This is a genomic window from Streptomyces sp. 7-21 (assembly GCF_016741785.1).
Classification (GTDB): Bacteria; Actinomycetota; Actinomycetes; order Streptomycetales; family Streptomycetaceae; genus Streptomyces.
This window is the reverse complement of the sequence record NZ_JAERRL010000012.1, coordinates 115,344-165,101: the sequence shown is the minus strand read 5'-3', so window position 1 is coordinate 165,101 and position 49,758 is coordinate 115,344. Positions and strand designations below refer to the sequence as shown.

Here is a 49,758-nt window from a genome sequence, read left to right as displayed (position 1 = left end):
GCACGCCACCAGCTCGCCTACTGGCGGGGCGAGGCAGGGGACGCAGCCGGCGCCGCAACCGCATACGAACAACTGCTGACAGACCAGCTGCGCGTGCTGGGCCCCGACCACCCCCACACCCTGGCCACCCGCCACAACCTCGCCGCGTTAAGAGATGATCCAGAACCCGGCTGACCTGAGAGCGTGCATTACCACTTTACGATGCAGATTTTTACCATTTCGGGTTTGTCAAACTGTAGCCCGCATCGACGAACTCTTCTTCTCGGAAACTAGGCGCATGTTGCACACAAATGAAGCATCGCGTCCCTATGATATTCTTCAGCATTGCTGCCAACAACGATGCCACCACAACAGTCGCTGCAAGATCGAATCCGAGGCAATATCACCCACCCGCAATAATGTCGAACCCGGGCAGCAGACGGTGGGCAGCTATTCCCGGCCCGGATTTATCGGTAGGTAAGTTCCGAGAACGGGTTTTGCCCTGGCGTGCAGTACGAGTGGTCGACGACCTCACGCATCAAGGGCTGGATCAGCTCAGAGAGCACCTGGACCGACTCCTTATCATCGGCAGGAAATGCGGCACGGACACCAACGTTGAAAGCGTGGTTGATGCCCCCAGGCTGGCAGGGCGTACCCGCTAGAACGAAGCCGGGCCGTGCCATCGCCTCGAACTCGCCGGGAACGGGCGTGCCGTCCTCGATCGCGTAGTCGTAGTGGCGGTCCACGCCGTCGATGTAACGTTCGAAGTTCCCACTGGCATCGAGGTCAACGAGGATGACCTCTCGCCGTCCACGCTGATGTGACAACGGTCTACGGCGAGCCCGGACATGTCGGGGAAGCCATCGATCTCCAGATCCGAGCCGGGCGGGAAGAGCGGATCGAAGAGATTCCTCGGCACCATCCTCCCTGGCGCGCCCACGAGCTGCTGCGTGGCCTCACCGTCTTGCCGTCCCCTCTCAGCCCGCGTCCCTTGGCTGCCGGAACTCCGAGCGCGGATTCTCGCCGGGCGTGCAGACGGACTGCTCCAGCGCCGCCGCCATCAACGGCTGGATCAGCTCCGTCAGCACCCGCACCGACTCCTCGTCGTCCTCGGGGTACGCGGCCTCGACCGCGATCGTGAACGAGCCGATCGCCACCGCGTCCCCCGGCTCGCACGGCGTGCCCGCCAGCGCCAGCCCCGGCCAGACCATGGCGTCGTACGGGCCGTCCACCGGCTCCCCGTCGGCCAGGTCGTACTCGCCCGCCAGGTCTTCGGGACCGGGCCGCTGAAGGAAGTCAGCGAAGCTCTCCGCCGCCCAGGTCTGGACGAGGATGACGTCCTCGCCCTCCACGCTGACCGAACAGCTCTCGTTGGTATCCAGATAGGGGAAATACCGCGACAGATCGCTGCTGTCCGGGCTGCCCGATCCCGGCGGAAACAGCGGATCGTACAGCCGCTGCGGAAGCTGAAGCCCGCACAGGGTGTCCGGCACGGCGTACTCCCGCTCGGCGGAGCCATCACCACCGCAGCCCGCCGCCAAGACGCCCGCGAGCAGCACTAGGACACCATGCGAGCGCAACCTGATGTGCTTGGGCCCCATGGCTGGGCCCCATGGCCTATTCACCATCCCAGTGCAGCTCCTGGTCGTACTTGTCGTCGATCTCACCGACCGCTCCGTTGTAAAGACTGGTAGCCGACACATCCTCACGGTCACCCACCGCCCTTTCGAGCGCGTCGAGCACGAAATCGCTATAGGCATCTCTCCCGCTCTGCCACATCCGGTCCCCTTCCTCATACGCCTGCTGGGAGTTATCGCGTTCCAGCGTGTTGAACAGGCTCTCGCTGAGCTCACCGGCCCCCCAGCCGACGATCCCGCCGACTACCGGAATCTTGCCGGTGGCCTCATCGAGAACGAGTCCGGCGATGTCCTCCGCGACGCCCAGCCTGCTGTTGAACTCCTCATCGGACTCGACCACACCGTCCCGGATCGAGGCGGCACGTGCGCTGCTCATGATGCCCGCGATCGTTGCGCCGGGGCCGACGGCATCATTCACGCGGTTCGCCATCGGCGGCTCTTCCGCGGTGACCCCGTTCACGGCCATGTCGATGGCAAGAGCCGTATAGGCCTGGTTGGCGCCGGTGATGGCGGCGTAGGCATCCGGGTCGCGTCCCACCTGCGCGAGGAAGTAGTCGACGGGCAGGTCCCGGAGCAGAGCGGGAGCGTCGTCTCCCTGGAACATGAGGCCGCGGCGGCTCACCGCGTACTGCATTTCCGCGATGTAGGCCGCGGACATGCGCCCCAGTTGCGGCCGGATGTCGGTGAACGGGCCGTCGTCGGCGATGAGAGCGCCGTTGTCGGCGGAGAAGCGCTCGACGACCTCGCGCATGAGGGCTTCGCCCTCGGGGGTCCGGGCGTACTCGTCGTTGCTGCCCGCCCGGCGTCCCGTCGTCGCGGCCTCCAGGGCGTCGCCGAAACCGCTGTAGTCCCACTGCGGGTCGTGGTGGGTGGAGCCGAAGGCGGGCAGCCAGTCGCGTTCGATGAGGTAGTCGAGATTGGCCGGGTCACTCAGGTAGGCGGTGGCCGCGTCCGGGTGCTGGCCCATGATGCCCAGGACGCTGTTCATCGGGTCGCGGGCGAAGCGCTGGTCTGCGGTCCCGTACTCGATCTCGGTGGCGTCCACCGGGCCCAGCGGCCAGAAGTAGGTGCCGTCGCCCTCGGCTTCCCGGATGTTCTCCGCGACATCGGTGAGGAAGCCGGCGGAGTATCCGCTGCCCTCCTCCATCAGGTTGAGGAGCATCTGGTAGCCGCGCACGTTCTCGATGCCGCGCGGGTCGGTTTCGGCGCTGAAGCTGACCACGAACTCCGACCGGCCGACCTCGTCGAACTCGGCCATGAACTCCTCGTACCACTGCGCCTGCGACGTGACGGCCCAGTGGTGGTACCAGGGATCGCTCGGATGGGGGACGGTGGTGGCGCTGGCCAGGGCGTTGGCGATGTTGGTTTGCAGGTCGGCGTAGCCCTCGCTCAGCGCGGGATCCCCGCCGCCGTACGCGAGTTCGGGGAGGCGTTCGGCGAGGGTGACCAGCCCTTCCACCCCGATGGCGTCCATCAGGGCGCGGTTGAAGTCCCCGCCCGAGGCCTGGCTGTTGCTGGACAGGAACTCGTTGAGCATGAAGAGTTCCTGCTGCGACAGGTCACTGGCGTTGCCGATCAGCCCCTCGACGAGTTCCGCCGCCTCCGCCAGGTCCTCCTCGCTGGCCAGCTGGAAGGCCGCCAGGCGCTCCGCGAACGCCTGCCCCTGCGGGGTGTTCTCGGTCCACTGCTCGTACTCCTCCGTGCCGGGCCTGATGTCGCCCGGCAGCCAGAAGGAGGCGGTCAGCACCCGGGCCAGCTCCTCGCGCAGCTCCCGCGCCTCCTCGCTGTCCCCGCTGGCCTCGACCCGCCGGGACAGGGCCAGGAACTCCGCCATCCCCAGGTCGTCGACGAGCGCGGCGGCGAACTGGGGATCGGAGGAGAAGGCCCCCAGGAGGCTGCGCATCTCCTCCATCTCTGCTTCGCTCAGCTCCTCCTGCTGGGCGAGTTTCAGGATCCGGTCGAGGTTCGCCTGGCCGACGGTCTCGAACGGGCTGCTGGGGTCGGCGTTGGCCTGGTTCTGGAACCGCTCGAGGTCTTCCGCGGTGGGCGGGCCCGATCCCCAGTCCGGCGTCGGCGTGTCGCCGCGCAGCAGGGCCGCCTTGTCGCGCAGCTGGTCGGCGGTGTCCGCCAGCCAGCTCAGTAACGGGACGAGGCCCGCGAGTTCGGATGAGGCGCTCAGTTCGCGGGCGCGGTTGAGGATGTCGGTGAGCTCGCCGTAGGCCCCGCCGTCGCCGGGGGTGCGGAGTAGGTCGGCGAGCGCGTCCAACTCGTCCGGGTTGGCGCTGCGGATGTCGGTCATGGCTGCGGTGGCCCCCCTCCTCCGCCGGGTTTTCCCCCGTGTGGACGCTTCACGCTGCGATGTGCGGCAACGGACCGTCCCCGGTGCGGCGGCCCGCCGGAACGGGTAGCGGCGGCGGGCACGGTCCGTGCTGGTCTGGGCGGACCTTACCGTCCGCCGCCCGCCGCCGGAAGCCATCAGGGGCGGAACAGCGGCTCGTACGCGGCACGCACGTCAGCCGGGGAGGGGTCGACGTACTCGTCCGGCGGCGGGCCGGTGTCCACGCCGTAGTACTCGTAGCGGAGGACGTTGGGGCAGCTGGCACCGCCGATCTGGATGCTGCCGTCCCGCACCAGCTCCCCGGTCCGCACCTCGTAGACCCGGATGGGGAACTCGCGGTTGTGGAAGGTCACCTCCTGGCCGAACGGCAAGATCGGCGACTCGTAGGTGCACGTCTCGACGGCGTACCCGTACTCCAGCTCGCCGACGCAGATGACCAGGTCCACCTCGGCGGGGTCGGTCGTCAGCCACGCGTCCGGCAGGTGCCGCTTGTGCTCCATGTGACCGAAGTGCGCCGCCTGGAGCGACCCGCCGCTCCGGTACGGGTCGGCGCCGCGGTAGGGCTCCGGGGCGTCGCAGTACGGCGGCTGCTCGCCCCGGGACGGGGGAAGCAACAGGTCACGCAGCCGGTCGAGTTCGATGGCCGACTGGGCGCGCTCGATGCCCGCGCGGGCCTCGCTGGCGAGATCGTGCTCGGGGTACTCGTCGAGCAGCTCCTGGTACCGGTCCTGCGCCGTCTCCCACGCCTCGCGCGCCATGGCCTGGTCGCCGCAGCCGACGATCGCCGCCGGGGCGACGCGCGGCACCACATCGGCGGCGCGGTCCAGCACGTCGCCGCTGGCGGGGCGTTCGGCGAGCCAGTCGGTCAGCGTCTTGGTGTCGCAGGGGTCGTCGGTGGGCAGGGCGTCGAGGAACGCGTCCAGGACCGCCTCGACGTCGCTCTCCCGGCGGGGGAACTCCGCCAGTACCGCGGCGAGATGATCGAAGGCGGTGGCCAGGTCGTCCTCGTCTCCCCACAGCGCCTTGTCGAGGTCCTCGGCGGCCTCGGCGAGGACCAGGTCGGCCCGCTGGCCGGGCGCCCCGTCCCACAGCGCCCCGGGGTGCGCCTCGTACTCCTCCAGCGTCGAGGCGGCCGTCAGCGGAGTGCGCTCGTACTGCCGCTGCGCCTCGCGCAGCAGCTCGCACGCCTCGGCGCTGGTCTCCGCGCGCCTGACCAGGCGGGGATCGGCCACCTCGTGGCCCAGCCCCAGCTCGTCCAGCAGGGACAGCGCCCGCTTACAGTCAGCCGTGCGGTGGGCCTCGGCGGCCTCCCGCTCGATCCGCGCGGCGTCGGCGCGCAGGGCGATGAGCGGCACCAGCACCAGAGCGACGGCGGCGAGGGCGACGGCCCGCTGGACCAGCCGCCCCCGCCCCCGCGCCGCTCCCGCCGCCGTCGCCCCGGGCCGGCGGCCACGGCGGGCCAGCCGCCAGCCGTGGACCGTGACCGCCACCCACCAGATCAGCACCACGATCCGCAGCCAGGCGGCCTGGGGGGCCGCCACCACCAGCAACACCAGCACGACCGTCAGGCAGAGGCTGCCGACGGCCACGCGCCAGCGTCCCAGCAGCGCGTACCCCACGCTCAGCAGCGAGGCGTTGCCGAGCGCGGCGGCCAGCGGGTCGCACGGCCGTGGCTCCATTAACTCCGGTGGATCCGGACGGTCGTGCGTCGGAGGTATCGGCTCCACGGAACTCCCCTTCCCGTGCGAGACACCGCTGGGGGGCTCATTGTGAGAGCGGTGGCCCGGGAGGGGTCCCAGGAGAAGAAGCGGGCAGCGTCCCGCGTCCCGCCACGCCGGGGGGAGTCCGCGCGCGGGGGCGTTCTTCCGTGCGCCCGCCCCACTGCCCTCGCCGTTTCCGGTCGTTGCCGCCGCCGTGTCATGCCCGCGGCGGCACCCCGCGCAGGACACCGTTTCCGCTGGAGGCGCTGTGGACTTCTTCCGCTCCGACCGCCGTGCCCGCCTGCGTCGGGTCCTCGCGGTCTGCGCGGCGGTGGCCGCCATCGCCGGCTGCCGGCGCGCCAGGCGCACGGGGGCGGTGACAGCGCCGGGAAAGCGGCGCTGGCGACGATTGCGGCCGACGTCACGAAAGGTGACGGCTCCCGCTAGGCACCGGGACGTGCCTCGACGAAGGGGAACCCACATGCGCCGGTTCATCGCCACGCTCACCGCTTCGGCCGCGATGCTGGGGGGCCTCGGCCTCGCCAGCCTCACTACCGCCGCACCCGCCCACGCCGCCGGGTGGTGCGACGGCACGAAGTCGGTCGTCCACACGTCCTACGGCCACAGCATCAGCCTGCCGGTCAACCGGGCTTCCGGCAGCACGGACTGCATCATGTCCGAGGGCGCCTCCGGCCCCGCGGTCACCGCGCTCCAGACGGCGCTGCTGCTGTGCAACAACCAGAACCTCCGCACCGACGGCGAGTTCGGCCCGATCACCCGGGAGGCACTCGCGGCGGCCCAGGCGCGGAGCGGCGCCACGCCTGACGGCGTCTACGGTCCGGAGACCCGCCGCTCGATTCTCTGGCCTTCCTACCTGAACGGCACGTTCACCGGCTGCGCCGTCAGCAGCTGACGGGCCCGCCCTGCCTCCGGATGCCCTTGGTCCCGCCGTCCCGGGCGACGGCGGGACCAAGGTGTCCTGGGCGCCGGGCAGTTCAGGCGCGGGGGGCGATGTCCTGCGTGCCGATGACGGACAGCAGCTCCAGCTGCGCGGCCCCCTCGGTGCCGGGCGGGGCCGTGAACCACAGCAGCCGCTGGGTGCCGTCCTCGTTGGACACGCGGTGGCATTCCGTCTCGATGACCCCGAGCGAGGGATGCACGATGCGCTTGCGGTCGCTGCGGCGCAGCGCGACGTCGCGGGTGTCCCACAGCCGCGTGAACTCCTCGCTGCGCCGCCGCAGCGTCCCCACGAGCCGGATGACGTCGGCGTCGCGGCTGCGGCGGGCGGCGGCGGCCCGCAGGTCGGCGACGAAGACGCGGGAGTGGTGCTCGTGGTCCTCGGGGGGATGGAGGGAGCGGGTGGCGGGATCGGTGAACCACCGGTACACGAAGCTGGTTTCGACGCCCCGCCCGACGGGCTGGCGCCCGAGGAGCGCCGCCGCCAGCTCGTTCTGCGCCAGCGGCTCGTGCAGGTCGGTGATGATCTGCGCGGGCGTCGTCGTGAGCCGGTCCAGCAGGCCCAGCAGCGCGGGGTGGGGGTGCGGGCTGGCGCTGGGGGAGGCGGGGACGCGCCGGTCAGCGAGCAGGAACAGGTGGTCGCGTTCGTCCGTGCTGAGGCGCAGCGCGCGGGCCAGGGCGGCGAGCGTCTGCTCGGAGGGCTGGGCGCCGTTGCCGCGCTCGAGTTCCGTGTAGTAGTCGGCCGACAGCCCGGCCAGCTGCGCTACTTCCTCACGCCGCAGCCCGGGTACGCGGCGCCGGGGGCCATGGGGCAGACCGACGTCGCCGGGCCGGACGCGGTCGCGCCGGGACCTGAGGAATGCGGCGAGTTCGGGAAGGTTCACGTCTTCTATCGTGCCGGTACCGGCCCCCGCCAGCCAGGGGACGCCAACCCCAGGTTCCACGGCTCCCTGGCAGACCGCTGGGCCTGCCCTGAGGGTGGAGGTGTTCCTCACCAATCCCCCTCATCCACGGGAGTCTTCCCATGTCTGAGCACACCCCCGAGCGGTCCCGGGTCGCCATCGTCACCGGCGGTTCGCGCGGCATCGGCCGCAGCATCGTGCACCGCCTGGCCGCCCAGGGCTTCGCCGTGGTCGCCGGTTACGCGGACCGCCAGGAGCTGGCGGAGAGCGTGGTCAAGGAGGTCACCGCCGCCGGCGGGCGCGCCCTCGCCTGCCGGGCCGACGTCGCCGACGAGAGCCGGGTCGCCGCGCTCTTCGACGCGGCGGAGCGGGAGTTCGGCGGCGTCGACGCCGTCGTCCACGCGGCCGGCCGGATGCGGCTGTCTCCCATCGCCGGCCTCGACCTGCACGACCTCGACGACCTGCACCGCACCAACATCCGCGGCACGTTCGTCGTCGCTCAGCAGGCCGCGCGGCGGCTGCGCGAGGGCGGGTCGCTGGTGACCTTCTCCACCTCCCAGGTGGGGCTGGCGTTCCCGGCGTACGGCGCGTACGCCGCCAGCAAGGGCGCGGTCGAGACGCTGACGCCGGTCCTGGCGCGCGAGCTGCGCGGAAGGAACATCACGGTCAACACCGTCGCCCCGGGGCCGACGGCGACCGACCTGTTCCTGGCGGACAAGGACGCGGAGACCATCGCGCGGCTCGCCAAGGCCGCGCCGCTGGAGCGGCTGGGCACGCCGGAGGACATCGCCGAGGTCGTCGGTTTTCTGGTGTCGCCGGCCGGTCACTGGGTCAACGGCCAGGTGGTCCGCGCCAACGGCGGCCTCATCTGACTGGGTCCGGTGCGGAGCCGGCCTGACGCCCGGGCCGTGACCGTCACCCGCCGTGGCCGGCCGGCGCGGTCGCGGCGGGCGGGCGGGCACGCCCAGTGCTTCAGGTGCGAAAGGAGGTCCGCTCCGCGCGGCGGTCGGCGGCGGTCAGGTGCACGGCGCGGGTCACCGACCACAGCAGCAGCGCCACGACGAGCGGGACGCCGAGGATGGCGACGGCGGCGGCGCCGAGGTGGGCGCCGATGGTTCCGGCGGTGACCACCCGCCACCCGGCTCCGGTCAGGGCGCCCGCGATTACCAGCGGCAGCAGCACCTGCCACCAGGCGCGCGGCAGCCGCCCGGCGCGGGTCGCGGCCAGCAGCACCCCGGCGCAGGCCACGGCCAGTGCCGCCGCGCCGCCGCCGAGCAGCAGTGTCGTGCTCCGCGCCAGGTGCCACGGTTCGATCAGGTAGTCCAGCTTGGCCGGTGCCACGCCCGGGGCGTTCCGCTGGCCGATCAGCCCCCAGACGGCGATGGGCACCGAGACGACGAGTCCCGCCGCGGGAACGGCGAGTCTTCGGCGTCTTTTCCGTTTCTCTGCCATGTGCCCGAGTATGGGCGGAGACGGGCGCAGACGGCACGGGTACGGGTGCGCGCAGCGGATCACGCGGCGGGATCGCGCCACCGCGGCGCCCCCTTCCGGGCGCCTGGCGGCCCCGCTCGGCACGGCGGGGGCGGCGGCCGGCTGTCAGTGCCGGGTGGCAGGCTGGACGGCATGAGACGAGTGACGGCGCGGGTGGGGCATCGGATACCGGAGCGGGCGCCGCTGCGGGTGGAGACCGGCGATGTGGTCACGGTCGGCGAACGCGACGAGACGTGGCCGGAACTGGTCTTCGTCCTCACACCGGAGGGCAGCGGCCGGGTGCCCGCCCGGCACCTGTCGCTGCACGGCGACGGCACGGCGAGGGTCGTGGCGGCGTACGACACGACCGAGCTGCCCACCGAGGCCGGGGAGGAGCTGGAGGTCGTCGAGGAGGATCTCGCCAGCGGCTGGCTGTGGTGCCGCGCCGCCACCGGGCGCGAGGGCTGGGTTCCGGTCAGCACGCTCGTCCGCTCCCAGGCGGTCTAGCCACGCCGGTCCGTCGCCGCCTACCCTTGCGTCTGGCAGCCCGGCCGACGTTCGCTATCCCGAACACGCCGGGCCCGTGCGGCCTCCCCTCCCCCACCACCCTTCCCGGAGGCCGCCGCCAAGGTTGTCAGTTACATGCCAGAGCCGCGTGCTCCCGCCCGCCCGCGCGCCGGGCGGGGGCAGGCATGCGCCAAGGAAGTGACCTACATGTCCAGCATTACCACCGCCGCCCGGCGGTCAGCGGTGGCGCTCGTCGCCCTGCTGCTCGCCGTGGCAGCCGCCATCGCCAGCGCGCCGTCGTCCGCGTCCGCCGCGTCGCCCGCACCGGCGCAGGACGATCCCCCCCTTGTGGACAACGACTTCCCCGTCACCAGGGAGGGCGCCTACGGCGACAACCGCTTCACCGTCTTCCGCCCCTCCGACCCGGCGGCCGTGGGCGAGCCCATGCCCGTGCTGGCCTTCGGCAACGGCGCCTGCGCCCACACCGACAACAGCGAGGTGACGCAGGCGCTGACCTTCCTCGCGTCCAAGGGCATCGTCGTGGTGGACACCGGCTCCGCCGACGGCTCCGACAACGGCGTGCCCAGCGGCCAGCCCATCCCGTCCCTGCTGACCGACGCCATCACGTGGGCCGAGCAGGAGCAGAACCGCGCCGACTCGCCGCTGTACCAGCAGCTCGACCTGTCGAAGGTGGCCACCGCGGGCCACTCGTGCGGCGGCCTGGAGGCGCTGATCGCCGCGCAGGACGACCGGGTCTCCGCCACGGTCGCGCTGAACAGCGGCCTGTTCGCCGACGGCTCCTACGGCTACTCCCGTGACGAGCTCCAGCGGCTGCACGCCCCGGTCATGTTCCTCGACGGCGGCCCCTCCGACATCGCCTACGAGAACTCCCAGGCCAACTACGAGCTGGTCAGCGTGCCCGCGGTGCTGGGCACCCAGCCCGACGCCGGGCACGTGGGCTTCATCACCGGCTACCAGATGACCGAGGGCATGACGGTGGTCGTCTCGTTCCTCGACATGGTGCTCAACGGCAACCAGACGGCGCGGGACTACATCCTCGACCCGTCCGGCCTGGCCTCCCAGGCCCCCTGGTCCGTGTCCTCGAAGAACTTCTGAGCCAGCCGCCGGGCCGCGCCGCGTGTCCCTCACTGCCCACGCCGCGGCGCGGAGCGGCGCAGCGCTCCGGAAGCGCGCCGAGGTACACGGCGACGGCGCCGCCAGCCAGCTCCCGTGCGGGGGCGGCTGGCGGCGCCTCACCCTGCCTCGTGCCGCAGGCGACGGGCCGCCCGGCGCGGGCGTGGCCTGCCGTCATGAGCGAGGACGCGGAGGTACGGCTCAGCCCGGCGGACTGGGTGGCCAGACAGGCCCGCGAGTACGAGGAATCGGGCGGCACCCGGGGAACGGTGACCAACGGGGTGCCCTGCCTGCTGCTGGACTACGTCGGACGCCGCTCCGGCGCCTGGCACCGGACGGTGCTGATCTACGGGCGGGACGGCGACGACTACCTGATCGTGGCGTCCAACGGCGGCTCGCCCCGCCACCCGCTGTGGTACCTGAGCATCCGTGAGAACCCCCAGGTGCGGCTGCGGGTAGGCACCGAGCGGTTCCCGGCACGGGCCCGGACGCTGCCGCCCGAGGAGAAGGCCCGGGTATGGCCGGGGCTGGTGGAGCTGTTCCCGCAGTACGCCGGCTACCAGCAGAAGACGGCGCGCGACATCCCGGTCATCCGGCTCACCCGCGTCTGACGCCCCGGCCGACGACGCGCTCCGCCGCCGCGGGGCGTGCTCTAGCTGGCCGGAACACCGCTGCTGGCGCCGCCGGGCGGGCGTAGCCTGCCGTCATGAATGAGGACGCGGAGGTACGGCTCAGCCCGTGGGACTGGGTGGCCAGGCAGGCCCGCGAGTACGAGGAGTCGGGCGGCACCCGGGGAACGGTGACCAACGGGGTGCCCTGCCTGCTGCTGGACTACGTCGGACGCCGCTCCGGCATCTGGCGCCGGACGGTGCTGAACTACGGGCGGGACGGCGACGACTACCTGATCGTGGCCTCCTGCGCCGGCTCGCCCCGCCACCCGCAGTGGTACCTGAACGTCCGTGACAACCCGGAGGTGCGGCTGCGGGTAGGCACCGAGCGGTTCCCGGCACGGGCCCGGACGCTGCCGCCCGAGGAGAAGGCCCGGGTATGGCCGGCGCTGATCGAGCTGTGCCCGGCGTGGGACGAGTACCAGCGGAAGACCACGCGCGACATCCCGGTCGTCCGGCTCACCCGCGTCTGACCCCCGCCGGGGCGGTCACCGGCGGCGCGGACGGCGGCGGGGCCGGGGCGCGGGCACAGCACGCACCAGGGCGTTGACGACCCGGTCGGCGACGTCGCGGTGGCCGCCGTCGTCCGTGACGTTCACCAGCAGCCGCGTCAGGTAGCGCATGGCGGTGGGCGACGTGACGACGTGCTTGCTGAGGAACGACGTGAACGCGGGCTTCTGCTGGAGCGCCGCCCACACGGTGCCGAGCCGGTAGTAGCTGCCGTGGCGGCGGTGCACCTCCTGCGGGTAGCGCTGGAGGACGCGTTCGCGCCACGGCCCGGCCGGGCGGGCCAGGGCGGACGCCGCGATGTCGGCGGCCAGCTCGCCCGCCTCCATGGCGTAGGCGATGCCCTCGCCGCTCCACGGGCTGACCATGCCGCCGGAGTCCCCGGCGAGCAGCATGCCGCGGGTGTAGTGGGGCAGCCGGCTGAAGCCCATGGGGAGGGCGGCGCCGCGCACCGGCCCGTCGATGGAGCCGGGGTCCTTCAGCCCCCAGTCGGGCGGGGTGCGCGCCAGCCATTCGTCCAGCAGCCGCCGGGTGTCGGCCTGGCCGGGTCCGTCGCCGTGGACCAGGCCGAGGCCGACGTTGACCCGCCCGTCGCCCATGGGAAAGATCCAGCCGTAGCCGGGGATGAGCGGGCCGCCGGGGCGGGCGGCGAGGTCGGTCCAGATGTCGAGGTACGGCTCGTCGTGGCGCGCCTCGCAGCGGTGGTAGCGGCGGATGGCGGTGGCCATGGGGCGTTCCGGCAGCCGGTCCACGCCGAGGGCGAGCGCGAGCCGCGCGGAGACGCCGTCGGCGGCGATGACCAGCGGCGCCTCGAACGCCGTGGTCGTCCCGTTCACCGTGGCCCGCACGCCGCGGACCCGGCCGGTGCGGTCGGTGACGGGCTCGGTGACCCGGGTGGACGTGTGCAGCCGGGCCCCGGCCTTGACGGCGCGCTGGGCGAGGATCTCGTCGAAGTCGTGGCGGGAGCGGGTCAGCCCGTAGCCGGGGAAGCGGGTGTTCTCGCGCCAGTCGATCTCGACGGTGGTGCCGTGCGAGAAGAAGCGCACGCCCCGGTTGCGGTGCCAGCCGGGGCCGTCGGTGTCCACACCCATGCGCATCAGCTGGCGGACCGCCCGGGGCGTGAGGCCGTCGCCGCAGACCTTCTCGCGCGGGAACTCGGCCTTCTCCAGCAGCAGGACGTCACGGCCGTGCCGGGCGAGGTGGTAGGCGGCGGCCGATCCGGCGGGACCGGCTCCGACCACGATGACATCGGCGCTCTTGGATGCGGGCGGGCTGACGGGCATGGGCACATCCCTCCGGGGCACGGGCCGGTGGCCGGACAACACAGCTAGTTACCCAGGGCCGCCCGGGTCAACCGGAAACCACCCGACCGGCGGGCCGCGCCGCGCCCGTCGCTCGGGGTCAGCGACGCGCCGGTACCCGAAACGGTCATTTCCCGCATGGGAGTTGAGCCATTCCGGTCACGCAGTGCGATGCTAGGGCCTTCGTCGAACGTGCCAGCCGCCCCGCTTCCGGTCCGGAGCGGGGCGAAGGGGGAGTGAGGAAGATGAAGCGCACCCGGGGCGTCCTGGTGGCGGTGCTGCTCGCCGCGCCGCTGGCGGCCTGCGGCTCGGAGACCGCGCCGCCGCCGGACGAGGGTGCGGCCGAGGCGGGGCCCGGCGCCTGCCACGACTCGGGCCAGGCGGAGCGGAACGCACCGGGCCCGCCCGACTTCAACGGCGACGGCCACGCCGACCTGGCGCTGCCCGCCATGCTCAGCGCCGTCGGCTCCGCGAAACGGGCGGGGGCCGTCTCGGTCGTCTACGGCTCGCCGGACGGCCCGGACACCGGCCGCGCCCAGGTGCTCAGCCGCGATGCCGAGGACGTGCCGGAGGAGTTGTCCCACGCCACGACCTTCGGAGAGGACGTGGTGGCCCGCGATCTCGACGGGGACGGTGTCACGGACCTGGCCGTGACGATGGACCACGAGCCGTCGAACTCCCCCCGCACCGCCGTGTTCTGGGGCTCGGCCGAGGGGCTGACCGCCGGCCCGGTGCTGCCCGGCGGCTACGGCCTGGGGGGCGGCGACTTCGACGGCGACGGCCAGGCCGACCTGCTCTTCGGCAGCCACGACGCCGGCTCCGGCCTGACCATCGCGTACGGGCCGCTCGGCCGCGACGGCGAGGCCCGCCGCACGGTCAGCCTGGGCGCGATGAGCTTCGGCGAGGCCAGCGTGCCGGACCAGATGATCATCGGCGACGTCACGGGCGACGGCCGCGACGACCTCGTCACCAGCCAGGCGTTCGAGGAGATGCAGGAGTACGCCCGCCTCTACGTCAGCGGCGAGGACGGGCTGACCAAGGAGTACGTCACCGTGGAGACGTACTCCCGCAACGGCGTCATCGCGGACTTCGACGGCGACGGCTGCGGCGACCTCGCCGTCCGCGACGTCGGCCAGGTCTCCGAGGACAGCCCGAACGACCCCGGCGAGATCCGGGTGCTGCGCGGCTCCCCGCAGGGCCTGCGCGGCGCGGGCACGCCGCTCACCCAGGACAGCACGGGCGTGACGGACGGCGACGCGACCGCCGACGAGTTCGGCGCCGCCCTCGCGGCGGGCGACGTCAACGGCGACGGCTACGCCGACCTGGCCGCCGGGGTCCCCGGCGAAGACGCGGGCGCGCCCGGCGCGGGCGCCGCCGTCGTGCTGTTCGGCGGCGAGGACGGGCTGACGGGCGACGGCGCCCTCACCTTCGCGCAGGGCGCCGCCGGCGTGCCCGGCGAGCCCGAGGCGACCGACCGCTTCGGCAGCGCGGTGTGGCTGGGTGACATGACCGGCGACGGGCATCCCGAACTCGCCGTGGGCGCGCCCCGCCAGACCGTCGACGGCAGCCTCTCCGGCGCGGTGACCGTCATCGGCGGCACGGCGGACGGGCCGTCAGCCGGGCCGGACGCCACCGCGTTCGGGCCGGCCGCGCTGGGCGCGCCCACCGCCGGCAGCGACGACCCGGACGACCTGTACTGGTCCGGCACCGGCTTCGGGCGGTCCTTCGCCCGCTGACCGGCTCCGCTCCGGCCGGCGCGGGCGCGGGCGTCAGGCGCCGGAGCTGAAGGCCCAGACCGCGTAGTCACCGGCCGGTTCGTAGCCGAGGCGCTGGTACAGGCCGTTGCTGGTGGGGTTGGCCAGGTCGGTGAAGAGCAGCACCTCGGCCAGCCCGCGCTCCCGCGCCGCGCCGCTGACGGCGGCGGTCACGGCGCCGCCGTAGCCGCGGCCGCGCAGCGCGGGCGGCGTGTAGACGGGGCCGACGCGGACCATGCCCGCCACCGCCCGGCTGACGCCCGCCATGGCCACCGGCGTGCCGTCCGCCTCCCACAGCGTCAGCCCGCCGTAGCCGAGCCGCGCGGTCACCGCCTGGCCGGGCGGGACCGCCGCCGCGCCCGTCTCCTCGCCGAACGCCCGGTACCAGTCGGTCAGCAGCGGCCGGTCCGCCTCGCCGGCCACCCGGGCCGCGCCCGGGGGCATCGGGTCGGGCCAGGCCAGCGTGGTCAGCCGGTACAGCCGCTCCCGCATCGCCACGCGCGCCCGCAGGCCGCCGCCGCGCCGCTCGCGCCACGCCCCGGCGAACGCCTCGGCCGTGTCCGCGGGCGCGTTGACGCCCGGCACGGCGTATGCGCCGCCGTCGAGCGCCTCGGCCAGCGCCGGCAGCGCCCGGCCCGGCAGCCCGGTGAGCACGATCGGGTGCGGCGGCGTCTGCACGAACGCGCCGCCGGCCTCGCCGTCCTCGGTCCACCAGCCGTAGCGCGGCGGGGCGCCGCCGTAGAGGCCGGGGCCGCTGGCGCGCAGCGACTCGGTGATCGTCAGCGGCAGCGTGTGCGCGGCGGGCCGGGCCCGCAGGAAGCCGCCCGCCGCGGCGAGGAAGGCGTCGAGGTCGTCGGTGAGTGTCCAGGCCATGGGGTGCTCCTTGCGGGCTTCTTCGGTCCAGTACTCCGTCAGTCGTACGCGGCTGCGCCCCGGTGGCCGTACCGTCCGGGACGTGAGAACTATCGCGGACGCCGTCCTCGTCGCGGCCGTGGGCTGCCTGACCGCGGCCGACCTGGCGAGCAGCATGACGGGTTCCCGGGACGACGACTGGTTCAGCTGGCTCGTCTTCGCCGGGTCGCTCGCCGGGCTGCTGGCCTGGCGCCGCCTGCCGCTGGCCGCCGCCGTCGTGACGGGCGCGGGAATCGCCGCCTGGACGCTGTACGGGCACATCGGCGAGCTGCTGAACCTGCCGGTGATGGTGGCGCTGTACGGCGTCGCCGTCTCCGGTGAGCGGCGGCGCACCCTGGTCACCGGCGCCGTCGCGGCGGCGGCGTCGGGCGTGGTGGCCGTGCTCTCCGGGCAGGAGGAGGGGCGGCCGTTCCCCTCGCCGGTGCTGGAGATGATCTGGCCGCTGGTGCCGCTGCTGCTGGGCGAGGTGGTGCGCGGGCGGCGGGAGCTGACCGCCTCGTACGCGGAACGGGCGCTGCGCGCCGAGCGGGAGCGCGAGCGCGAGGCGGAGCGCCGGGTGCGGGCGGAGCGCATGCGGATCGCGCGTGAGCTGCACGACATCATCGCGCACACCGTCTCGGCCATGACCGTGCAGGCAGGGGTGGCGCTGGAGGCGATGGAGCGGCGGCCGGACCTGGCACGGGACGCGATGCGGCAGGTGCGGGCGTCGGGCCGGGAGGCGGTGCGGGAGCTGCGCGCCACCCTGGAGGTGCTGCGGGACGTCCCCGGCGGCGGGGCGCCCGGCGCCGGCGGCCCGGCGCCGGGGCTGGCGCAGCTGCCGGGCCTGGTCGCCCGCGCCGGCGGCGAGCGGCTGCGCGTCACCCTGGCCGGCCCGCTGCCGGACCCCGCGCGGGTGCCGCCCGGCACGGGCCTGGCGGCGTACCGGATCGTGCAGGAGGCGCTGACCAACGTGGTGAAGCACTCGCGGGCGCGCGAGGCCGTGGTGTCGCTGGCGGAGGCGGACGGGACGCTGGTCGCCGAGGTGGTGGACGGCGGTCCCGCCCGCGCCGCCGGTGCTCCGCCGGCCGGTGACGGGGGCGGCTTCGGCCTGATCGGCATGCGTGAACGCGCCGCCGCTGTGGGCGGCACCCTGGCGTGCGGCCCGGAACCGGGCGGCGGCTTCCGGGTCCGCGCCGAGCTGCCGCTGGCGCCTCTACCCTCGGTGCCATGACCGCGACGCGAAGCGGCGGGCCCGGCGGCCCGCGGGAGACCGGCGGGCGCGTGCGCGTGGTGCTGGCCGACGACCAGACGGTGGTGCGGGCCGGTTTCCGCGCGCTGCTGGACCTGACGGACGATCTGGTCGTCGTCGCGGAGGCCGCCGACGGCGACCGGGCGGTGGCGGCGGCCCGCACCACGCGGCCCGACGTGGTGCTCATGGACATCCGCATGCCCGGCACGGACGGGCTTGCGGCCACCCGCCGCATCGCCGCCGACCCGGCGCTGGCGGGCGTGCGGGTGCTGGTGCTGACGACGTACGAGTCGGACGAGTACGTCTTCGAGTCGCTGCGCGCTGGGGCGGCCGGGTTCCTGTTGAAGGACGCCGAGCCGGAGGAGCTGCGGCAGGCCATCCGCACGGTCGCGGCCGGGCACAGCCTGCTGGCGCCGTCCGTGACGCGGCGGGTGATCGAGGAGTACACCCGGCTGCGCGGCCCGCTGGCGGATGGCGCCCGCGTGCTGGCACCGCTGACCGCCCGCGAGCGGGAGGTGATGGCGCTGGTCGCCGAGGGCCTGTCCAACGAGGAGATCGGCGCCCGGCTGCTGATGTCGCCGCTGACGGCCAAGACGCACGTCAGCCGCGTGCTGACCAAGCTCGGCGCCCGCGACCGGGCCCAGCTGGTCGTGCTGGCCTACGAGTCCGGGCTGGTGCGCGCCGGGGACCCGGGCCGGGGCCGCGGGCTACTCCGCGGGGAGTAGCCGCCCGCTCCCCGCGCCGGATGGCGGCGGCCGCGCGCGCCCCTAGCGTCGGCCGCGTGATCGACGTACACGACCTCACCAAGCGCTACGGAGGACGGGCCGCCGTGGACGGCCTGTCGTTCTCGGTGCGGCCCGGCCGGGTGACCGGCTTCCTCGGGCCGAACGGCGCGGGCAAGTCCACGACCCTGCGGGCGATCCTGGGCCTGGACACCCCGGACCGGGGCACCGCCCTGGTCGGCGGCAGGCCGTACGCCCGCCTGCGGGAACCGCTGCGCGTCGTCGGCTCGCTGCTCGACGCCCGGGGCGTGCACCCGGGCCGCTCCGCCCGCCACCACCTGGCGGGCCTGGCGGCCAGCAACGGGCTGCCCGCCTCCCGGGTGCCCGAGGTGCTGCGTGCCGTCGGGCTGGACGAGGCGGCGGGCAGGCGGCGCGTGAAGGGCTTCTCCCTCGGCATGGGGCAGCGCCTGGGCATCGCCGCCGCCCTGCTCGGCGACCCGGAGGTGCTGATCCTCGACGAGCCGGTCAACGGGCTGGACACCGACGGCATCCGTTGGATCCGGGACCTGCTGCGGAAGCTGGCGGCCGAGGGCCGCACGGTGTTCCTCTCCAGCCACCTGATGAGCGAGATGGAGCTGACGGCCGATCACCTCATCGTGATCAGCGGCGGCCGGCTGCTGGCCGACGCGCCGGTGCGGGAGTTCCTGGCCGCGCACGCGGGCGCGGGCATCACGCTGGTGCGCGGCCCGGAGGCGGAGCGGCTGCGGGAGGTGCTGCGCGACGCGGGCGGCACGGTGCGGCCGCACGCGGGCGGCGGCTGGCTGGTGTCGGGCCTGGATGCGGCACGGATCGGCGAGCTGGCGCACGGCGCCGGGCTGGCGGTGCACGAGCTGACGCCGCGCCGCTCGACGCTGGAGGAGGTCTACACGGCGATGACCGGGGACCGTGCGGGCGGTCAGGCCGACGGCCGGGCAGGGGGTGCGGCGCGGTGAACCCGGTGGTGTTCCGGCGGACGCTGGCGTTCGAGTGGATCAAGTTCCGCAGTGTGCGCGCCACGGTGGGGACGACGGCGGCCGCGGCGGCGCTGCCGGTGCCGGGCGCGGTGTTCGTGGCGGCCACCGGAAGCCTTCAGCCGGACGACACGGTGCTGGGCGGCAGCCTGACCTTCGCGGTCCCGGCGATGATGCTGGCGGCGGTGGCGGGGGCGCTGGCCGTCTGCGGCGAGTACGGCAGCGGCACGGTGCGCACGACGTTCACGGCGGTGCCCGCGCGCGGCACGGTGCTGGCGGCCAAGGCGGTGCTGGTGGCCGCGGTGCTGTACGGGCTGGCGCTGCCCGCGTGCGCGGGGGCGTTCTGGGTGGGTGAGGCGATGCTGGGCGGGGACTACGCCCGGGGGGAGCCGCTGCCCGCGCTGCTGGGAGTGGCGGCGGCGTTCTCCGTGGCGGGGCTGCTGGGCCTGGCGCTGGGCACGCTGCTCCGCCACGCGGCGGGCGCCGTCACGGCCGTGCTGGCGCTGCTGCTTCTGCCGTCGATGCTGGGGCCGCTGTTCGGCGGCGCGGAGCGGTGGGTGGCGGGCGTCTCGCCGACGGCCGCGCTAGAGAAGCTGGCGCAGTCCTCGGACGCCTCGGCGGAGGCGGTCGGCAGCCTCGGCCCGTGGCCGTCACTCCTGCTGGTCACCGGCTATACGCTGCTCGCTCTGCTCGCCGCCGCCGGGCTGCTGCGCCGCCGCGACGTGTGAGGGGGCGGCCGGGCGCGCCGTCCCGGCCGGGGCCTCGGTTCCGGCCGGGCCGCCGGGGCGGAGGGTGTCCACGAGGCGGAGCAGCTCCATGGGCAGCGGGAAGATCAGCGTGGAGTTCCGCTCGTTGGAGACCTCCGCCATGGTGGACAGGATCCGCAGCTGCATCGCGGCGGGGTGCTCCTCCAGCCGCTGGGCGGCGTCGGCGAGGGTCTGCGCCGCCTCGAACTCGCCCTTGGCGTGGATGACCTTGGCGCGGCGGTCGCGTTCGGCCTCGGCCTGCCGGGCCATGGCGCGGCGCATGGCCTGCGGCAGCTCGACGTCCTTCACTTCCACCAGGGTGACCTTCACGCCCCACGGGTCGGTCACGTCGTCGATGATCTGTTGCAGCCGCCGGTTGATCTCGTCCCGGTTGATGAGCAGTTCGTCCAGGTCGACCTGGCCGAGGATGCTGCGGAGCGTGGTCTGCGCGATCTGCGAGGTGCCGGTGATGTGGTCCTCGATCGCCAGCACCGACCGGTTAGGGTCGACGACGTTGAAGTACGTCACGGCGTTCACGCGGACGGTGACGTTGTCCTTGGTGATGATGTCCTGCGGCGGGATGTCCATCGTGACGGTCCGCAGCGAGATGCGGATCATCCGGTCCACGATCGGGATGATCAGGAACAGCCCGGGGCCCTTGGCGCCGATGATGCGCCCGAGGCGGAAGACCACTCCCCGCTCGTACTCGGGGACGATCTTTACGGCCGCCATCGCCAGGATGAGCAGTACGGCCGCGACGACGATGACGGCGATGAGCAGGGCGTTCATGGGGATTCCTCCTCGGGGTCGGCGCTTTCGACGACCAGGTCGAGCCCTTCGGTGCCCACGACCCGGACCCGCTCCCCCTCGGCGACCGGCCCGTCGCGGCCGCGCACCGTCCACCAGGCGCCCTCCAGCAGCACCTGTCCCGTGCCGGACTCGGCGTGCCGCACCACCGCCTCGCGGCCCACGAAGGTCTCCGTGCCCGTGGCCAGCGGGGTTTCGCGGGCGCGCCAGGCCAGGCGCCCGGCCAGCAGGGCGCCCGCCCCCGCCACCAGCGCCACCGGCCACAGCACCAGGGCGCCGATGCCCTCCTCGTCGAACAGCACCGCCCCGGCGGCCAGCAGCGCCACCGTCCCGGCCGCCGCGAACGCGCCGGTGACCGGCGTGAACAGCTCCGCGGCGAGCAGCACGGCGGCGAGCAGCAGCAGCGGCAGCCCGGCGGAGCGGAACTCCAGGCCGCTCAGCGCGACGAGACCGAGGACCACCAGCACGGCGCCGAGGGCGCCGGCCACGCCCAGCCCGGGGCTGGCCAGCTCGTAGAGGAGCGCCAGCACGCCCATGGCCAGCAGGAAGTAGGACAGTTCGGGGCTCGCCAGCGCGTCCCGCACGTCGTCGGCCCGCCCGGCGTGCGCCCCGGTCGCGGTGAGCCCGGCCAGCCCGGCCAGCCCGGCCAGCCCGGTGAGCCCGGCCAGCCCGCCGCGGGCGCGCCGGGAACGCCAGGCACACCGGGCACGCCGGGCACGTATGTCGCCCATAGCGGCATTGTGACCTATTTGTCCCTTTGCCGCGCTGGCAGCGTCCCTCCCCGCCCAGGCACCGGCCGGGGCGCTACAGCGCGTGCCCGCCGGCGACCTGCACCACCTGGCCGGTGATCCAGCGCGCCTGGCGGGAGGCCAGGAAGACGACGGCGTCGGCGACGTCGGCGGGCTCCCCGACGCGGCCCATCGGCACGAGCGTGCGGGCGTACTCGTAGACGTCCTCGTCCATCCAGCCGGTCTGCACCGGGCCCGGCGCGACGGCGTTGACGCGGATGCCCGCGGCGGCGAGGTCGAGCGCGGCGGCGCGGGTGAACGCCTCCAGCGCGGCCTTGGAGGTGCCGTAGCCGATCTGCCCGGAGAAGGCGCGGGCGGCGTCGGTGGAGATGTTGACGACGCTGTACGAGCCGCTGGGCGCCGCCTCGGCGGGCACGCGGCGCGCCAGCTCGGCGGTGAGCAGGGCCGGGGCGATGGCGTTGACGCGGTAGTGGCGGCCCAGGCCGTCGGCGGTCAGGGCGTCGATGGTGTCGGGGCTCTCGCAGTGGGCCGCGTTGTTGACCAACACGGACACCGGGCCCATGCGGGCCTCGACGGCGTCGAACAGCGCCTGCGGCGCGTCCGCGGCGGCCAGGTCGGCGGGGAAGGCCATGGCCCGGCCGCTGTCGCCGTCCGCGAGCCGGGCGGCGAGGCGCTCGGCTTCCTGGCGGCCGGGCGCGGTGTGCTCCCAGCGCACCCCGGGCGGCGGCCCGGGGTCGGCGCCGTCGCCCTCGTAGTAGTGCACCGCGACGCGCGCGCCCTGGTCGGCGAACGCCCGCGCGATGGCCGCGCCGATGCCGCCGTTGGCCCCCGTGATGAGCACGATCCGGCCGGCCAGTCCCGTATCGATCACGCGTCGATCTTCGCCCCGCCCCCGCCGGCGGACAACCGAATAACCCGCCTACGGTGGAGCCATGGAGATCAGTGTGGTCGCTGCGGCGAGGGAAGACGACAGGCCGCCGCTGGAGGCGGTGCGGGTGGCTGAGCTGGCCGACCGGCTGGGGTACGGCGAGGTGTGGCTCGGCGAAGGCCCGACGTGGGACGCGTTCGCGCTCGCCGCGGCCGTGGGACAGCGCACCCGGCGGGTGACGCTGACCGCCGGGCCGGTGTCCGTGCACGTGCGGGACGCCGCGTCCCTGGCGCGGGGCGCCGCCGGCGTGGCCGCACTGACGGGACGGCCAGCGGGCGTGGCGCTGGGCGCGTCCAGCGTGCGGGTCGTCGAGGAGGTGCACGGCCTGGCCCGGACGAAACCCGCCGCCACGCTGCGGGAGCGGGCCCGGCAGGTCCGGGAGTACCTCGACGGCGCCGGGTGGGGCGGCGGCTTCACGCGGCGGCTGCCGCCGGGCGGCGGCACGCTGACCGTGGCGGCGTTCGGCGACCGCGCCATCGCCGCGGCGGCGGCGTATGCGGACCGCATGGTGCTCGACCTGGTGTCGCCCGCGCAGGCCGCGCGGCTGCGCCGCAAGCTGGACGAGGCGGTGGCGGCGGAGGGACGCGGCTCCCGGCCCCGGCTGGCGGCGTGGCTGCCGGTGGCGGTCGATCCCGTGGCCGACTCCTACCGGCACCTGCTGGGCAGCGTCGCCGGGTACCTGACGGTGCGGGGGTACGCGGAGGTCTTCGAGGAGGCGGGCTTCGGCGAGGCCGTGGCACGGGCGGCCGCGGGCGCCTCGCGGGAGGAACTGGTGGCGGCGCTGCCGCGCGAGGCGGCGGGCGTCGTCGGCCTCGTCGGCGACGTGGCAGCGGTGCGGGCGCGGCTGGCCGAGTACGAGGCGGCGGGCCTGGACGAGGTGGCGCTGGTGCCGGTCACGGGCGGGGACCCGGACGGCGAGCGCAGCCTGCGCGCCCTCGCGCCGCAGGACTGAGCCGGGCTGCGGTGCCCCCCGGTTAGGCCGGGTCACCCCGGTCGTCCGGGCCGTCCGGCTCGTCCGGGCCGCCGGGCGGGGTCTCCCCGTTCTCGATCTCCTCCTGGAGGCGGGAGCAGATGCGGTGCAGCAGCCGCGAGACGTGCATCTGCGAGATGCCCAGCTGCTCGGCGATCTTGCTCTGCGTCATCTCCTCGAAGAACCGCAGATACAGGATTCGCTGTTCGCGTTCGGGAAGCTCCCGCAGCCGCGGCTTGACGGCCTCGCGGTAGACCACCTGGTCGTACCCGGGGTCGGGCAGGCCGAGCGTGTCGAGGAGCGAGTAGCCCTCGCCCGGCCCCGGCAGCTCGGCGTCGAGCGACAGCAGACTGTAACTCTCCAGCGCCTCCAGGCCGGTGTGGACCTCCTCCTGCGACAGCCCGCTGTACTCCGCCAGCTCCGCCACGCTCGGCCCCCGGTCGTCCAGGCGGCAGTCCAGCTGGTGGCGGGCGGCCCGCACCCGGTTGCGCAGCTCCTGGGTGCGGCGCGGCACGTGCACCCCCCACAGGTGGTCGCGGAAGTGGCGCTTGACCTCGCCGACGATCGTGGGCACGGCGAAGCTCTCGAACGCGCAGCCGCGCGACGGGTCGTACCGGTGCACGGCCTTGACCAGCCCGAGCGCGGCGACCTGCTCCAGGTCCTCCAGCGCCTCGCCGCGGTCGCGGAACGTCCTGGCCAGGCGGCCCGCCATCGGCATCCAGGCGTGGATCACCTCCTGGCACAGCCGCTGCCGCTCCGGGCAGTCGGGCAGCCGGGCGATCCGCTCGAACTGCCTGCGGGTGTCGGGCGCGTCATCGTGCGGATGCCGCCCCCGCCGTCTCTTCGCTGTGGTGCCGGTCGTGGCAGCAGTCATAGGCAGCACTCCCAGGGAGTCGAGGCAGCCGGATGGCTGCGCTCCGTACTTCCGCCGGAGGGCCCCTGCCGGTGGGCGGCCCTCGCGGTTGTGCCGTTGTGCCCCGGTGCGGCGGGGCCCCTTGCCCGGTGTCGCCGGGCGCGAAACGGGCCTCGCGCATCGGCCTTCCGGTTCAGTATCAGCGCCATCGGCGAATGCCGCGACAGCAAACCGGCGGCACCCGCACGGCACACAGGGCGGCACGCCGCGTCACCGGGCGGCCGGGCGCGCCGGACGGCGGCGCGCGCGGGCCGATGGCGCTCCTCACCCAGGGCGGGGATGATCGGGGACTGACGCTGACGGGCACGCTCCCCGGCACCGGCGCCGCAGGCCCCAGCGGGGCACGCCGCCGCACGGAACTCACGCGGGCACGCCAGGCGTTCGATAAACGGCGAACAGGACGAAGGGGGCCTGCGGCGGTGGGCTGGAATCTGCTCGATCTCGCTCTGGTGCTGGCGGTGGTCTCCTTCGCCGTCACGGGGTACCAGCGCGGTCTCGTCGCCGGTCTGGTCTCGCTGGCCGGGTTCGTCGGCGGCGCCGTCGTGGGCGTGTGGCTGCTGCCGTACGCGGTGGAGCCGTTCCAGCCGGACACCATGGGCGCGACGGTCGTGGCGCTGCTCGTCGTGCTGCTGCCCGCCGCGCTGGGGCAGGCGCTGGCGTGGCCGCTGGCGGAGCGGCTGCGGGAGGCGATCACGTGGGCCCCGGCGCGCTGGCTGGACGGCGTCGGCGGCGCGGCGCTCAACGCCGTGGCCGTGCTGCTGGTGTCGTGGATCGCGGCCAGCTCGCTGGTGCCGACGCCCTCCCCGGGGCTGAACGAGGCGATCCAGGACTCGCGCGTGCTGCGCAGCGTGCACGAACGGATGCCGGACCACGCGCCGACGTGGTTCAGCCGCGCCACCGAGGCCCTGACCGACGCGGGCTTCCCGCAGGTCGTGAACCCCTTCGAGAACGATCCGACCGCCGACGTGCCCGAGCCCTCGGGCGACAGCGTGACCCAGGCGGCGGTCGCGGCGGCCCAGAACAGCACGGTGAAGGTGCGCGCCACCTCCGGCTTCTCCGGGCAGGAGGGCAGCGGCTTCGTCTTCGCCGCCGAGCGGGTGATGACCAACGCGCACGTCGTGGAGGAGGCGTCCGGCATCACCGTCCAGCTGGGCGGCGTCGGACGCCACTACGAGGCGGAGGTCGTGCTGTTCGACCCGGCGATCGACGTGGCAGTGCTTGCCGTGCCGGGCCTGGAGGCGCCCGCGCTGAGCCTCACGCCCGACGACGAGGACGCGGTGCGGGGCGACCCGGCCGTGGTCGCGGGCTATCCGGAGGGCGGCAGCCTGGACGTGCGGGCGGCGACCGTCGCCAGCCGGACGGAGGCCAGCGGACAGGACATCTACGGCAACACGGTCGTCACCCGCGACATCTACGCGGTGCGCTCGCTGGTCCGGCCGGGCAACTCCGGCGGCCCGCTGCTGACCACGGACGGCCGGGTCTACGGCATGGTCTTCGCCCGCTCCGTCACCGACTCCGACACCGGCTACGTGCTGACCGCCGACCAGCTCCGCGCCGTGCTGTAGCGGCCGTCCGGGCGGCCGGTCAGAGGAGCTCGGCGATCGCCTCCGGCGTCCACACCTCGCGGGCGCCCGGCCGGGACGCCAGGTAGGCGGCGGCGCGCGCGGCGTCCCAGCCGTGGGAGGCCATCAGCCCGGCGCCCAGGTGCCGCAGGTAGGCGGCGGACGGCGCGTTCGGCGGGAGCGCGCGGGAGCGGAACGGGCGCGGCGCGGTGAACGTCAGCACCGGCAGCCCGTCGAGCGTCCCGGCGCGGACCAGCGTCTCGTACCGGCCGGGCCCGAAGCGGGCGCGCCCGGACCGCAGCACGCCCGACAGGTCCAGGTCGTCGCCGGGCAGCCGCCCCATCTCCTGCGCCGCGATGTCGGAGAACTGGCCCCGCGACACCAGGTAGGCGTGCGCCGGGGCCTCCTCGTCCGGGGCGTCCGGGTCGTAGAAGGCGCGCCCGCCGCCCCACACGTCCGACTCGGTGGCGAAGTACACCAGGCCGCGCAGCATCACCGGCACGGCACGCTCGGGCGGCCGCGGGTCGCGGCAGCCCGGGTGCGCGCGCCTGCCGCCGGGCGGGGTGCCGCCGCGCAGGTACCGGGCGAGCCGCTCGGGGTGCATGTTCGACCCGTAGGCCGCGTACCACAGGCGCGCGGGCTGGCGAACCTCCGATGGCCGGCCGGAGAACTCTTGCCGGATGCTCACCAGTTGACTCCTCCTCCGGGGTTCCGCCCGGGATACTTCACTGCGGCCCCCTTGCAGCATCCCCAGGAGGAACCGTGGCCACGCTCAGCCGCCGGGACGCCGCCCGCGCCTTCGTTTCCCTCGCTTCCACGACCGCTCTCACCGCTCTCGCGGCACCGGCCGTCGCCTTCGGGCGCGGCGGCCACGACGGCAGCCCGGCCCCGCTGCCCCGCGCGCACGCCCACAATGACTACGAGCACGAGCGCCCCCTGCTGGACGCGCTCTCCTACGGCTTCACCAGCGTCGAGGCCGATGTCTGGCTGGTGGACGGCGAGCTGATGGTCGCCCACGACTCCTGGGACATACGCCCGGGCCGCACCCTCCAGGCGCTCTACCTCGATCCGCTGCTCGCCCGCGTCCGCGCCAACGGCGGCCAGGTCTACCGCGGCCACCGCCTGTCGCTCCAGCTCCTCATCGACATCAAGAACACCGGCGAGGCGACCTACCTGGCGCTCTCCCGCGTGCTGCGGCAGTACCGGAGCCTGTTCAGCTCGGCCGCGGGCGACCGGGTGCGCACGGGCCCGGTCACCGCCGTGATCTCCGGCGACCGGGCGGCGCGGGCCCCGATGGAGGCCGAGCGGGTGCGGTACGCCTTCTACGACGGCCGCCTGGACGACCTGGCCGGGCAGACGGCCCCTGCCTCGTTCATGCCGCTGATCAGCGGCAACTGGACGGAGAGCTTCACCTGGCTGGGCAGCGGGCCGATGCCCGCGGCCGAGCGTGATCAGCTGCGGCGCCTGGTGGCGACGGCGCACGCCCGCGGGCAGCGCGTCCGCTTCTGGGCGACGCCCGACGCGCCGGGGCGGGAGCGGGACGCCGTGTGGCGCGAGCTGCTCGCCGCGGGCGCCGACCACCTCAACACCGACGATCTGGCCGGGCTCGCGGCCTTTCTGCGGAGCGCCGGGCGCTGACGGCGGCGCGGCTGGTCACGGCCGCACCGGGAGGTCGTCCACCCAGGTGTACCGCGTGCCCTTCCCCTCGGAGGAGCGCAGCTCGTACACGCCGCGGCTCTGGTCGGCCTCCCGGGCGGTCAGCATCAGCGGCAGCAGCGCCTTGCCGGTGATGACAAGGTCTACGGTGCGGCCGTCGCGCGGGCCGCCGTCGTAGCGGACGCGAACGAGATGCCCTCGCACGGGCGGCTCCGCCGGGAACTCAGCCATGACTCCAACTTAGCCCGGAGGTCTGACACCCCCTCACCCCAGCAGTCGTAGGAATCCCCTGCAAAACGGATCATGGCCGACATCTTCCGCCCGCACGCCTCACCCGAACGAGCGAGAGCGGGAGGTGCAACAGTGCGACGCCTGGGGACGCGCCGGTCTCGCGCCGGGCGTTCGCCCCGCCCTCACGCCTCCGGGTGGTTTGCGCGTATCCCGGCTGACAGGCCGTTTGCCCGCTGCCGCGGTCGGCGAGCGTTTCCAGTGGCCGGATACACACGGTGCAGGGAGGGGAGGTGAACGCGCATGGTCGTGTCCGCCTGGGGGCGCTGGGATCACTCGCAGACGCTCGACAAGTCAGACCAGCGGCTGACGGAGCAGGAGCGTCAGCTTCTGGACGAGTCGGGCATCGGCGAGAGCGATGACCGACGGGAGAGTGCCGCGCGCTGAGCGCGCCACCGGGCCGGGCGCGGCACGCCCCCGCGCCCGGCCGCCGCCGACACCAGGAACCGAGGTTGCGCGATGACGGACTCCCCCGGCCCCGCCCGCCCCGCCCCGGCCGCCGCCTGGCCGGAGCGGACGGCGCCGCCGCGGCACGCCGAGCGGCTGGGACGCGTCGCCCTGCGCAACCTGGGCCTGACACCGCTGCTGCGGCGGCTCGGCTCCCCCGGCCCCCTCACCGTCTGGCGGTGCGAACTGCGCGACGGGGACGGCCGCGTGGTGCCGCAGGGGACCGGCTGCGGCAAGGGGCGCGGCCAGGAGGCCCGCACCGGCGCGCTGTTCGAGGCCATGGAGCACTACCTGACCGGTCCCGTGTTCTTCGACCCCGGGCAGGTCGTCTTCCGCTCCGGCGCGGAGCTGGTCAGCGGCCCGCTGGCGCGCGAGGCGTGCGCGCCCCTGCTCGGCGCGCATCCGCGCGTCGCCTGCCACACCTATGCCGCGCTCCCCGGCGCGGGTGATCACCCGCCGCTGCCGGTGCCCGTGGCGCTGACGACGAGCTGGTACCTCGACCGGCCCGACTGCCGCTCGGCCGCACGCGACGGCGGGGACTACCGCGAGCTGGCCCGGTACGGCTGCGCCAGCGGCTCGGCCGTCGGCCTCACGTGCGAGGAGGCGCTGGTGCACGGGCTGAACGAGGCGGTCGAGCACGACGCCCTGTCGCTGCTGCTGGCCCGCGCGTTCCTGGGCCCGCGGGCCGCGGCGTTCCGGCCGCGCGTCGTGGACCCGGCCTCGCTGCCCGCCGATCTGGCCGGGGCGCTCGCGGCGGCCGAGGACCTGACCGGCGGCACGGTCCACCTGCTCGACGCGACGACGGACGTGGGCGTGCCGGTCTACCTCGCCTACGCGCCCGCGCCCCCGCCGGAGCACGAGCCGGGGCCCGGGGCCCCGCCCGAGGAGGAGGCCGCCGTCGGTTCCGGCGCCTCGCTGTCGCCGCATCACGCGGCGTGGCGGGCGCTGGTCGAGCTGGTGCAGGGCAGGATCAGCGTGCTGTCGCCGCCCGGCGGCCCGCCGCCGCCACCGCCGCGCGGCCCGCTGGCGCGCTACCCGGCGCTGTACGCCTGCTCACGGTTCGACCTGACGGCCTGCCTGACGCGCGCGCAGGCCGTGCCGTTCCCCGTGGAGCGGGAACCGCCGCCGCTGCCGGTGCCGGAGCAGGCGGGGATCCTCATCCGGCGGCTGACGGCCGCCGGGCTGCCGCCGTACTACCGCGTCACGGCGCGGCTGCCGAGCGGGATCACGGCCGTGCACGCCTTCGTGCCCGGCCTGGAGCGGTTCCTGCTCATCACGGCGGGCCTGCTCGTCCTGCCCGGGCCGCGCTGCCGCGCCGCCGCGTCGCTCCTCCCCAGCCGCGCCCCGACGTGACCGTCACCGGCTCTCGCTGGCGCCCGCCGCCTCCGCGGTGGCGTGGCGGCCGAACGCCCGCCACGCAACGGCGGTCAGCACCGCCATGACCACGGCAGAGCCCCAGAACGGGCCGGTGATGCCCAGCGCCCGGGCGACCGGCCCGCCGATGAGGGCGCCCAGCGCGGAGCCGCCCATGCCGAACATCAGGAAGACGCTCTCCACCCGCCCGCGCAGCGGCTCGGGGACCGCCCGCTGCCGCAGCGTCCGCGACACGTTGTCCCACACCCCGGTGTGCACGCCGAAGACCACGAACACCGGCGCGGCGATCCAGACTGTGGTCGGCAGGGCCAGCCCGACGTGCGTGAGGGTCTCGATGACCAGGCCGGTGCGCAGCAGCACCGACGGGCGGAAGCGGCCCTGCAAGCGGGGCGAGCACAGGGCCCCGGCGAGGCCGCCGAGGGCGCTGGCGGCGAGGAACAGGCCGTAGCCCAGCTCGCCGAGGCCCAGCCGTTCGCGCGTGTACAGCACGAGGACGGACATCGCGGCCATGAGCGTGACGTTCATCAGGCACAGGCTCACGGCGACCATCCGGATCGCGGGATGGCACCACAGCCAGCGCACGCCCTCGGCGATGTCCGACCGCAGGGCCGGCCGCCGCTGCGGCCGTGCCGGGCGCGGCGCGGCGGCACGCGGCCGCATCAGGGCGACGAACCCGGCCGCCGCCACGAACGCCACCGCGTTCACTCCGAACGGCAGCGCCGCCGCTGCGACGAAGAGCGCCGCGCCCACCGGGGGCGCCGCGAGCCGGTTGACCACGTGGAAGACGCTGGTCATCCGCGCGTTGGCCCGCGGCAGGTCCGCCGGGGCGACGACCGCGGGGACGAGCGTGGCCGCGGCCGTGTCGCCGAGCGTCTCGCAGGTGCCGATGAGGAAGCCCGCGGCGTACACCGCGGGGAGCACGGCCACGTCCCGCCAGATGGCGAGGGCGAGGCTGGCGATGACGGCGGCACGGGCGAGGTTGACGGCGACGACGAGGCGCCGCCGGTCGAGGCGGTCGACCAGGGCCCCGCTCAGGAGCGAGAAGAGCAGCCAGGGCAGCTGCTGGGCGAAGACGGCGAGCCCCACCAGGAGCGGGTCGTCGGTGAGGGAGGCGACCAGCAGCGGGGCCGCCGCGGCGGCGATGCCGTCGCCGACGTTCGACACGGTGGTCGCGGCCCACAGCTTGCCGAACTCGGGGCCCAGGCCGCGCCGCCGTCCGGCACGCGGCCTCGTCTTCCCGGTCTTCTGGATCGTCCTCTGGCTCGTCCGGGCCTTGGACGTCCCGGCTGTCCCAGCTGATTCGCCCGCCATCCGGCAGAGGCTAATGGCCCAGCTGGCGGCTCCTCATCCGGTTTTCCGCCGGGCCGCACCGCTCCGGCTCCGGGTCCGATGGCGGCGAGGACCGCTCCCGGCCGGCGGGCGGCGGGCGTCAGCCCATGCCGCCGATCCACCCGGCCGCGTCCAGCCGGAACGCGCCGGGCGCGGCGACGGCGCGCAGCCCGTCCTCCATCGCCCGCACCCGCTCCTCCCCCAGAGCGGCGGCCCACTCCCTTCGCAGCCGCGCGAAGACCTCCGCCGACGTCGCCAGCAGGTCGCGCCCCCGCTCCGTCAGCCGCACGGTCCGGCGCCGGGCGTCGGCGGGGTCGGTGGTGCGTTCGGCGTAGCCGAGGGCGACCAGCCGGTCGACGGTCTTGCCCGCCGCCTGCTTGGAGATCCCCAGGCGGCGGGCGATGTCGCTGGCCGCCGCGCCTGTGCCGATCGCCTGGAGCGCGAAGCCGTGCGCCGGGCGCACGTGCGGGTGCCCGCGCTGGGCGAGTTCGGCGTGCGCGGCGTCGATGAGCGTGCGGAACCCGGCGAACAGCAGCAGCGGCAGTTCGTACCCGGGCCGTTGCCGCGCGGCGTCGTCCTCGCCGTCCGGTCCACCGCCCTTGGCGGGGAAGACAACCTGGCCCGACGCTGGCTCGTCAACCATATTGACCATTCTAGGGAGGGCGTCCCGGGTACGCAGCTCGCACCGTGCCCGACGCGGTGGCACGGCTGGCCGCGCCGCCGGAACGCCAGCCGAGCACCCCGGGCCCGGCACACCCTGGCCACACCCTGGCCGTGCCGCTCCGCCATCCGGTCACGCTCGGCCGCCTGCCCTCCCCGGCCCGCGCCCCCGTGCGGGCCGGTCAGGGCGGTCAGGGCCGTCGGCCGTACATCAGGCGGCGCAGCAGCGCCTCGGCCGGGCCCCGGCGCCCGGCGAGGTGCAGGGCGTAGGCACCGGCCACCGTCACGCCCCAGACGGCGAGCGCGACCAGGACCACCGACGCGCTGCCGAGGTGCTCCCCCAGCCCCAGGCCCCAGGCGCTCAGCAGCGGCGCGAACAGCAGCGAGTGGGTCAGGTAGCAGGACAGGGACCGGGCGCCCACCGCCGCGACGGCCGTCACCAGCCGGGAGCCGCGCCGGGCGCGGCGCCCGCTCCACCAGTGCGCGAACAGCGCGACCGCCGCGACATACCCGAGACCGGCGGCGTTCCCGGTGAACTCCCGCAGGCCGGTCAGCACCCCGGACTCGCTCTGCGCGTTGTCCGGCACCTCCCACAGGCCGACGTGCGCGAGGGCAGCGGGCAGGCCGCCGAGCCACCCCACCAGGATCCCGGCGACGGCGGTGACGCGCAGCAGCCTCAGGTGGCGGCCGGGCTCCTCCAGGATCCGGCGGCGGGCGGCCCAGAAGCCGAGCAGGAACACGACGTACCCGCCGCCGACGAGCGCCATCGGCGCGGCGAGGAAGGTGACGAACGCGCCGGTGAGCACGCGGGTGCCCGCCGCCTCCAGCCAGCTCTCCTCGTGCGCCCCGTACGCCACGTAGCCCGGCTCGGCACTGGCGTCGCCCAGCGACAGCGGATCGTCGCCGCTGAGCAGCGCCACGACGACGGGCCGCGCCGACAGCAGCACCAGCTGCGCGGTCGCGGCGATGATCCACCAGCGCAGCGCCCGCTCGCCGCGCCGCAGCACGAGCCAGCCGATCACCAGGGACACCACGCCGTAGAACGCCACGATGTCGCCCGCCATCAGCAGCGCCGAGTGGGCCAGGCCGATGACGATCAGCCACAGGCTGCGGCGCCGCAGCAGCCGGACGGCGTCACGCTCGGACGTGCCGGAGGCGGTCTGGCGCAGGTACAGCTGCGTCATGCCGTAGCCGAACAGGAACGCGAAGAGGGGGAACACCCGCAGGTCGAGCGTGGTGATCATGATGAACTGGGCCACGCTGTCGGCCGTGGAGCCGTCGACGGGGTGCCAGCCCGAGGGGCCACGCTCGGCGGCCCACAGGTGGTAGGCGGTGTTGGACACGGCGATGAGCAGCAGCATCAGGCCGCGTGCCAGGTCGGGCGCGAGCGCCCGTTCCCGGCGGCGCACGCCCGTGGCACCGAGTGCGGGGCGGACGCGGGAAGCCCGGCCCGCTGGGTGAGTCGCGGTCATGCCGTCACGCTAGGAACGGCCTGGCCAGCGGGGCAGCGGCCAACGGTCGCGCGGCCGGTGACGAAAGTACGCCGCCGCGCCCGCGGCGACCGACCATCGTTAGCGGTGCCGACGGACGCGGGTGGCGCGTACCGGTTTCAGCCCTTCAGCTGCGCAACGAACGCCCGCCACGCCGCAGGCGCCACAGCGATCACACGCGCAACATCCTTCGAATCACGCACCGGAACAACACCCGGCACATTGCGCGCGAACTCCACGCACTCGCCGCCACTGCCATTGCTGTAGCTGGACCTCTCCCACACGGCGCCGGAGAAGTCGAGGTCGGTGCTCATCGGGTGTACCCCTTCAGATAGGTGCCGATCACAGCCTGGGACTCGTGGGGAGACAGCGCCTCTGCCCTCAACCGATCATAAATGGCGTCGAGTTGTTCTACCTCGTGCGCGCCATCAGTTACCTGTCCGGACAGAGGCGTATCCGCGTAGGCCACGACCGACCTGTCTGGGAATGTCAGCAGCGTGAAGCTGTCGGCTACGACCGGAGTGGTGGTGAAGGGCAACACCTGGATGGTGATGTAAGGAGACCGGGCGTCCGCCAGCACGCTCGCGAGCTGATCGGCCATGATCGCCTCGCTGCCCACGCAGGTTTTCAGACAGCTCTCGTGCAGCACCGCCCAGACCTTCGGCGGCTTCTTGAAAGCAAGGATTTCCCGGCGCCGACGGCGTGCGGACACCTGTGCCTCGACGTGCTCGTCGCTCCATTCCGGGTTCTGGGTACGGAAGATCGCTTCGGCGTACGCAGCGGTCTGGAGGAGCCCCATGACCAGGATCACACCGTAGCCGTGAACGGCGGCGGCTTCCCGTTCCATCCGCGCGTACGGGGCGAAGAACGACGGGTGGTCGCGCTTCATGATGCGTTCCCGGAGGCGCTCGAAGATGCCGTTCATTCCGAACACCAGGTCGCACCCTCGGGCGAAGGTCTCGCTGCACAGAATGATCCCCGATTCGACCTTGCTGACATAGCTCTCCGAGTAACCACCCGCCCCCGCACCCAGCTGCCGCTGCGTCAGGCCGCGGGCTGTGCGGGCCTCTCTGACCTCAACACCGAAGTGTTCGAGGTCATTCATGCGCTGGCGTGGCTCCTGCTCTTCCACCTGGCTGACCTCCCAGTTTCCTGAGTAAGCCGTCAACGAGTCCATGACGAGGCTTGAACACTCCATAGTTCAAGCTCGCAACGGCTCCGGTTTTCTGCTGCTCTGGTGCCCGTTCCAGTAGACACGGCTGAACGGCTGGAAGGCCCCCTGATGGCACCTACCGAACTGATTTCCGTGGCGACTTCTTCCGGCGCACAGGCAGAAACTCCCGCACAAAAGCCGCCGGGTGACGGCAGCGGCGGCCCACCGGGCAGCACCGCTGACCTGAGTGAGAAGGTCAGGAAAAAGAACGAGGAGAGCGCGACGAGCGCCGCGCTGCGAGGCGGGCGATGAGCGGCGGCGACCGCGACGCCGCTGCCCGGCCGCTGCTGCTGCCCGAGACCGTCGCGAGCCGCTACCGCGCCGGTGACTCCCTGCGCACGATCGCGCGGGCGTACGGGGTATCCCGCACGACCGTCGTCCGGCGGCTGATGGACGCGGGTGTCCCCACCCGCTCGCCGTGGCCGGAGCTGGCCGAGGAACTCGCCGAGCACGGCCCGGAGATCGCCCGCCGCTACGCGGCCGGGGCCAGCCTGGCAACGCTCTCCCGCCACTTCGGCCTCTCGACCGAGCGCGTCCGCCGGGCCGTCCTTGAGAACGGCGGCACGATTCGCGGCTGCAACGGAAGTGCAACGCCTCGCGCCTAGCGTCACACCCCGGCGCGTCGTGGCACCGGGCGGGGAGTGCCACGGCGTGCCCGCACGCGAGACCACCCCAGTACCTCTCCGGGCCAGGGCATCCTCACCGGCCACAACGCATGGCCGGGTCCGCGGTACACCTGCGCGGACGGCAGCTTCACCGACTACTACCTCGAGAGCACGAACGCCACCACCGGCGTGCACGGCTGGGTGCCGGTCTGCAACCTCCTGGAGTGACCGGCGGCACGCGGGGGACGCCGCAGCCGGGCCGGGCCTGGCCGGCGGCGTCCGCGTGCTGGCCGGGCCCCGGCAGGCCGCTCAGGCCGCACCAGCCTCCTCGTTCCGCTCGCCGAATCCCCCCAGCAGCGGGACCTCATACGGGTCGTCCTCCCCCGGCTCCGGCAGCGGCTCCAGCCGGGCCAGTTCGTCGACGTCCAGGCGCAGCGCGCCCGCCGCGACGTTGTCCTCCAGGTGCGCCGGATCGCCGGTGCCCGGAATGGCCAGCACGTGCGGCCCCTGGTGCAGCGTCCAGGCCAGGCGCACGCGCGCGGTGCTCACCCCGCGCGACCGTGCGATCTCCTCCAGCGCCTCCTGGTCCACGGCCACGGCCGCCCCCGGGGTGTGGCCGGATATCGAGCCGAACGGCACGTACGCGATGCCCTCTTCGCCGCAGGCGCGCAGGAACTCCCGCTCCTCCTCCGGTGCGCCCAGCCCGAACGGGTTCTGCACGCACACCACCGGTGCGATCTCGCGGGCCTCGGCGAGCTGGGCGGGGATGACGTTGGAGAGCCCGAGGTGCCGGATGAGCCCGGCCTCGCGCAGCTCGGCGAGGACGGAGAAGTGGTCGCCGACCGGCCCGTTGGCCATGCTCGGCGGCACGCGCAGGTTCACCACGTCGAGGTGGTCGCGGCCCAGCTGCCGCAGGTTTTCCTCGACCTGGCCGCGCAGCTGCTCCGGCCGGGCCCACCACCACTTCCCCGTAGGGTCGCGGGCGGGCCAGACCTTCGTCACGATGACGACGTCCTCGGGATACGGGTAGAGCGCGCGGTTGATCAGCTCGTTGGCGGAGCGGAGCGAGGAGAAGTAGAAGGCCGCCGTGTCGATGTGGTTCACGCCCAGCTCGTGCACGGCCCGCCGCACCAGGCCGATCGCCTGATCGCGGTCGGTCGGTGAGCCGTCGGCGCGGGCGGTCAGCCGCATGGCGCCGAAGCCCAGCCGGTTGACGACAAGGTCGCCCAGTTTCCACGCTCCCGACACGTCAGCCGTGATCATGCCATCACCCATACCGTCTAGTCTGCCCACCCGGTGCACGGGGCCTCCCCAGGTCACGGTGGTTGCGCTACCGTCCCATGCGGGAGCGCTCCCACCGGTCTGGCGTGCGTACGCGAGTACCGGTGGCGTCATCGTCGTCATGTCGTCGCTCAACCTCAGATGAGGCGGTAGATGATGCTCTCCCTCCGCGCCCTTCGCGCAACCTCGCTCTGGCGCGTCCTGGCGGCCTTCGGCTTCGCCCTCGTCCTCGTGGCCACCACCGGCACCGGCAACGCCTCCGCTCACGGCGCCATCAGCGACCCGCCGTCGCGCGCGTACGACTGCTACACGCGCTGGGCCAGCAACTGGCAGGACCCGGCCATGGAGACCGAGGACCCCATGTGCTACCAGGCGTGGCAGGCCGACCCCAACGCCATGTGGAACTGGAACGGCCAGCTCCGCAACGGCGTCGGCGGCGACCACCAGGCGGCCGTGCCCGACGGCACGCTGTGCAGCGCGGGCCTGACCGAGAACGGCCGGTACGCCGCCCTGGACAAGCCGGGCCCGTGGAAGACCACCCCGGTCCCCAGCAGCTTCACGATGAACCTGCTCGACAACTCGCACCACGGCGCGGACTACATCCGCGTCTACGCCACCACCCAGGGCTTCGACCCCACCACGGACGTGCTGACCTGGGGCGACCTTGAACTGGTGGGCGAGGAGACCAACATCCCGACCAGCCCGACGACCCCGATCGAGGTCAACGCCCCCGGCCGCAGCGGCCACCACATCCTGTTCACGGTCTGGCAGGCCAGCCACGCCGACCAGTCCTACTACTTCTGCAGCGACGTCGAGTTCACCAGCTGACGCCCGCTGCACCAAGGGGCCGGGCACCGCGGCGCCCGGCCCCTCGCCGCGTCACCCTTCCGTGCGAACTGTGACGAAAACACTACACAGTGGAGCGATGCGGCGTAGCGTGGAGGCGATTCGCTTTCGCAGCTGACCAGCGGAACGGAGGGCGAACCGCCGTGCCATCCCGCAACGATCCCGATGCCCCCGCCAGCGTCCCAGCCTTCTACGGCGCCGAGTTGCGCCTCAAGCGCGAAGCCGCCGGACTGACGCTCCAGCAGCTCGCCAACGGCAGTTTCTACTCCGTCTCCTTCCTCAGCCAGATCGAGAGGGGTCAGCGCCGCATCCCGCTGGACCTCGCGCGCCACGCCGACCGCGTGCTGCGCACCGACGGGTTCTTCGAACGGCGCTGCGAGGATGCCCGTTCGTGCCGCCGCACAGGGTTGGCCGGTTACTTCGCCGACGCCGCCGAGCAGGAGAAACGGGCCGTCACGATCACCGAGTGGGCACCCTCCCTGGTGCCGGGGCTGCTCCAGACCGCCGGCTACGCGCGGGCCGTCATCCGCGCGGCCAATCCCTTCGCCGCCCCGGACCACGTCGAAACCCTGGTCACGGCCCGCGGCGAGCGGGCGCAGCTGCTGGCGGACGACGCGGCGAAGCCGGAGTTCTGGGTCATCGTCTCCGAGCTGCTGCTGCGGCAGCGCATGGCCGAACCAGCCGTGATGCGCGAGCAGTTCGCCCACCTGGCCCGGATGGCGCGCCAGTCACGAGCCGTGATCCAGGTGCTGCCGCTGAGCAGCGGCCCGCACCCGCTGATCGCGGGCGGCATGACCAAGCTGATGACGTTCGCGGACGCCCCGCCGACGGTCTACACCGAGGGCGCGCACCACGGGCAGCTGATCGATGACCCCGCGCTCGTGCGCGCCTACGCCAAGTCCTACGATTTCCTGCGCGCCGCCGCACTTTCGCCGGAGGCGTCCCTGTCTCTCATCGAATCGGCCGCGAAGGACCTCGGTCATGAGCACGCGCGTCGGCCACAGTTCCGTGGCCTGCCGGAGGGCTTCCCGCGACAGCGAGGCCGGGGGGAGCCGTCCAGCGGTGACTGAGCCCTGCCGCGCCACGGGCCGCAACAGCGCTGCGTGGCGCAGGAATGCATCCCGCAACGGGAACGGCGGTGACCGCCCGGAGCGTCGCGGCGGGGCGCGCCCGCGGGGTACGGTGCGGGGCCCGGCGCGACCGGGCGGGCCGGTTCCCGGCAGCCCCGGGCGGAGCGGGTCCGCGTCCGTGACCGTGCCTGGCGGCCATGCACGGCAGGTGGTGGCCGGGTGAGCGTCGACCGTCCCGTGCTCTTCCGGCGCGCGACCGGCCGCGGCTGGGAACGGAGCGGCCGCGCCGCCCCGTTCGGCGACGGCCCGGCGTGGCGTTCGGCGTCCCGCTACGTCGCCGGGCGCACGGCCGAGGACGCCCTGCGGGTGTGCCGGAAGCTGGCCGGGCGGGGCGTCGCCAGCAGCGTCGGCTACGTCGGGTACGTCGGCGGGACGGGGCGCGAGCCGTCGGCGGCGCGCCGGGTCACCGAGATCTACCTGCGCCTGGCGGCCCAGCTGCACGACCTGCCGGAGGGCGTGTGGCTGTCGGTCGACCTTACCCGCCTCGGGCTGGACACCGACCCGGGCGCCTGCGCCGCGCGGCTGGCCGAGATCGCGCGGGCGCTGCCCGCCGGGCGGCGGCTCCAGGTAGGCGCGGAGAACGAGGCGCGCGCGGAGGCCACCGTGTCGTGCGTGACGAAGGTCGCGGGCGAAGGGCTCGCCGACCGCCTCGGCGCCACGGCGCAGGCCAACCTCCGCCGCACGCCGGACGATCTGGCGCGGCTGACCGAGGCGGGCGTCGCGATCCGGCTGGTCAAGGGCGCCTACACCGAGCCGGAGGACCGGGCGCTGCCGTTCGGGGAGCCGGTGGACGTCGCGTTCGTGCGGCTGGCGCACCGGCTCAGGGCCGCGGGGGCCGAGTTCTCGCTGGCCACGCACCACGGGGTGGTGCGCGAGGCGCTGCTGGAGGCGCTGGGGCCGGTGACCGTGGAGCAGGTGTACGGGATGCGGCCGGAGGCGGTCGAGGACCTCACGTCACGCGGCGTTCCGGTGCGGCTGTATGTCCCGTTCGGCGGCAACCGGTTCCGGCACTGGATGCGCCGCCTCGCCGAGCCGCGCCGCGCGTAGGGCACCGGCGGCGCGCGCCGCGGAGCGGGCTCGGCGGCCCGGCCGCCGGAGGCGTACCGTGGAAGAGCAGGGAAGCCACGCACCAACGGTGGCTTCCGGCCCGCAACTTCCTGACCACAAGGACTCCGAGCGCCATGGCCCCCAAGCCCTCTCTTCCGCTGCCGCCCGCGAGCCCTGCGCTGTTCCGGGCAGTGAACCGGGTCGTGCGGCCCGTGCTGCGGTCCCCGTTCCACTGGCTGTTCAGCCACTGGCTGATGCTCGTCACGTACACCGGCGTCACGTCCGGGCGTGAGTACAGCGTTCCGGTGATGTTCTACTACTGGACGCCGGGCGAGGTGTGGGCGTTCACGGGCCGCGAGAGCCGCTGGGCCGGGAATCTCAAGCGGCCCGGTGCGACGGCGCGGCTGCGGATGCGCGGGCGCGATGTCGAGGTGACGGCCGAGGTCGTCGAGGAACGCGACGCCGTGGCCGGGCTGCTGCGCGAACTCATCGCCCGGAAGGGGCCGAAGGCGGTCAAGGATCCGTATCTGGGGCTGCCGAGGGACCGCGAGCCGACGCCGGAGGAGGCGGCGGTCGTGGCGTCGGAGCTGCGGGTCGTGCGGTTCCGCATCGCCCGGTAGCACCCCGGTAGCACGAAGGCTGGTGGGCGCCGCCGTCAGCGGCCTCCCGCGACGCGCAGCACGGCGCCGGTGGTGTACGACGCCTCGTCCGACAGCAGCCACGCCACGGCGTGCGCGATCTCCTCCGGCTCGCCGGGGCGGCCCAGCGGGACGGCCGGGGCGACGCGCCAGGGCCGGTCCGGCTCGCCGCCCGCCGCGTGGATGCCGGTGAGCGTCACGCCGGGCTGCACGGAGTTGACGCGTATGCCCTGCGGGCCGAACTCCTGCGCCAGGCCCACGGTCAGCGTGTCCACGGCGGCCTTGCTCGCGGCGTAGTGCACGTACTCCCCGGGGCTGCCGAGCGTGGCGGCGGCCGAGGAGATGTGGACGATCGCGCCGCCCGCCCCGCCCCGCCGGGTGGACATCTCGCGCACGGCACGCCGCGCGCACAGCATGGCGCCGTAGACGTTGACATCGAGGACGCGGCGGAACACCGCGGTGTCGGTCTCGTCGAACGGGCCGATGCCGCCGGTGATCCCGGCGTTGCTGACGAGTCCGGTCACGGGCCCGAACCGCTCGCGCGCCGCGTCGAACAGCCGGTCCACGTCGGCCGCGACGCTGACGTCGGCGCGCACGGCCAGCGCCTCGCCGCCCGCGTCCGCGACCCGCGCGGCGGTGGCCGCCGCGGCCGCCTCGTCGCGCTCGTAGCCGAGGACCACCCGGTGGCCCGCCTCGCCGAGCCGCACCGCCACGGCGGCGCCGATGCCCCGGCCGCCGCCCGTCACCACCGTCACGCGTTCCATGCGGCCGACCTTACGCGGCGGGCCTCCAGCCGGCGCCGCCCGGCCGGAGATCCTCGGTGATCAGGCGGCGCCGGTCAGGGCTGCGGCACCACGGCCACCGGGCACGGCGAGTGGTGCAGCAGCGCGTGGCTGAGCAGGCCGAGCCGCAGCCCGACCACGCCGCGCCGGTGGTGCGCACCCACGATCAGCAGGTCGGCTGTCTCGGCCTGCCGCAGCAGCACCTGGCGCGGGGAGCCCTCGATCGTCTCCCGGTGCAGCCGCACCCCTGCGTGCACGGCCGCGGCGTCGGCCACCACGCCGCCGAACACGTCGGCCGCGTCCGGCGGGCCCGCACCGTCTCCGGCACCGGTATGCCCGGCCCGCCAGGCGTGCACGGCGGTCAGCGGCACGTCCCGGACCTCGGCCTCGCGGAAGGCGAAGCCGACGGCCGTGGCCGCGTGCTCCTCGGCGTCCACCCCGACGACGATCCGGCCGAAGCGGCCCTGCCTGTTCTCCGGCTCGCCGCGCACCACGACCACGGGGCAGGACGCCCGGGCCGCCACGCCCAGGCTGACCGTGCCGAGCAGCATCCGCGTCAGGGGGCCGCGCCCGCGCGAGCCGGTGACGACCAGGTACGCCTCGCTCGCCTCGGCGGTCAGCGTGGTGACGGGCTCGCCCAGGGAGACCTCGGTGGTCACGTCGACGGTGGGCTGCCGTGCGGCGACCCGTTCGCTGGCCTCGGCGAGGATTTCCTGCGCCGCCTCCTCGGAGCCGCCGCTCCCGGCGGTCACCGGCGGCGTGACAGCCTCGTACGGGTCCCAGGTCATGGCGCAGACCAGGCGCAGCCGCCGACCGTGCCGCACCGCCTCGTCCGCCGCCCAGTCGGCCGCTTCGAGACCCGCCTCCGAGCCGTCCACCCCCACCACGATGGGCCGCTCGTCCACGTTCGTCACGTCTCACCTCCTCACCGGTCCTTCTCTCCAGCCCACCACTACTCGGCCACCCCCGCCAGCCGGAGGCGGGAGCGGCGCGGCACGGCCGGTAGTGACCGTGAGCACGAAACGCTCACTCTCCGTGGTGAGGGGATCGCGTACGGCTCCTGGCACGAAGGCGCGTGCCTCGGGCGGGTATCAGCGGCAGCAGCCGCGAAGGGCTACCGCTTGAGAAAGTCCAGGCACGCCTGCCACGCGGCGGCCGGAACCACCAGCACCGGCCCGTCCGGCCGCTTCGAATCCCGCACGGCAGCGGCCTTACCGAGCCGCGCGGTCTCGACGCACTCGTTCTGTGCGCCGCTGTAGCTGCTCTTCCGCCAGGCCATCCCCAGAAGGTCCGTGCCGCGAGGTGACGTCATCGCAGGTACTCCCGTCGGATTGAGTGCAGCAGTTCGATGGAAGTCTTGGCGTCTCTCGCCTGGGAGCGCAAGTAATCGAACGCCAGGGCGTAGGCCGAGACGTCCTCCTCGTCGTCGAGGTACAGGCCACGGCGCCGCAACTCGACGTAGACGACGCGCATCTGTCGGTCGTCGCGCCCAACAACGAGAAAGTGTCCTGCACCCGCCGCCGTAGCCCCCGCGCTGAACGGCATGACCTGCACCTCGACGTTCGGTTTCTCTGACGCCTCCATGAGGTGTTCCAGCTGTTCTGCCATGACGGTGGCGTCTCCGACTATCCGGCGGAGCACCGCTTCATCCAGGACGGCCCACAGGTGAAAGGAACGTTCACGCTGGAGTACGGCTTGTCGGCGCAAGCGCTGTTCCACCCACTGCTCGATCTCCTGCGCAGAGGAGCGGACTTCTGCCGCCTGCTGCGTCGCTTTGGCATAGGCGGGCGTCTGCAACAGTCCGGGCACCAGACTGTTGGCAAATACGTGTTCGTACGTTGCCCAGTCCTCGAAACTCATCAGAGGATCCAGCCACGCGGGGACCGCGGTGTGCCCCGCCCACCAGCCATCCGGGTGCGGAGAGCGAGCCAGCCGTACGACGGCGTCCACCTCCTCCGTCGTGGCATCGCAAGCTCGCGCGAGGTCCCGGACCGTCTTCCAGTTGATGCCCGCCCTATCTCGCCACGTCTCGTACCTCGTCACCGTCTGTTTGCTCACGTCTGCGCGCTCAGCCAGACCAGCCTGGGTGAGCCCTGCACGTTCGCGCAGCCGGGCCAACGCACGTGCGAGTTGCAGCCGCTGAGCCGGACCCGTTTTAGCCGACACATTTGCCTCCTTCTCCGGCCCAGCACATCTGCACACCAGATCCGAGCCCGTCGGCATGCGAGCGTACGCATACCGCCAGCGCCGGAAAGCTCTAGCCAAGACTCTTCACTCGATCGTTTGAATCATCACCGTAACCATCACAACGATTGGTATCCCAATGACAGCGTTCTCCTACGACACCGTCGTTGCAGGGAGTTCGCATGGCCCCGTCTTCACACCAGTGCGTCGGCTCAACTCACCCCCTCCTCGCCAGTCGCTTGTTTCCCCACCATCCGCAATCTCCAGGGCACGTGCGCGCGTTCGTGGCGCGGCTGCTGGCCTCGGCATGCCCCGGCGTATCCGCTCACGCTGACGTCATCGCGCTCTGCGTCTCGGAGCTTGCGACCAACGCCGTGGCGCACGGCACTCCCCCGGACGGGCAGTTCGCGGTAGCCGTCGTGTGGGACAAGAGGTGCATCTGCGTCGAGGTGCGAGACACCGGTGGCGGGAGCCCGGTCGTGGCCAGCGCCGCCGGGACGGACGAACACGGACGCGGTCTGGCTCTGGTGCAGGCACTCGCCGACGACTGGGGCGTCTTCTTCCACCCTGTCGGCAAGACCGTCTGGTTCGCCCTCAAGGCAGAGGGCCCCGGCTGACCGGAGGCTGTCGTCGCGGCTTCGCAGCGGCTGGGCTGTTACGGGGGCATGGCGGACGGCGGGACAGGAAGACGGCCGTCCGGGTTCGCGGTCACCGGTTGGACTGAGACGGAGGTGTCTCATGAAAATCAAACGCCATGAGCGAACACAGTGACAGCCCAACCGGCCTGTCAGCGACGGATATTGCTCGCCGTCTCCGCGACTCCAGGCCGGCCCGGTGGAACGACGAGGGCGTGCGGGCACTCGTCGCCGCCTTCCCCGAGGGAACGGCCAAGCCGCGGCCCGTCGGCGAGCGCGAGCGGCGCTACACCGACGGCGAGGAGTACCTGGAGGTCGCCGTTCCCGTGCGCGAGGCCGAGCCGGGTACCGCCGCGCAGACCCAGGCGTTCGCCGAGGTCAGGGCGGAGCTGACCGGCAATCTGGGCAAGCCGTCGATCCTGGGATCGCACGGCACGATGGCCCCGTACTTCGGGCGGGTCCCCGCCTGGGGCGCCCCGTTCATGCGCTGGCGGGGCGAGCGCACGACCCTGGAGCTGCGCGCGGGCGAGAAGGGTCCCGAACTCGTCCTCCAGCCGACCGATCCCGCCGAGTACTGGTTCTCCTCACAGGGCCACGGCGAAGAGCACGCGATCAGCGGCTACTTCGGCTACCGCAGGCACCCGTCCAACGCCGGGCTCGACTTCCCCGGTGACTGGTACGCCCGCAGCTGGGGCACCGTGGAGTCGGCGCTCGCGGACTTCCTGGGCGCGCTCCCGGCCGAGACCGCCGCCCTGGGCGTAACGATCGCCGCGCCCTTCTACGGCGGCGGACCGCTGCTCTTCGACGTCTTCTCCGCCGACCGGCTCGTTCTCGCCTGTTTCGCCGAGGGGGACCAGAGCGGCCACGGCTGGGGCACCGCCGCCGATCACCCGGCGAGCCGGGTCCACTGGGACGACGATGACGATCCCGCCTGGCGCTTCGACGCGGGCGGCCCCGGCGAGCCGGACGGCCGACAGCTCGCCAGGATGCTGGTCAACACTGCCAAGGAGGCCGGTGTCACCTCCCCGCACAACCTGCTCCTCGGCGGCGAGGCCACACGCGTGGGTGACTACTACGTCACCTTCTACGGCCTCGGTCTGAAAGTCGCCTGACACCCCGGGGTTGCGGGCGGCGGAGCATTGCAGTGCCGCGAGGGCGCGCCTACACTCCGTAGTGAGCCAGGTCACAGGAGGCGGAGATGGCTCCACGCTGGGAGGCGGATCCCGCCGCGTCGTTCGAGCGGCGGTTAGGGAAGTCCGCGAAGGAACTCGGCAATTCCGACGACGAGGACGAGTGCCCGGACATCTGGGCGCTGAGCAACGGTGACGTGGCCGTCATCGGCCGGGACCTGACCGACGCCTACCGGTCGCGGCTGCCCGATGATGTGGCGCTCCGCGCCGACGAACGTCTCGTCGTTATCCCTGGCAACGCGCTCATCGCGGCGAAGCGGGACATCCCCGATGACTGACGTTCCGCCCCCGCCGCCCCTCCCCGAAGCCGAGGGCGAACGGCTGCCGCGCCTCGCCTATAAGGCTGACTTCCGCGATCACTACCGGCGCGCGCACGGTTCGTCGTGGAAGCTGGAGCGCCTCCAGCACTTCGAGGAGACGGACAATCCCAGCCGCGACGCGCTGCGCCGGGGTGACTGGGAGGAGGCGCTCCGGCTCATCGAGGCCCGCCGTGAGCGGCTGCGGCAGCGGCAGGCCGCCCGTGAGCGCGGGCACGTCTTCCACCGCGTGCGCGTGGTAGAGACGCCGCTCACGCCGTATGTGCAGTGGGAGCTGCATTCCCTGCGTCTTCAGGCGGAGTTCGGCACCAAGGTGCGGGTCGTTCCAGCCGAGAGTCTGCACGGCGAGGAGACGGGCGGTCCGCTTCCCGAGCTAGTGCTTCTCGGCGGCGAGACGCTGTACCGCGTCCTTTACACGGCGGGCGGGATGCCGGAAGGCGCCCTCCGCTACACCTCCGCGGAGACCGTCGCCCGTTGGGAGGCGTTCCTGCGCGGTCTGTACGAGGCGGGCGAGGACGTCCAGGCGTATTTCGAACGCGAGGTCGCCCCGCTTCCGCCGCCACGGCAGCTGGTAAGGACGGAGTAGCCCCATCTCGCGAGAACAACCGCCTGAGCACGGCGGCTCCCATGCTGACCTGTCCGGCACCTCGCGCGATGTCGTACAGGCGGGGCAGATCCATGGCGACGTGCACTTCCACCACGGCCCGGGCGACACACCCCAGGCCCAGACGCCCCGCCAGCTCCCCTCAGATGTGCGAGGGTTCGTAAACCGGTCGGGTGAGCTGGAGCAGCTGAACGCGATCCTGGCTGGCGGCGAGGACGGCTCCCCCGTCGTGGTGTCTGTCTGCGTGATCACCGGCACCGCCGGGGCCGGGAAGACGTCGCTGGCGCTGCGCTGGGCGCACCAGGTGAAGGAGCGGTTCCCCGACGGGCAGCTCTACGCGAACCTGCGCGGCTACGACCCCGGCGATCCGGTCCAGCCGCACGACGTGCTGCACGGGTTCCTCACGGCGCTCGGCGTTCCGGCGTCAGCCGTCCCCGCCGACACCGAGGCCGCCGCCGCGCGGTACCGGTCGCTGCTGGCCGAGCGGCGGGTGCTGATCGTGCTGGACAACGCGGCCACCGCCAGCCAGGTCAGGCCGCTGCTGCCCGGAAGCAGCGGCTGCCTCGCCGTCGTCACCAGCCGCAGCCTGTTGCCCGGCCTCGCCGTCCGTGACGGGGCACACCGGCTGCCGCTCGGCACGCTGCCGGAGGACGAGGCGGTGGCGCTGCTGCGCGCCGTCACCGCCGGGTACCGGCCCGGGGACGACGCGGAGCGCCTGGCCGAACTGGCCCGGCTGTGCGCGCATCTGCCGCTCGCCCTGCGCATCGCCGCTGATCGCGCGGTGACCCACCCCCATCTGCGGCTGGACGACCTGATCGCCGAGCTGCGGGACGAGAACGCGCTGTGGCACGCGCTCGGCTCCGGCGAGGGGGGCGGCGACGAGGCGGACGCGGTGCGCACGGTGTTCGCCTGGTCGTACCGGGCGCTGCCCGCCTCGGCCGCCCGGGTGTTCCGCCGTCTCGGGCTGCACCCCGGCGCCGCGTTCAGCCTCGGCGCGGCGGCGGCCGTCGCGGGCGAAGGCGTGCCCCGGGCACGGCAGTTGCTCGACACGCTGGTCGGGGCCCACCTGGTGGAGCAGACCGCGCCCGACCGGTACCAGTTCCACGACCTGATGCGCGCCTACGCCACGGACCAGGCGCGCGAGGAGGAGCCGGAAGAGGAGCGGCGGGCCGCGCAGCGGCGCGTGCTGGCGTGGTACCTGCACACCGCCAGTGCCGCCCGCGCCCGCATCGGTCCCGGGCGGCCCGCCCTGCCGCTGGAGCCGCTGCCCCGGGAGGTGACGCCCGCCGCGTTCGCCTCGTACGACCAGGCCGTCGACTGGTCAGAGCAGGAGCACGCCAATCTGCTGGCGGCCACCCGCCTCGCCGCCCGCAGCGGCTTCGACCGGCTCGCCTGGCAGCTCGCGGTCGTGCACTGGGACGCCTGGACCCGCTCCGGGCCCATCGCGCGGTGGATCGAGGCCGCCGACGCCGGGCTGGACGCCGCGCGCCGGGCCGGGGACCGGGCCGGGGAGGCGGAGCTGCGGGAGCGGCTCGGCAGGGCGCACGCGCAGACGCACCGGCACGAGGAGAGCCTGGCGCACCACGAACGCGCCCTGGCGCTGCGCCGGGAGCTGGGCGACCGGCCGGGCGAGGCGGCGTCGTGCAACGGGCTCGGTCTGGCGCATCTGCGTGCCGGGCGGCTGGACGAGGCGGTGCGCCGGTTCACCGAGGCGCTCATGCTGTTCCGGGAGCTGGGCGACGACCGCGCGGCCGCGACCGCGCTGGCGAACCTGGCCAGCGCGCACTACCGCGCCGGCCGCCTCGACGACGCCGCGCGCCGCGCCGAGGAGGCGCTGGCGGCCCATCAGGCGCTGGGGAACGAGCGCGGCGAGGGGAACGCGCTGCGCATCCTGGCCGACGTGCGGCGCCGCCAGGGCGAGACCCGGCGGGCGCTGCGCACCGCCGAGCGGGCCGTGGACATCGCCCTGCGGCTGCGCAATCCCGTGCTGGAGGGCTTCTGGCTGCTGACGCTGGCCGACTGCCAGGTGGCCGAGGGCGAGCACGCGGCGGCTCTGGAGTCCTGCCAGCGCGCGGCGGCGCTGCACCGGCGCCTCGGCGACCGGGGGCGCGAGGCGCTGGCGTGGCTGGGGACGGGCCACGCGTACCGGGCGCTGGGCCGCGACGGCGAGGCCGCCGCGTTCTACCGGCAGGCGCTGGGCGTCTTCCGGGAGCTGGGCGACGACCGGCAGGCGGAGGCGGCCGCGGCCGCGCTGGGCGAGATGTCGGGGGAATGACGGCGGCGCGGGAAAGGCGTAACGGCGGTGAGCGACGCGAAGCGGGAGTGACGGCGGGCCGCCGTGCGGTGGCTCGTCCACGACGTGAGCGACGACGACGTGGTGCTCGCCGCCCGCCGCGCGCTGGCGGCGGGGCTTGGCGGACCGGCAGTGCGGCACCTGGCGGCCCTGCCCCGGGCCGAGGCGCCGTACGAGGTGCCGCACCTGCTGCCGGAGGTCATGGAAGAGCAGGGGCTGCCGTGCCCGCGCGGCAGAACGGCCGTGTCGGAGGCGCGCTGCGGGTGCCCGCCGAGGACGTGCTGTCCGGTGACAAGGCTGCCCGAAGGGGCCCTCCTGGCCCTGGCTGCCTGGGATGCGGGTGCTGGCGGACCGCTGAGCCGCGCCGACCGGCCTGACGCCCCGCAGAAAAAAACAACGGCAAGGAGCTGCATCTCCCTGCCATGCCTCAACCTATAGCACATGGGGGATCTTGTGGCAAGACCCCCCAAGTGCCGCACAATGCCCGCTCCGAACGGATAGACCGGGCCGAGGGGGTTGACGTGTGTGACGTCATCGTGGTCGGCGGCGGGCCGACCGGCATGATGCTGGCGAGTGAACTGCGGCTGCACGGCGTGCGGGTGTGCGTGCTGGAACGGGACGAGAAGCCGTTCCCCGTCGTGCGGGCGCTGGGGCTGCACGCCCGCAGCATCGAGATCATGGCGCAGCGCGGGCTGCTCGACCGGTTCCTGGCCCGGGGCACGACGTATCCGCTCGGCGGCTTCTTCGCTGCCATCCCCGCGCCCCCGCCCGAGGGCCTGGACACCGCGCACGGCTACGTGCTGGGCATGCCGCAGCCCCTCATCGACCAGCTGCTGGCCGAGCGGGCCGCCGAACTCGGCGCGGACATCCGGCGCGGCTGTGAGGTGGCCGGGCTCAGCCAGGACGAGGACGGGGTGACGGCCGAACTCGCCAGCGGCGAGCGGGTGCGGGCGCGGTATCTCGTCGGCTGCGACGGCGGCCGCAGCACGGTGCGCAAGCTGCTCGGGGTGGCCTTCCCGGGCGAGCCGACCCGGGTGGAGACGCTGCTGGGCGACATGGAGGTGACGGCGGATCCGGAGACGGTGGCCGCCGCGATGGCCGATATCCGCCCCCGGCAGCTGCGGTTCGCCATCGGGCCGACCGGCGAGGGCGGCACGCACCGCATCGTGGTGCCGGGCGCGGAGCCGCCCGGGGACCGCTCCCAGCCGCCGACGCTGGAGGAGTTCCGGCGGCAGCTGCGGGCGGTAGCGGGCACGGACTTCGGTGTGCACTCGCCGCGCTGGCTGTCCCGCTTCGGCGACGCCACCCGGCAGGCCGAGCGCTACCGGGTCGGCCGGGTGCTGCTGGCAGGCGACGCGGCGCACATCCATCCGCCGGTCGGCGGGCAGGGGCTCAACCTCGGGGTGCAGGACGCGTTCAACCTCGGCTGGAAGCTGGCCGCCGAGGTGAACGGCTGGGCGCCGAAGGGGCTGCTGGACAGCTACCACGACGAGCGGCACCCGGTGGCCGCCGACGTGCTGGTCAGCACCCGTGCGCAGATGGCGCTGATGGCGACCACGGCGGACGGCCGTGCGATGCGGCAGCTGATGACGGAGCTGGTGGAGCTGCCGGAGGTCAACCGCCGCCTGACCGAGAAGATCACCCAGATCGCGGTCCGCTACGACCTCGGCGGCGGGCATGAGCTGGTCGGCCGCCGGCTGCGGGACGTGCTGCTGGGGCAGGGGCCGCTGTACGGCCTGATGCACGGCGGCCGGGGGCTGCTGCTCGACCAGACCGGCCGGCTGTCGGTGGCGGGCTGGGAGGACCGCGTCGACCACGTGGTGGACGTCAGCGAGCTGGACGTGCCGGCCGTGCTGCTGCGGCCGGACGGCCACGTGGCGTGGGCCGGCGAGGACCAGGCGGAGCTGCTGGAGCGGCTGCCGCGGTGGTTCGGGGCCGCCGCCGGCTGAGCGCCGGGAGGCCGGGGCCGCGCGGGCCGGTCAGACGGTGAGGGTCTCGCCGGGGCGGGGCAGGCGCAGCCGCTCGGCGAGGCCCGCCTCGGCGAAGGCCCGCTCCAGTGCGTCCGCGCCCTCGGTGACGTGCGTCCAGTGCTCGAAGTGCAGCGGGATGACGGCCCGCGCGTCCAGCAGCCGGGCGGCGCGGGCGGCGTCCGCGCTGCTGAACGTCAGGTTCCCGGCCACCAGCGAGGTGCGGGCGGCGCCCGCGCACAGCACCGCCACGTCGAACGGCCCGAGCCGCTCGGCGATCTGGGCGACCACCTCAAGCGAGGCGTTGTCGCCGCTGAGGTAGACCCGCGGCAGGCCCTCGCCGTCGAGTGCGAAGCCGAGGACGGGCCCGGTGACGTGCTC

54 protein-coding genes (1 of these 54 cut by a window edge) are annotated in these 49,758 nt (G+C 73.9%); 29 read left to right on the top strand and 25 right to left on the bottom strand.

From position 1 onward, the window contains the following. Positions 1–446: 446 nt before the first annotated feature. From JK356_RS16720 to JK356_RS16705, 4 genes are all read right to left on the bottom strand, one after another. On the bottom strand, positions 447–725 hold the full coding sequence (locus JK356_RS16720; protein ID WP_201868931.1) for a hypothetical protein: 279 nt from the start codon (positions 723–725) through the stop codon (positions 447–449). 231 nt (positions 726–956) lie between these two features. Continuing rightward, complete coding sequence (locus JK356_RS16715; protein WP_201868929.1) at positions 957–1,538, bottom strand: hypothetical protein; 582 nt, start codon at positions 1,536–1,538, stop codon at positions 957–959. Between the two features lie 58 nt (positions 1,539–1,596). Next, a complete protein-coding gene (locus tag JK356_RS16710) occupies positions 1,597–3,915 on the bottom strand; it encodes a DUF6571 family protein (protein ID WP_201868928.1) in 2,319 nt (772 codons plus the stop codon). Positions 3,916–4,091: 176 nt separating this feature from the next. Continuing rightward, positions 4,092–5,633, bottom strand: coding sequence for a hypothetical protein (locus tag JK356_RS16705; protein ID WP_201868927.1), 1,542 nt, complete (start codon positions 5,631–5,633; stop codon positions 4,092–4,094). Positions 5,634–6,135: 502 nt separating this feature from the next. Between JK356_RS16705 and JK356_RS16700 the strand changes: the two genes are divergently transcribed. Then, the gene (locus JK356_RS16700; RefSeq protein ID WP_201868926.1) at positions 6,136–6,567 is read left to right on the top strand and encodes a peptidoglycan-binding protein; all 432 of its coding nucleotides are present in this window, start codon (positions 6,136–6,138) and stop codon (positions 6,565–6,567) included. Between the two features lie 82 nt (positions 6,568–6,649). Here the strand turns inward: JK356_RS16700 and JK356_RS16695 are convergent, their stop codons facing one another. Further along, the gene (locus JK356_RS16695; protein ID WP_201868925.1) at positions 6,650–7,495 is read right to left on the bottom strand and encodes a helix-turn-helix transcriptional regulator; all 846 of its coding nucleotides are present in this window, start codon (positions 7,493–7,495) and stop codon (positions 6,650–6,652) included. A 140-nt stretch (positions 7,496–7,635) separates the two neighbouring features. Here JK356_RS16695 and JK356_RS16690 point away from each other — a divergent pair, with 140 nt between their 5' ends. Beyond that, positions 7,636–8,385, top strand: a complete 750-nt coding sequence (locus tag JK356_RS16690) for an SDR family oxidoreductase (RefSeq protein WP_201868924.1) — start codon at positions 7,636–7,638, stop codon at positions 8,383–8,385. 100 nt (positions 8,386–8,485) lie between these two features. Here the strand turns inward: JK356_RS16690 and JK356_RS16685 are convergent, their stop codons facing one another. Beyond that, positions 8,486–8,965 (bottom strand): hypothetical protein, encoded by a 480-nt coding sequence (locus JK356_RS16685; RefSeq protein ID WP_201868922.1) that lies wholly within the window; start codon positions 8,963–8,965, stop codon positions 8,486–8,488. Positions 8,966–9,136: 171 nt separating this feature from the next. Between JK356_RS16685 and JK356_RS16680 the strand changes: the two genes are divergently transcribed. From JK356_RS16680 to JK356_RS16665, 4 genes are all read left to right on the top strand, one after another. Then, positions 9,137–9,490, top strand: a complete 354-nt coding sequence (locus tag JK356_RS16680) for an SH3 domain-containing protein (RefSeq protein WP_201868920.1) — start codon at positions 9,137–9,139, stop codon at positions 9,488–9,490. 207 nt (positions 9,491–9,697) lie between these two features. Next, on the top strand, positions 9,698–10,606 hold the full coding sequence (locus JK356_RS16675; protein WP_201868913.1) for a hypothetical protein: 909 nt from the start codon (positions 9,698–9,700) through the stop codon (positions 10,604–10,606). Positions 10,607–10,800: 194 nt separating this feature from the next. Next, the gene (locus JK356_RS16670; protein WP_201868912.1) at positions 10,801–11,235 is read left to right on the top strand and encodes a nitroreductase family deazaflavin-dependent oxidoreductase; all 435 of its coding nucleotides are present in this window, start codon (positions 10,801–10,803) and stop codon (positions 11,233–11,235) included. A 95-nt stretch (positions 11,236–11,330) separates the two neighbouring features. Then, positions 11,331–11,765, top strand: coding sequence for a nitroreductase family deazaflavin-dependent oxidoreductase (locus tag JK356_RS16665; protein WP_201868911.1), 435 nt, complete (start codon positions 11,331–11,333; stop codon positions 11,763–11,765). Between the two features lie 15 nt (positions 11,766–11,780). Here JK356_RS16665 and JK356_RS16660 read toward each other — a convergent pair whose 3' ends face one another. After that, the gene (locus JK356_RS16660; protein ID WP_201868910.1) at positions 11,781–13,082 is read right to left on the bottom strand and encodes a geranylgeranyl reductase family protein; all 1,302 of its coding nucleotides are present in this window, start codon (positions 13,080–13,082) and stop codon (positions 11,781–11,783) included. A gap of 263 nt (positions 13,083–13,345) precedes the next feature. On the opposite strand from JK356_RS16660, the gene JK356_RS16655 reads away from it, so the two are divergent. Beyond that, a complete protein-coding gene (locus JK356_RS16655) occupies positions 13,346–14,836 on the top strand; it encodes an FG-GAP repeat protein (protein ID WP_201868909.1) in 1,491 nt (496 codons plus the stop codon). A 33-nt stretch (positions 14,837–14,869) separates the two neighbouring features. Here JK356_RS16655 and JK356_RS16650 read toward each other — a convergent pair whose 3' ends face one another. After that, positions 14,870–15,727, bottom strand: a complete 858-nt coding sequence (locus JK356_RS16650) for a GNAT family N-acetyltransferase (protein WP_201868907.1) — start codon at positions 15,725–15,727, stop codon at positions 14,870–14,872. A gap of 82 nt (positions 15,728–15,809) precedes the next feature. Here JK356_RS16650 and JK356_RS16645 point away from each other — a divergent pair, with 82 nt between their 5' ends. The 4 genes from JK356_RS16645 to JK356_RS16630 are packed head-to-tail and all read left to right on the top strand — an operon-like array spanning position 15,810 to position 19,454. After that, positions 15,810–16,976 (top strand): histidine kinase, encoded by a 1,167-nt coding sequence (locus JK356_RS16645; protein WP_307815669.1) that lies wholly within the window; start codon positions 15,810–15,812, stop codon positions 16,974–16,976. Continuing rightward, entirely contained in the window at positions 16,973–17,719 is a 747-nt protein-coding gene (locus JK356_RS16640; RefSeq protein ID WP_201868905.1) for a response regulator transcription factor, read from the top strand. Before JK356_RS16645 ends, JK356_RS16640 begins: the two co-directional genes overlap by 4 nt. A gap of 56 nt (positions 17,720–17,775) precedes the next feature. Next, positions 17,776–18,708, top strand: a complete 933-nt coding sequence (locus JK356_RS16635) for an ATP-binding cassette domain-containing protein (RefSeq protein ID WP_201868903.1) — start codon at positions 17,776–17,778, stop codon at positions 18,706–18,708. After that, the gene (locus JK356_RS16630) at positions 18,705–19,454 is read left to right on the top strand and encodes an ABC transporter permease subunit (protein WP_201868901.1); all 750 of its coding nucleotides are present in this window, start codon (positions 18,705–18,707) and stop codon (positions 19,452–19,454) included. The genes JK356_RS16635 and JK356_RS16630 overlap by 4 nt, the downstream gene beginning before the upstream one ends. Here the strand turns inward: JK356_RS16630 and JK356_RS16625 are convergent. The 3 genes from JK356_RS16625 to JK356_RS16615 form a co-directional block, all read right to left on the bottom strand. Then, positions 19,377–20,261, bottom strand: a complete 885-nt coding sequence (locus JK356_RS16625) for a slipin family protein (RefSeq protein WP_201868894.1) — start codon at positions 20,259–20,261, stop codon at positions 19,377–19,379. The two genes, JK356_RS16630 and JK356_RS16625, sit on opposite strands and share 78 nt — an antisense overlap. Further along, entirely contained in the window at positions 20,258–21,010 is a 753-nt protein-coding gene (locus JK356_RS16620; protein ID WP_201868892.1) for an NfeD family protein, read from the bottom strand. The genes JK356_RS16625 and JK356_RS16620 overlap by 4 nt, the downstream gene beginning before the upstream one ends. Before the next feature lie 73 nt (positions 21,011–21,083). Further along, on the bottom strand, positions 21,084–21,899 hold the full coding sequence (locus tag JK356_RS16615; RefSeq protein ID WP_201868890.1) for an SDR family NAD(P)-dependent oxidoreductase: 816 nt from the start codon (positions 21,897–21,899) through the stop codon (positions 21,084–21,086). Positions 21,900–21,960: 61 nt separating this feature from the next. Between JK356_RS16615 and JK356_RS16610 the strand changes: the two genes are divergently transcribed. After that, positions 21,961–22,908, top strand: a complete 948-nt coding sequence (locus JK356_RS16610) for an LLM class F420-dependent oxidoreductase (protein ID WP_201868888.1) — start codon at positions 21,961–21,963, stop codon at positions 22,906–22,908. 22 nt (positions 22,909–22,930) lie between these two features. Here the strand turns inward: JK356_RS16610 and JK356_RS16605 are convergent, their stop codons facing one another. Then, entirely contained in the window at positions 22,931–23,800 is an 870-nt protein-coding gene (locus JK356_RS16605; RefSeq protein ID WP_201868885.1) for a SigB/SigF/SigG family RNA polymerase sigma factor, read from the bottom strand. Between the two features lie 458 nt (positions 23,801–24,258). Here JK356_RS16605 and JK356_RS16600 point away from each other — a divergent pair, with 458 nt between their 5' ends. Then, positions 24,259–25,404, top strand: a complete 1,146-nt coding sequence (locus JK356_RS16600) for a MarP family serine protease (RefSeq protein WP_307815666.1) — start codon at positions 24,259–24,261, stop codon at positions 25,402–25,404. 19 nt (positions 25,405–25,423) lie between these two features. Here the strand turns inward: JK356_RS16600 and JK356_RS16595 are convergent, their stop codons facing one another. After that, on the bottom strand, positions 25,424–26,005 hold the full coding sequence (locus tag JK356_RS16595; protein ID WP_236671447.1) for a histone deacetylase: 582 nt from the start codon (positions 26,003–26,005) through the stop codon (positions 25,424–25,426). Between the two features lie 158 nt (positions 26,006–26,163). On the opposite strand from JK356_RS16595, the gene JK356_RS16590 reads away from it, so the two are divergent. Continuing rightward, positions 26,164–27,039, top strand: coding sequence for a phosphatidylinositol-specific phospholipase C/glycerophosphodiester phosphodiesterase family protein (locus tag JK356_RS16590; protein ID WP_307815665.1), 876 nt, complete (start codon positions 26,164–26,166; stop codon positions 27,037–27,039). Between the two features lie 15 nt (positions 27,040–27,054). On the opposite strand, the gene JK356_RS16585 is transcribed toward JK356_RS16590, so the two are convergent. After that, a complete protein-coding gene (locus tag JK356_RS16585; RefSeq protein WP_201868881.1) occupies positions 27,055–27,288 on the bottom strand; it encodes a hypothetical protein in 234 nt (77 codons plus the stop codon). Positions 27,289–27,588: 300 nt separating this feature from the next. Between JK356_RS16585 and JK356_RS16580 the strand changes: the two genes are divergently transcribed. Both JK356_RS16580 and JK356_RS16575 read left to right on the top strand, forming a co-directional pair. Beyond that, a complete protein-coding gene (locus tag JK356_RS16580) occupies positions 27,589–27,732 on the top strand; it encodes a hypothetical protein (protein WP_201868879.1) in 144 nt (47 codons plus the stop codon). 72 nt (positions 27,733–27,804) lie between these two features. Further along, positions 27,805–29,145 carry a YcaO-like family protein gene (locus tag JK356_RS16575; RefSeq protein ID WP_201868877.1) on the top strand — a complete coding sequence of 447 codons (1,341 nt, stop codon included), beginning with the start codon at positions 27,805–27,807 and terminating at the stop codon, positions 29,143–29,145. A 3-nt stretch (positions 29,146–29,148) separates the two neighbouring features. On the opposite strand, the gene JK356_RS16570 is transcribed toward JK356_RS16575, so the two are convergent. The 5 genes from JK356_RS16570 to JK356_RS16550 all read right to left on the bottom strand — a co-directional run bounded on the left by JK356_RS16570 (position 29,149) and on the right by JK356_RS16550 (position 33,822). Next, positions 29,149–30,477 carry an MFS transporter gene (locus JK356_RS16570; RefSeq protein WP_201868875.1) on the bottom strand — a complete coding sequence of 443 codons (1,329 nt, stop codon included), beginning with the start codon at positions 30,475–30,477 and terminating at the stop codon, positions 29,149–29,151. Between the two features lie 118 nt (positions 30,478–30,595). Next, a complete protein-coding gene (locus JK356_RS16565) occupies positions 30,596–31,138 on the bottom strand; it encodes a MarR family winged helix-turn-helix transcriptional regulator (protein WP_374100663.1) in 543 nt (180 codons plus the stop codon). Between the two features lie 208 nt (positions 31,139–31,346). Beyond that, a complete protein-coding gene (locus JK356_RS16560; RefSeq protein ID WP_201868873.1) occupies positions 31,347–32,627 on the bottom strand; it encodes a DUF418 domain-containing protein in 1,281 nt (426 codons plus the stop codon). Between the two features lie 137 nt (positions 32,628–32,764). Then, positions 32,765–32,959 carry a DUF397 domain-containing protein gene (locus tag JK356_RS16555; RefSeq protein WP_201868872.1) on the bottom strand — a complete coding sequence of 65 codons (195 nt, stop codon included), beginning with the start codon at positions 32,957–32,959 and terminating at the stop codon, positions 32,765–32,767. Beyond that, the gene (locus tag JK356_RS16550; protein ID WP_201868871.1) at positions 32,956–33,822 is read right to left on the bottom strand and encodes a helix-turn-helix transcriptional regulator; all 867 of its coding nucleotides are present in this window, start codon (positions 33,820–33,822) and stop codon (positions 32,956–32,958) included. The genes JK356_RS16555 and JK356_RS16550 overlap by 4 nt, the downstream gene beginning before the upstream one ends. Positions 33,823–34,106: 284 nt before the next feature. Between JK356_RS16550 and JK356_RS16545 the strand changes: the two genes are divergently transcribed. Both JK356_RS16545 and JK356_RS16540 read left to right on the top strand, forming a co-directional pair. Further along, positions 34,107–34,463 carry a hypothetical protein gene (locus JK356_RS16545; protein ID WP_201868870.1) on the top strand — a complete coding sequence of 119 codons (357 nt, stop codon included), beginning with the start codon at positions 34,107–34,109 and terminating at the stop codon, positions 34,461–34,463. Between the two features lie 36 nt (positions 34,464–34,499). Further along, on the top strand, positions 34,500–34,691 hold the full coding sequence (locus tag JK356_RS16540; protein WP_201868869.1) for a hypothetical protein: 192 nt from the start codon (positions 34,500–34,502) through the stop codon (positions 34,689–34,691). Positions 34,692–34,772: 81 nt separating this feature from the next. On the opposite strand, the gene JK356_RS16535 is transcribed toward JK356_RS16540, so the two are convergent. After that, complete coding sequence (locus tag JK356_RS16535; protein WP_201868867.1) at positions 34,773–35,738, bottom strand: aldo/keto reductase; 966 nt, start codon at positions 35,736–35,738, stop codon at positions 34,773–34,775. Positions 35,739–35,897: 159 nt separating this feature from the next. Between JK356_RS16535 and JK356_RS16530 the strand changes: the two genes are divergently transcribed. The 4 genes from JK356_RS16530 (at position 35,898) to JK356_RS16515 (ending at position 39,387) form a co-directional block, all read left to right on the top strand. Then, positions 35,898–36,572, top strand: coding sequence for a lytic polysaccharide monooxygenase (locus tag JK356_RS16530; protein WP_201868864.1), 675 nt, complete (start codon positions 35,898–35,900; stop codon positions 36,570–36,572). Between the two features lie 161 nt (positions 36,573–36,733). After that, positions 36,734–37,660, top strand: a complete 927-nt coding sequence (locus tag JK356_RS16525; protein ID WP_201868862.1) for a helix-turn-helix transcriptional regulator — start codon at positions 36,734–36,736, stop codon at positions 37,658–37,660. 219 nt (positions 37,661–37,879) lie between these two features. Beyond that, a complete protein-coding gene (locus JK356_RS16520; protein ID WP_201868860.1) occupies positions 37,880–38,767 on the top strand; it encodes a proline dehydrogenase family protein in 888 nt (295 codons plus the stop codon). A gap of 134 nt (positions 38,768–38,901) precedes the next feature. Beyond that, positions 38,902–39,387 (top strand): hypothetical protein, encoded by a 486-nt coding sequence (locus tag JK356_RS16515; protein ID WP_201868858.1) that lies wholly within the window; start codon positions 38,902–38,904, stop codon positions 39,385–39,387. A 35-nt stretch (positions 39,388–39,422) separates the two neighbouring features. On the opposite strand, the gene JK356_RS16510 is transcribed toward JK356_RS16515, so the two are convergent. From JK356_RS16510 to JK356_RS16495, 4 genes are all read right to left on the bottom strand, one after another. Then, entirely contained in the window at positions 39,423–40,169 is a 747-nt protein-coding gene (locus JK356_RS16510) for a glucose 1-dehydrogenase (RefSeq protein ID WP_201868856.1), read from the bottom strand. Between the two features lie 74 nt (positions 40,170–40,243). Then, positions 40,244–41,101: a universal stress protein gene (locus JK356_RS22235; RefSeq protein WP_307815662.1), complete on the bottom strand. Its 858-nt coding sequence runs from the start codon at positions 41,099–41,101 to the stop codon at positions 40,244–40,246. Positions 41,102–41,301: 200 nt separating this feature from the next. Further along, the gene (locus JK356_RS16500) at positions 41,302–41,499 is read right to left on the bottom strand and encodes a DUF397 domain-containing protein (protein ID WP_201868854.1); all 198 of its coding nucleotides are present in this window, start codon (positions 41,497–41,499) and stop codon (positions 41,302–41,304) included. Then, entirely contained in the window at positions 41,496–42,353 is an 858-nt protein-coding gene (locus JK356_RS16495; RefSeq protein ID WP_307815660.1) for a helix-turn-helix transcriptional regulator, read from the bottom strand. The genes JK356_RS16500 and JK356_RS16495 overlap by 4 nt, the downstream gene beginning before the upstream one ends. Positions 42,354–42,553: 200 nt before the next feature. Between JK356_RS16495 and JK356_RS16490 the strand changes: the two genes are divergently transcribed. From JK356_RS16490 to rox, 7 genes are all read left to right on the top strand, one after another. Beyond that, positions 42,554–42,988 (top strand): ATP-binding protein, encoded by a 435-nt coding sequence (locus tag JK356_RS16490; protein ID WP_201868851.1) that lies wholly within the window; start codon positions 42,554–42,556, stop codon positions 42,986–42,988. A 137-nt stretch (positions 42,989–43,125) separates the two neighbouring features. Then, entirely contained in the window at positions 43,126–44,118 is a 993-nt protein-coding gene (locus JK356_RS16485; protein WP_201868850.1) for a hypothetical protein, read from the top strand. 86 nt (positions 44,119–44,204) lie between these two features. Further along, positions 44,205–44,474 carry a hypothetical protein gene (locus JK356_RS16480; RefSeq protein ID WP_201868849.1) on the top strand — a complete coding sequence of 90 codons (270 nt, stop codon included), beginning with the start codon at positions 44,205–44,207 and terminating at the stop codon, positions 44,472–44,474. Continuing rightward, complete coding sequence (locus JK356_RS16475) at positions 44,467–45,099, top strand: DUF6879 family protein (RefSeq protein WP_201868848.1); 633 nt, start codon at positions 44,467–44,469, stop codon at positions 45,097–45,099. Before JK356_RS16480 ends, JK356_RS16475 begins: the two co-directional genes overlap by 8 nt. A 166-nt stretch (positions 45,100–45,265) precedes the next feature. After that, complete coding sequence (locus JK356_RS16470) at positions 45,266–47,392, top strand: tetratricopeptide repeat protein (RefSeq protein WP_307815657.1); 2,127 nt, start codon at positions 45,266–45,268, stop codon at positions 47,390–47,392. 84 nt (positions 47,393–47,476) lie between these two features. Beyond that, positions 47,477–47,848: a hypothetical protein gene (locus tag JK356_RS16465; protein WP_201868845.1), complete on the top strand. Its 372-nt coding sequence runs from the start codon at positions 47,477–47,479 to the stop codon at positions 47,846–47,848. Between the two features lie 83 nt (positions 47,849–47,931). Next, positions 47,932–49,359: a rifampin monooxygenase gene (rox, locus tag JK356_RS16460; protein ID WP_201868843.1), complete on the top strand. Its 1,428-nt coding sequence runs from the start codon at positions 47,932–47,934 to the stop codon at positions 49,357–49,359. Between the two features lie 30 nt (positions 49,360–49,389). Here rox and JK356_RS16455 read toward each other — a convergent pair whose 3' ends face one another. Continuing rightward, positions 49,390–49,758: the 3' portion of an MBL fold metallo-hydrolase gene (locus tag JK356_RS16455; protein WP_201868841.1), read on the bottom strand. Its footprint extends 384 nt past the window's final position; only the last 369 of its 753 coding nucleotides appear in the window; its start codon lies beyond the right edge, outside the window; the stop codon is at positions 49,390–49,392.

Excerpts from the sequence above, each read along its gene's own strand:
- JK356_RS16555 (WP_201868872.1), bottom strand. The coding sequence starts at position 32,959 with ATGAGCACCGACCTCGACTTCTCCGGCGCCGTGTGGGAGAGGTCCAGC.
- JK356_RS16655 (WP_201868909.1), top strand. The coding sequence starts at position 13,346 with ATGAAGCGCACCCGGGGCGTCCTGGTGGCGGTGCTGCTCGCCGCGCCG.
- JK356_RS16475 (WP_201868848.1), top strand. The coding sequence starts at position 44,467 with ATGACTGACGTTCCGCCCCCGCCGCCCCTCCCCGAAGCCGAGGGCGAA.
- JK356_RS16700 (WP_201868926.1), top strand. The coding sequence starts at position 6,136 with ATGCGCCGGTTCATCGCCACGCTCACCGCTTCGGCCGCGATGCTGGGG.
- JK356_RS16485 (WP_201868850.1), top strand. The coding sequence starts at position 43,126 with ATGAGCGAACACAGTGACAGCCCAACCGGCCTGTCAGCGACGGATATT.
- JK356_RS16620 (WP_201868892.1), bottom strand. The coding sequence starts at position 21,010 with ATGGGCGACATACGTGCCCGGCGTGCCCGGTGTGCCTGGCGTTCCCGG.
- JK356_RS16490 (WP_201868851.1), top strand. The coding sequence starts at position 42,554 with ATGGCCCCGTCTTCACACCAGTGCGTCGGCTCAACTCACCCCCTCCTC.
- JK356_RS16515 (WP_201868858.1), top strand. The coding sequence starts at position 38,902 with ATGGCCCCCAAGCCCTCTCTTCCGCTGCCGCCCGCGAGCCCTGCGCTG.
- JK356_RS16500 (WP_201868854.1), bottom strand. The coding sequence starts at position 41,499 with ATGACGTCACCTCGCGGCACGGACCTTCTGGGGATGGCCTGGCGGAAG.
- JK356_RS16595 (WP_236671447.1), bottom strand. The coding sequence starts at position 26,005 with ATGCACCCCGAGCGGCTCGCCCGGTACCTGCGCGGCGGCACCCCGCCC.
- JK356_RS16625 (WP_201868894.1), bottom strand. The coding sequence starts at position 20,261 with ATGAACGCCCTGCTCATCGCCGTCATCGTCGTCGCGGCCGTACTGCTC.
- JK356_RS16705 (WP_201868927.1), bottom strand. The coding sequence starts at position 5,633 with ATGGAGCCACGGCCGTGCGACCCGCTGGCCGCCGCGCTCGGCAACGCC.
- JK356_RS16550 (WP_201868871.1), bottom strand. The coding sequence starts at position 33,822 with ATGGACTCGTTGACGGCTTACTCAGGAAACTGGGAGGTCAGCCAGGTG.
- JK356_RS16665 (WP_201868911.1), top strand. The coding sequence starts at position 11,331 with ATGAATGAGGACGCGGAGGTACGGCTCAGCCCGTGGGACTGGGTGGCC.
- JK356_RS16610 (WP_201868888.1), top strand. The coding sequence starts at position 21,961 with ATGGAGATCAGTGTGGTCGCTGCGGCGAGGGAAGACGACAGGCCGCCG.
- JK356_RS16675 (WP_201868913.1), top strand. The coding sequence starts at position 9,698 with ATGTCCAGCATTACCACCGCCGCCCGGCGGTCAGCGGTGGCGCTCGTC.
- JK356_RS16710 (WP_201868928.1), bottom strand. The coding sequence starts at position 3,915 with ATGACCGACATCCGCAGCGCCAACCCGGACGAGTTGGACGCGCTCGCC.
- JK356_RS16530 (WP_201868864.1), top strand. The coding sequence starts at position 35,898 with ATGATGCTCTCCCTCCGCGCCCTTCGCGCAACCTCGCTCTGGCGCGTC.
- JK356_RS16575 (WP_201868877.1), top strand. The coding sequence starts at position 27,805 with ATGACGGACTCCCCCGGCCCCGCCCGCCCCGCCCCGGCCGCCGCCTGG.
- JK356_RS16545 (WP_201868870.1), top strand. The coding sequence starts at position 34,107 with ATGAGCGGCGGCGACCGCGACGCCGCTGCCCGGCCGCTGCTGCTGCCC.
- JK356_RS16680 (WP_201868920.1), top strand. The coding sequence starts at position 9,137 with ATGAGACGAGTGACGGCGCGGGTGGGGCATCGGATACCGGAGCGGGCG.
- JK356_RS16640 (WP_201868905.1), top strand. The coding sequence starts at position 16,973 with ATGACCGCGACGCGAAGCGGCGGGCCCGGCGGCCCGCGGGAGACCGGC.
- JK356_RS16535 (WP_201868867.1), bottom strand. The coding sequence starts at position 35,738 with ATGGGTGATGGCATGATCACGGCTGACGTGTCGGGAGCGTGGAAACTG.
- JK356_RS16690 (WP_201868924.1), top strand. The coding sequence starts at position 7,636 with ATGTCTGAGCACACCCCCGAGCGGTCCCGGGTCGCCATCGTCACCGGC.
- JK356_RS16480 (WP_201868849.1), top strand. The coding sequence starts at position 44,205 with ATGGCTCCACGCTGGGAGGCGGATCCCGCCGCGTCGTTCGAGCGGCGG.
- JK356_RS16605 (WP_201868885.1), bottom strand. The coding sequence starts at position 23,800 with ATGACTGCTGCCACGACCGGCACCACAGCGAAGAGACGGCGGGGGCGG.
- JK356_RS16510 (WP_201868856.1), bottom strand. The coding sequence starts at position 40,169 with ATGGAACGCGTGACGGTGGTGACGGGCGGCGGCCGGGGCATCGGCGCC.
- JK356_RS16585 (WP_201868881.1), bottom strand. The coding sequence starts at position 27,288 with ATGGCTGAGTTCCCGGCGGAGCCGCCCGTGCGAGGGCATCTCGTTCGC.
- JK356_RS16570 (WP_201868875.1), bottom strand. The coding sequence starts at position 30,477 with ATGGCGGGCGAATCAGCTGGGACAGCCGGGACGTCCAAGGCCCGGACG.
- JK356_RS16650 (WP_201868907.1), bottom strand. The coding sequence starts at position 15,727 with ATGGCCTGGACACTCACCGACGACCTCGACGCCTTCCTCGCCGCGGCG.
- JK356_RS16565 (WP_374100663.1), bottom strand. The coding sequence starts at position 31,138 with ATGGTTGACGAGCCAGCGTCGGGCCAGGTTGTCTTCCCCGCCAAGGGC.
- JK356_RS16560 (WP_201868873.1), bottom strand. The coding sequence starts at position 32,627 with ATGACCGCGACTCACCCAGCGGGCCGGGCTTCCCGCGTCCGCCCCGCA.
- JK356_RS16660 (WP_201868910.1), bottom strand. The coding sequence starts at position 13,082 with ATGCCCGTCAGCCCGCCCGCATCCAAGAGCGCCGATGTCATCGTGGTC.
- JK356_RS16685 (WP_201868922.1), bottom strand. The coding sequence starts at position 8,965 with ATGGCAGAGAAACGGAAAAGACGCCGAAGACTCGCCGTTCCCGCGGCG.
- JK356_RS16580 (WP_201868879.1), top strand. The coding sequence starts at position 27,589 with ATGGTCGTGTCCGCCTGGGGGCGCTGGGATCACTCGCAGACGCTCGAC.
- JK356_RS16670 (WP_201868912.1), top strand. The coding sequence starts at position 10,801 with ATGAGCGAGGACGCGGAGGTACGGCTCAGCCCGGCGGACTGGGTGGCC.